Source organism: Pseudoalteromonas rubra, from assembly GCF_005887115.1.
In the GTDB taxonomy this organism is placed as follows: domain Bacteria; phylum Pseudomonadota; class Gammaproteobacteria; order Enterobacterales; family Alteromonadaceae; genus Pseudoalteromonas; species Pseudoalteromonas rubra_F.
Genome location: NZ_PNCJ01000012.1, coordinates 115344 through 173014 on the forward strand (window position 1 = coordinate 115344; position 57671 = coordinate 173014).

Annotated in this window: 51 protein-coding genes (2 of these 51 cut by a window edge); 23 read left to right on the top strand and 28 right to left on the bottom strand. The window is 47.5% G+C overall.

What is annotated here, in order from left to right; all coding sequences use genetic code 11:
- The 4 genes in view from CWB98_RS08280 to CWB98_RS08295 are tightly spaced (each overlapping or abutting the next) and all read left to right on the top strand, a layout consistent with a single transcriptional unit that may run on beyond the window.
- Positions 1-37, top strand: partial view of a heme/hemin ABC transporter substrate-binding protein gene (locus tag CWB98_RS08280; RefSeq protein WP_138544438.1) — the 3' portion only. The gene continues 782 nt to the left of window position 1, outside the view; the window shows 37 of its 819 coding nt (coding positions 783-819); the start codon falls outside the window, past its left edge; the stop codon is at positions 35-37.
- Positions 34-1080, top strand: a complete 1047-nt coding sequence (locus CWB98_RS08285; protein WP_138544439.1) for a FecCD family ABC transporter permease — start codon at positions 34-36, stop codon at positions 1078-1080. The genes CWB98_RS08280 and CWB98_RS08285 overlap by 4 nt, the downstream gene beginning before the upstream one ends.
- Positions 1073-1870: a heme ABC transporter ATP-binding protein gene (locus CWB98_RS08290; protein WP_138544440.1), complete on the top strand. Its 798-nt coding sequence runs from the start codon at positions 1073-1075 to the stop codon at positions 1868-1870. The genes CWB98_RS08285 and CWB98_RS08290 overlap by 8 nt, the downstream gene beginning before the upstream one ends.
- Positions 1863-2603: a HugZ family protein gene (locus CWB98_RS08295; protein ID WP_138544441.1), complete on the top strand. Its 741-nt coding sequence runs from the start codon at positions 1863-1865 to the stop codon at positions 2601-2603. Before CWB98_RS08290 ends, CWB98_RS08295 begins: the two co-directional genes overlap by 8 nt.
- Before the next feature lie 224 nt (positions 2604-2827).
- On the opposite strand, the gene ffh is transcribed toward CWB98_RS08295, so the two are convergent.
- The gene (ffh, locus tag CWB98_RS08300) at positions 2828-4207 is read right to left on the bottom strand and encodes a signal recognition particle protein (protein ID WP_046006663.1); all 1380 of its coding nucleotides are present in this window, start codon (positions 4205-4207) and stop codon (positions 2828-2830) included.
- Positions 4208-4369: 162 nt separating this feature from the next.
- Between ffh and CWB98_RS08305 the strand changes: the two genes are divergently transcribed.
- The 4 genes from CWB98_RS08305 (at position 4370) to CWB98_RS08320 (ending at position 7226) form a co-directional block, all read left to right on the top strand.
- The gene (locus CWB98_RS08305) at positions 4370-5176 is read left to right on the top strand and encodes a cytochrome C assembly family protein (RefSeq protein WP_054014099.1); all 807 of its coding nucleotides are present in this window, start codon (positions 4370-4372) and stop codon (positions 5174-5176) included.
- A gap of 93 nt (positions 5177-5269) precedes the next feature.
- Positions 5270-6553, top strand: coding sequence for an HlyC/CorC family transporter (locus CWB98_RS08310; protein WP_138544442.1), 1284 nt, complete (start codon positions 5270-5272; stop codon positions 6551-6553).
- A gap of 156 nt (positions 6554-6709) precedes the next feature.
- On the top strand, positions 6710-6958 hold the full coding sequence (locus CWB98_RS08315; protein WP_138544443.1) for a hypothetical protein: 249 nt from the start codon (positions 6710-6712) through the stop codon (positions 6956-6958).
- Positions 6959-6977: 19 nt separating this feature from the next.
- Entirely contained in the window at positions 6978-7226 is a 249-nt protein-coding gene (locus CWB98_RS08320) for a hypothetical protein (protein ID WP_138544444.1), read from the top strand.
- 173 nt (positions 7227-7399) lie between these two features.
- Here the strand turns inward: CWB98_RS08320 and CWB98_RS08325 are convergent, their stop codons facing one another.
- From CWB98_RS08325 to rluD, 6 genes are all read right to left on the bottom strand, one after another.
- Positions 7400-8008 carry a hypothetical protein gene (locus tag CWB98_RS08325; RefSeq protein ID WP_138544538.1) on the bottom strand — a complete coding sequence of 203 codons (609 nt, stop codon included), beginning with the start codon at positions 8006-8008 and terminating at the stop codon, positions 7400-7402.
- Between the two features lie 116 nt (positions 8009-8124).
- On the bottom strand, positions 8125-9702 hold the full coding sequence (gshA, locus tag CWB98_RS08330) for a glutamate--cysteine ligase (protein WP_138544445.1): 1578 nt from the start codon (positions 9700-9702) through the stop codon (positions 8125-8127).
- Between the two features lie 71 nt (positions 9703-9773).
- Positions 9774-10709: an NADP-dependent oxidoreductase gene (locus CWB98_RS08335; protein ID WP_138544446.1), complete on the bottom strand. Its 936-nt coding sequence runs from the start codon at positions 10707-10709 to the stop codon at positions 9774-9776.
- 118 nt (positions 10710-10827) lie between these two features.
- Positions 10828-13401 (bottom strand): ATP-dependent chaperone ClpB, encoded by a 2574-nt coding sequence (clpB, locus tag CWB98_RS08340; RefSeq protein ID WP_138544447.1) that lies wholly within the window; start codon positions 13399-13401, stop codon positions 10828-10830.
- A gap of 90 nt (positions 13402-13491) precedes the next feature.
- Positions 13492-14217 carry a peptidoglycan editing factor PgeF gene (pgeF, locus tag CWB98_RS08345; protein ID WP_138544448.1) on the bottom strand — a complete coding sequence of 242 codons (726 nt, stop codon included), beginning with the start codon at positions 14215-14217 and terminating at the stop codon, positions 13492-13494.
- Between the two features lies 1 nt (position 14218).
- Positions 14219-15196: a 23S rRNA pseudouridine(1911/1915/1917) synthase RluD gene (gene rluD / locus CWB98_RS08350; protein ID WP_138544449.1), complete on the bottom strand. Its 978-nt coding sequence runs from the start codon at positions 15194-15196 to the stop codon at positions 14219-14221.
- Between the two features lie 121 nt (positions 15197-15317).
- Here rluD and CWB98_RS08355 point away from each other — a divergent pair, with 121 nt between their 5' ends.
- Complete coding sequence (locus CWB98_RS08355; protein WP_138544450.1) at positions 15318-16085, top strand: outer membrane protein assembly factor BamD; 768 nt, start codon at positions 15318-15320, stop codon at positions 16083-16085.
- Positions 16086-16203: 118 nt separating this feature from the next.
- On the opposite strand, the gene glnB is transcribed toward CWB98_RS08355, so the two are convergent.
- Positions 16204-16542 carry a nitrogen regulatory protein P-II gene (glnB, locus tag CWB98_RS08360; RefSeq protein WP_010382451.1) on the bottom strand — a complete coding sequence of 113 codons (339 nt, stop codon included), beginning with the start codon at positions 16540-16542 and terminating at the stop codon, positions 16204-16206.
- A gap of 135 nt (positions 16543-16677) precedes the next feature.
- Between glnB and CWB98_RS08365 the strand changes: the two genes are divergently transcribed.
- Both CWB98_RS08365 and CWB98_RS08370 read left to right on the top strand, forming a co-directional pair.
- Positions 16678-17217 (top strand): GspH/FimT family pseudopilin, encoded by a 540-nt coding sequence (locus CWB98_RS08365; RefSeq protein WP_138544451.1) that lies wholly within the window; start codon positions 16678-16680, stop codon positions 17215-17217.
- 175 nt (positions 17218-17392) lie between these two features.
- Positions 17393-17908, top strand: coding sequence for a GspH/FimT family pseudopilin (locus CWB98_RS08370; protein ID WP_138544539.1), 516 nt, complete (start codon positions 17393-17395; stop codon positions 17906-17908).
- A gap of 380 nt (positions 17909-18288) precedes the next feature.
- On the opposite strand, the gene CWB98_RS08375 is transcribed toward CWB98_RS08370, so the two are convergent.
- From CWB98_RS08375 to murJ, 13 genes are all read right to left on the bottom strand, one after another.
- Positions 18289-18711: a type IV pilin protein gene (locus CWB98_RS08375; protein ID WP_138544540.1), complete on the bottom strand. Its 423-nt coding sequence runs from the start codon at positions 18709-18711 to the stop codon at positions 18289-18291.
- The gene (locus tag CWB98_RS08380; protein ID WP_138544452.1) at positions 18698-21817 is read right to left on the bottom strand and encodes a pilus assembly protein; all 3120 of its coding nucleotides are present in this window, start codon (positions 21815-21817) and stop codon (positions 18698-18700) included. The genes CWB98_RS08375 and CWB98_RS08380 overlap by 14 nt, the downstream gene beginning before the upstream one ends.
- Positions 21817-22311: a pilus assembly protein PilX gene (locus CWB98_RS08385; protein WP_138544453.1), complete on the bottom strand. Its 495-nt coding sequence runs from the start codon at positions 22309-22311 to the stop codon at positions 21817-21819. Before CWB98_RS08385 ends, CWB98_RS08380 begins: the two co-directional genes overlap by 1 nt.
- Positions 22305-23282, bottom strand: coding sequence for a PilW family protein (locus CWB98_RS08390; RefSeq protein WP_138544454.1), 978 nt, complete (start codon positions 23280-23282; stop codon positions 22305-22307). The genes CWB98_RS08385 and CWB98_RS08390 overlap by 7 nt, the downstream gene beginning before the upstream one ends.
- Position 23283: 1 nt before the next feature.
- Positions 23284-23850, bottom strand: a complete 567-nt coding sequence (gene pilV, locus CWB98_RS08395; protein ID WP_138544455.1) for a type IV pilus modification protein PilV — start codon at positions 23848-23850, stop codon at positions 23284-23286.
- Positions 23851-23945: 95 nt separating this feature from the next.
- A complete protein-coding gene (locus CWB98_RS08400; protein WP_138544456.1) occupies positions 23946-24620 on the bottom strand; it encodes a LytR/AlgR family response regulator transcription factor in 675 nt (224 codons plus the stop codon).
- Positions 24598-25641 carry a sensor histidine kinase gene (locus tag CWB98_RS08405; protein WP_138544457.1) on the bottom strand — a complete coding sequence of 348 codons (1044 nt, stop codon included), beginning with the start codon at positions 25639-25641 and terminating at the stop codon, positions 24598-24600. Before CWB98_RS08405 ends, CWB98_RS08400 begins: the two co-directional genes overlap by 23 nt.
- 12 nt (positions 25642-25653) lie before the next feature.
- Positions 25654-26583 carry a 4-hydroxy-3-methylbut-2-enyl diphosphate reductase gene (ispH, locus tag CWB98_RS08410; protein ID WP_138544458.1) on the bottom strand — a complete coding sequence of 310 codons (930 nt, stop codon included), beginning with the start codon at positions 26581-26583 and terminating at the stop codon, positions 25654-25656.
- On the bottom strand, positions 26583-27023 hold the full coding sequence (gene fkpB, locus CWB98_RS08415) for an FKBP-type peptidyl-prolyl cis-trans isomerase (protein ID WP_138544459.1): 441 nt from the start codon (positions 27021-27023) through the stop codon (positions 26583-26585). Before fkpB ends, ispH begins: the two co-directional genes overlap by 1 nt.
- A complete protein-coding gene (gene lspA, locus CWB98_RS08420; RefSeq protein ID WP_138544460.1) occupies positions 27020-27526 on the bottom strand; it encodes a signal peptidase II in 507 nt (168 codons plus the stop codon). Before lspA ends, fkpB begins: the two co-directional genes overlap by 4 nt.
- Before the next feature lie 13 nt (positions 27527-27539).
- Positions 27540-30368: an isoleucine--tRNA ligase gene (ileS, locus tag CWB98_RS08425; protein ID WP_138544461.1), complete on the bottom strand. Its 2829-nt coding sequence runs from the start codon at positions 30366-30368 to the stop codon at positions 27540-27542.
- A 31-nt stretch (positions 30369-30399) separates the two neighbouring features.
- On the bottom strand, positions 30400-31320 hold the full coding sequence (ribF, locus tag CWB98_RS08430; RefSeq protein WP_138544462.1) for a bifunctional riboflavin kinase/FAD synthetase: 921 nt from the start codon (positions 31318-31320) through the stop codon (positions 30400-30402).
- Between the two features lie 76 nt (positions 31321-31396).
- Positions 31397-32983 (bottom strand): murein biosynthesis integral membrane protein MurJ, encoded by a 1587-nt coding sequence (gene murJ / locus CWB98_RS08435; protein WP_283241200.1) that lies wholly within the window; start codon positions 32981-32983, stop codon positions 31397-31399.
- A 454-nt stretch (positions 32984-33437) separates the two neighbouring features.
- Between murJ and rpsT the strand changes: the two genes are divergently transcribed.
- The gene (gene rpsT, locus CWB98_RS08440) at positions 33438-33698 is read left to right on the top strand and encodes a 30S ribosomal protein S20 (RefSeq protein ID WP_054014123.1); all 261 of its coding nucleotides are present in this window, start codon (positions 33438-33440) and stop codon (positions 33696-33698) included.
- A 150-nt stretch (positions 33699-33848) separates the two neighbouring features.
- Here rpsT and CWB98_RS08445 read toward each other — a convergent pair whose 3' ends face one another.
- Entirely contained in the window at positions 33849-34232 is a 384-nt protein-coding gene (locus tag CWB98_RS08445; RefSeq protein ID WP_138544463.1) for a response regulator, read from the bottom strand.
- Positions 34233-34321: 89 nt separating this feature from the next.
- Between CWB98_RS08445 and CWB98_RS08450 the strand changes: the two genes are divergently transcribed.
- From CWB98_RS08450 to smrA, 3 genes are all read left to right on the top strand, one after another.
- Entirely contained in the window at positions 34322-34789 is a 468-nt protein-coding gene (locus CWB98_RS08450) for a hypothetical protein (RefSeq protein ID WP_138544464.1), read from the top strand.
- Positions 34790-34891: 102 nt separating this feature from the next.
- Positions 34892-35131, top strand: a complete 240-nt coding sequence (locus CWB98_RS08455; RefSeq protein WP_010382493.1) for a hypothetical protein — start codon at positions 34892-34894, stop codon at positions 35129-35131.
- A 157-nt stretch (positions 35132-35288) separates the two neighbouring features.
- The gene (gene smrA / locus CWB98_RS08460; protein ID WP_138544465.1) at positions 35289-35870 is read left to right on the top strand and encodes a DNA endonuclease SmrA; all 582 of its coding nucleotides are present in this window, start codon (positions 35289-35291) and stop codon (positions 35868-35870) included.
- A gap of 23 nt (positions 35871-35893) precedes the next feature.
- On the opposite strand, the gene CWB98_RS23920 is transcribed toward smrA, so the two are convergent.
- Positions 35894-36052: a hypothetical protein gene (locus tag CWB98_RS23920; protein WP_171045611.1), complete on the bottom strand. Its 159-nt coding sequence runs from the start codon at positions 36050-36052 to the stop codon at positions 35894-35896.
- 216 nt (positions 36053-36268) lie between these two features.
- Positions 36269-37189 carry a 2-hydroxyacid dehydrogenase gene (locus CWB98_RS08465; RefSeq protein ID WP_138544466.1) on the bottom strand — a complete coding sequence of 307 codons (921 nt, stop codon included), beginning with the start codon at positions 37187-37189 and terminating at the stop codon, positions 36269-36271.
- Positions 37190-37351: 162 nt separating this feature from the next.
- Here CWB98_RS08465 and CWB98_RS08470 point away from each other — a divergent pair, with 162 nt between their 5' ends.
- The 6 genes from CWB98_RS08470 to CWB98_RS08495 all read left to right on the top strand — a co-directional run bounded on the left by CWB98_RS08470 (position 37352) and on the right by CWB98_RS08495 (position 44626).
- Positions 37352-39073, top strand: a complete 1722-nt coding sequence (locus CWB98_RS08470) for a GNAT family N-acyltransferase (protein ID WP_138544467.1) — start codon at positions 37352-37354, stop codon at positions 39071-39073.
- A gap of 62 nt (positions 39074-39135) precedes the next feature.
- Entirely contained in the window at positions 39136-39621 is a 486-nt protein-coding gene (locus tag CWB98_RS08475) for a TlpA family protein disulfide reductase (protein WP_138544468.1), read from the top strand.
- 135 nt (positions 39622-39756) lie between these two features.
- Entirely contained in the window at positions 39757-41826 is a 2070-nt protein-coding gene (locus CWB98_RS08480) for a TonB-dependent receptor plug domain-containing protein (protein WP_138544469.1), read from the top strand.
- Positions 41827-41924: 98 nt separating this feature from the next.
- The gene (locus CWB98_RS08485) at positions 41925-42203 is read left to right on the top strand and encodes a peptidylprolyl isomerase (protein ID WP_010382504.1); all 279 of its coding nucleotides are present in this window, start codon (positions 41925-41927) and stop codon (positions 42201-42203) included.
- 102 nt (positions 42204-42305) lie between these two features.
- Positions 42306-42569: a GrxA family glutaredoxin gene (locus CWB98_RS08490; protein ID WP_138544470.1), complete on the top strand. Its 264-nt coding sequence runs from the start codon at positions 42306-42308 to the stop codon at positions 42567-42569.
- A 224-nt stretch (positions 42570-42793) separates the two neighbouring features.
- Positions 42794-44626, top strand: coding sequence for a DEAD/DEAH box helicase (locus tag CWB98_RS08495; protein WP_138544471.1), 1833 nt, complete (start codon positions 42794-42796; stop codon positions 44624-44626).
- Positions 44627-44745: 119 nt separating this feature from the next.
- On the opposite strand, the gene CWB98_RS08500 is transcribed toward CWB98_RS08495, so the two are convergent.
- Positions 44746-45573: a M90 family metallopeptidase gene (locus CWB98_RS08500; protein ID WP_138544472.1), complete on the bottom strand. Its 828-nt coding sequence runs from the start codon at positions 45571-45573 to the stop codon at positions 44746-44748.
- A 114-nt stretch (positions 45574-45687) separates the two neighbouring features.
- Between CWB98_RS08500 and CWB98_RS08505 the strand changes: the two genes are divergently transcribed.
- Positions 45688-48018 carry a helicase-related protein gene (locus tag CWB98_RS08505; RefSeq protein ID WP_138544473.1) on the top strand — a complete coding sequence of 777 codons (2331 nt, stop codon included), beginning with the start codon at positions 45688-45690 and terminating at the stop codon, positions 48016-48018.
- Between the two features lie 157 nt (positions 48019-48175).
- On the opposite strand, the gene CWB98_RS08510 is transcribed toward CWB98_RS08505, so the two are convergent.
- The 3 genes from CWB98_RS08510 to CWB98_RS08520 form a co-directional block, all read right to left on the bottom strand.
- Positions 48176-50821, bottom strand: a complete 2646-nt coding sequence (locus CWB98_RS08510) for a TonB-dependent receptor (RefSeq protein WP_171045612.1) — start codon at positions 50819-50821, stop codon at positions 48176-48178.
- Positions 50822-51873: 1052 nt separating this feature from the next.
- Positions 51874-54513 carry a TonB-dependent receptor plug domain-containing protein gene (locus CWB98_RS08515; protein WP_138544475.1) on the bottom strand — a complete coding sequence of 880 codons (2640 nt, stop codon included), beginning with the start codon at positions 54511-54513 and terminating at the stop codon, positions 51874-51876.
- Between the two features lie 517 nt (positions 54514-55030).
- Positions 55031-57373, bottom strand: coding sequence for a DNA polymerase II (locus CWB98_RS08520; RefSeq protein ID WP_138544476.1), 2343 nt, complete (start codon positions 57371-57373; stop codon positions 55031-55033).
- A gap of 67 nt (positions 57374-57440) precedes the next feature.
- On the opposite strand from CWB98_RS08520, the gene dinG reads away from it, so the two are divergent.
- Positions 57441-57671, top strand: partial view of an ATP-dependent DNA helicase DinG gene (gene dinG, locus CWB98_RS08525; protein ID WP_138544477.1) — the 5' end (the start) only. The gene runs 1839 nt beyond the window's last position; 231 of the gene's 2070 nt are visible here — the first part of the coding sequence; the start codon lies at positions 57441-57443; its stop codon lies beyond the right edge, outside the window.

The following is a 57671-nucleotide window of genomic DNA, read 5'->3' on the forward strand; positions in this document are numbered from 1 at the left end:
TCAACTTGCCGCATATCGGGAACAATCCACGTTATGACTCCGGCGCTCTCGATTTTAACGTCACGTCATCACACGGCCTGGGTATGGTTAAGCAGTACTGTACTGCTTGCGCTGGCCTGGCTGTCTCTAAGTAGCGGCCCGGTAGGCTGGGACTGGCGTATGCCTTTGATAGCCCTGTTACCTGATCAGCTTACACAAGATATTACTGAGCTGCACATAACCGTAGTCACTCAGATCCGCCTGCCAAGACTATTACTGGCCTTGTTGGTTGGGTGTGTGCTTGCCTGCAGTGGCGCTGCCAGTCAGGCATTGTGTCGCAACCCATTGGCCGACCCCAGCCTGATGGGGGTCACAGGTGGTGCGGCCGTTGCAGCCATCGCGGTGATTGCGCTTTCACCGAAAGTTGCCTTTATTAACGAAGCCATGGTCGCACCGGCAGCTTTTTTAGGCGCGCTGGCCATTACTTCCCTGCTGTATCGTATTGCCAGCCACAACGGCCAGGTCCAGATCACTATACTGCTGCTTGCCGGGGTGGCGATCAATGCCGTTGCCATGGCGCTGATCGGACTGTTTAGCTTTTTTGCCGACGATACTTCGCTGCGCCTGATGACTTACTGGCAAATGGGCGCTCTGGCCGGTGCGAGCTGGCCTGCGATGCAATATGGTGCGCCGCTGATCCTCATCTGTATCGCCATGCTGTTTATTCGTCGTAAACAGATCAACGCTTTGATGCTCGGAGAGCGCGATGCCAGACATTTGGGCGTTAACGTCAGGCGATTGAAAAATGAAGTGATTTTTTTGATTGCGCTGGGCGTTGGTGGCGCCGTTGCCATGTCGGGCATGATCGGCTTTGTCGGCCTGCTGGTCCCGCATCTGGCACGCCTGCTGGTCGGCCCAGATCTGCGCCGTATGCTGCCTTTGAGTATGTTACTTGGCTGTGTAGTACTGCTCACGGCCGACTGGCTGGCACGCCTCGTTGTTGCCCCTTCAGAGCTACCCATCGGTGTGATCACCGCCCTGTTCGGCAGTCCGTTTTTTGTCTATTTGCTGATCCAACAAAAGCGAGGTGCACATGCTTGAATGTCGTCACCTGACAGTGACCCGTGGCGCCAAGCCGGTACTGACTGAAGTGTCATTGACGCTAAAAGCCGGTCAGTTTATTGTCTTGCTGGGCGAGAATGGCGCTGGCAAGTCAACCCTGCTGAGCGCGATTTGCGATGATATTCCTTATCATGGCGAGATCTTATGGCGCGGCACACAGCTCAACACGTTGGACCCGCTGACGCTGGCGACACAGCGAGCCGTGCTGTTGCAGCATAACCGGGTTAACTTTGCCTTTAATACCACCGAGCTTATTGCCATGGGGCGCTACCCTTATCAGGAAAGCACCAGGGAACAAGCTGCCGTGGTAGACCAACTCATCACCCAGCTGGCTCTTGAACAACTCGCCGGACGTGAGGTTACGCAACTGTCTGGCGGCGAATTTCAGCGCGCTCAGTTTGCCCGCTGCCTGGCACAGCTAAATGCACATGACCCGGGCACCCGAAACAAACTGATGTTGCTGGATGAGCCGACATCGGCACTGGATCTGCACCACCAGCATCGGGTTCTCAGTGCCGCGCAACGCTTTGCCCATCAGGGCAATACCGTTATTGCCGTGTTACATGATTTAAATCTCGCGTCGCTTTATGCCGACCGGATCCTCTTGCTGGCTCAGGGTCAGATCCGCAGCGATGGTCCGCCGCAGGATGTCCTCAGGCGCGATGTATTGCAACCCATTTACCAAACAGGCATGCAGATTAACCTGCATCCCGGATATAATATACCTATGATATTCTCAGAACCGCTAACAGGAGCTCCCAATGCGTGAACAAGCCGTTTTTGAAGCGCGCCAGCTGCTCAGACATTCGACTGTCTGTGTGATGTCCACACTCTCTAAAAATCTGGCGGGCTACCCGTTTGGCTCAGTCACGCCGTTTATGAGTGACGATCAGGGTCGGTTGATTTTTTACATTGCTGGCATTGCGCAACATTCGCGCAATCTGACAGCCGACAGCAGAGTGTGCGCAACAATTTTTGATGCGGCGCAAAGCGGAGACCAGAACGAACATGCCCGCGTCACCATAGTCGGCGACGCTGCGCCAGTTCAAGATGAGGAAGCAGCCGACTTACTGCTTCGTTACGAGCGTCACTTTCCAGAAGCCATCAGCTATCGTCAGGCCCATGATTTTAAGCTCTGGCGCATGGAAATAAAGCGCGTGCGTTATATCGCCGGCTTTGGGCAGATATTCTGGCTGGAGGCGGACGAATGGGCACAGCCTGCTGCAAATTGGGACCTGGCCGACGAAGTGCATATGGTGGAACATATGAATGACGATCACCAGGATGCCAATCAGCTGATCCTCAAGCTGGTGCATAATGTTGATGCCGCAGAGGTGACGATGACGACGCTCCTCTCCGAAGGCTGCTATTTAAGAGCCAATGACAAGTCTTATTACGTACCCTTCGACGCGCGCTGTGAAGACGCGACAGCAGTGCGTAAAGCGCTGGTGCGCCTAACCAAAGCGGCCCGCGCACAATTCGGTGAAGCCGTAGAAAGCTAATACCAATTTGCTTAATTAAGTGGTCTATTTTGAGGCGAGAAAATAGGGTCGATAACAAGGCAAAAATTTTGCTATTTAGTTGTTCTAAATGAAAAATTTTTAACGCTGTTAGCGTCCTATTTGCTTCTTCAAATAGACCAAGTATTAAGTGAAATTAGTATAAGCATTAAAAAAGGACAGAGTGATCTGAATCAGTCTGTCCTTTTCTCGATTTTGAGTCTGAATTAGAACTTCGGACCGCCACCACCGAACATGCCCGGCGGCATCATGCCTTTCATATTCTTCATCATTTTCATCATGCCGCCCTTACCCTTCATCTTTTTCATCATTTTTTGCATCTGGGTAAACTGCTTGAGCAGCTTATTGATATCCTGAACCTGAGTACCTGAACCGGCCGCAATCCGCTTCTTGCGTGAGCCTTTGATCACTTCCGGACGCGCGCGCTCATGTGGTGTCATGGAGTTGATGATGGCTTCCATCTGATTAAAGGTCTTGTCATTCACCTGGCCTTTCACGGCATCCGGTAAGTTAGACATACCAGGCAATTTATCCAGCATGGACATCATGCCGCCCATGTTTTTCATCTGGCGTAGTTGTTCAGCAAAGTCTTCCAGCGTGAAGCCATCACCTTTAAAGACTTTCTCGGCCACTTTAGCCGCTTTGTCTTTATCAACTTTAGACTCGACCTCTTCGATCAATGACAGCACGTCACCCATACCAAGAATACGTGACGCCACACGGTCCGGGTGGAATGGCTCTAGTGCATCAGTGCGCTCGCCCACACCAATGAACTTAATGGGTTTACCAGTGATATGGCGGATAGACAAGGCCGCACCACCTCGGGCATCACCGTCTGTTTTGGTCAGGATCACACCGGTCAGCGGCAGCGCTTCGTCGAAAGCCTTCGCGGTATTCGCAGCATCCTGACCAGTCATGGAGTCGACCACAAACAGGGTTTCAATCGGTGAAATGGCCGCATGGAGATCTTTGATCTCGCCCATCATCTCGTTATCGACGTGCAAACGACCCGCGGTATCCACCAGCACTACATCGATGAACTTTTTCTTCGCGTGTGAGATGGCATTGGTAGCAATATCCACCGGCTTTTGCGAAATATCACTGGGGAAGAACTCAACGTCTACTTCTGTGGCCAAGGTTTCCAGCTGCTTGATAGCCGCCGGACGGTAGACGTCGGCACTGACCACTAACACAGATTTTTTCTTACGCTCTTTTAAGAACTTAGCAAGTTTGCCCACACTGGTGGTTTTACCCGCACCCTGCAGACCTGCCATCATGACAACCGCTGGCGGTTGCGCTGCCAGGTTGAGCTCCTCGTTGGCCTCACCCATGGCTTTTTCGAGTTCTTCACGCACGATCTTGATGAAAACCTGGCCTGGGCTCAGGCTCTTAGTCACTTCAACACCAACCGCACGCTCTTTAACCTGCTTCACAAAGTCTCTGACGACAGGCAAAGCAACATCCGCTTCAAGCAGCGCCATGCGCACTTCACGGAGTGTTTCCTTAATATTGTCTTCGGTTAGTCGGCCGCGGCCGCTGATGTTTTTAAGCGTTTTTCCTAAGCGTTCTTGGAGGTTCTCAAACATTTATCGCTTCCAGTATGTCGTAATTGCCCAGCATTATACTGATATGCGCGTCACTAATACAGTATTCAAGTCAGTTAAGAAACTTTTTCCCTGCCTCTATGCAAGAACCCGAGCTTAAAATACAATAGCCTACAAAAGGAGCATGTAAGTAGAAAGCCATTCATGTTGATCATCAGTTTATCTTTGTTTGCCAGTCTGTTTTATGTACTTGCCACCGGGCATGTACTGTCGCGCCTATTCCATAAGGAAGGCCCTAGTCAAAAGCTGACCATTATTTTCAGCACAGTGGCGATACTTAGCCATATGCTGGTACTGGTAAACTCCGTGTTTACGCAGGATGGGCAAGATCTCAGCACCATTAATGTTGCGCTGCTTACCTGCTGGGTCATTGTGGTGTCAGTAACAACGGTTTCTTTAAAGTTTCCGGCGACATTGTTATTACCTGTTGTCTATGGCTTCGCCTCGATACTCCTGATAGCCAGTCTATTTGTCCCGCATCACATTGTAATGAAATCGCTGGACGTGGATATTGGTCTGGTAGTGCATATTTCGCTCTCGCTGCTGGCATATTGTGTCTTAATTATCGCCACACTTTATGCGGTACAGTTTTACTTCATTGATCGCAGACTGAAAGAAAAAGACCTGGCCATCATGCACAGCCACCTTCCACCGTTAATGCAGGTTGAATCTCAGCTCTATCAGCTACTGACGGTTGGCACGGGCTTATTAACCCTGGCGCTGCTCTCTGGTTTTGTGTTCCTCGAAGGTATGTTCGCCAAAGAGTTTTTACACAAAACCGTATTGTCACTGGTTGCCTGGTGTATGTTCAGTGCTGTTACCATTGGCCACCACCAGTTTGGCTGGCGGGGCAAGTCTGTGGTATTTGCAGTGTTAGGTGCGTCAGGTATCGTTACCTTGGCCTATTTCGGCAGTCGCTTTGTTCAAGAAGTGATCTTAGGTAAGTTTTAATCTAAGTTTTAGCTTAAGTTCACGGTTTTTGACTTGACTCTGAAATCTGGCTAACGCTTAATACTCCTTCGTAAGCAAAAAAGGGATCCTCTGTTGGACGACATATCAACCAGCGCCTTGTTTATTATTCTTGGCGTGCTTGTTCTGCTCTCGGGTTATTTTTCCAGTTCGGAAACCGGGATCATGTCTATCAATCGCTACCGATTGCGTCACTTGGTCAAAGAAAAACACAAGTCGGCACAGCGCGTAGACGAACTTTTAAAACGCCCGGACCGTTTAATTGGTCTGATCCTAATCGGCAATAACCTGGTTAATATCGCAGCCTCTGCGGTTGCTACCGTGTTGGGTATGCGCTTGCTGGGTGATGCAGGTATTGTGGTTGCCACCTTTGCTCTGACCTTGGTCATTTTGATCTTTGCGGAAGTAACACCTAAAACACTGGCAGCACTGTACCCCGAAAAAATTGCGTTTCCCAGCTCTGTGATTCTTAAGCTGTTGTTAAAAATACTCTTCCCTGTAGTTGTGACCGTGAATTGGATCACCAACGGTATGCTGAAGCTAATTGGCGTATCACCGGAGCAGATAGAAGAACACAGCCTGAGTAAAGAAGAACTTAAAACGGTTCTCAATGAATCTGGCGCTATGTTGCCAACCAACCATCAGGATATGATGACTTCCATCTTGGATTTAGATCATGTGACGGTTGAAGACATTATGATCCCACGTAGTGAGATCAATGCGATAGATATCAATGACGACTGGAAAGTGATCTCTAAACAGCTCACTAATGCTCAGCACACAAGAGTACTCCTATATCGTGATCAGATAGATGACGCCGTGGGCTTTATCCACTCTCGCGATGCCTTGCGTCTGCTGACCAAAGAGCAGTTTGACAAGCCATCACTGCTACGAGCGGTACGAGAAATTTACTATATTCCGGAAAGCACCTCACTAAACACGCAACTTTTGAAGTTCCAGCAAAACAAAGAGCGTATCGGTTTGGTGGTAGACGAATATGGGGATATTCAGGGTCTGGTGACACTGGAAGACATCCTTGAAGAGGTAGTCGGTGACTTTACCACAACCAAGACGCCAGCCCCGAGCGACGAGGTAGACGTTCAAAATGATGGCTCAGTTATGGTTGATGGTGGCGCGAACGTACGCGACCTGAACAAGGAAATGCGTTGGCACCTGCCAACTGAAGGCCCAAAAACCCTTAGCGGACTGATTGTTGAATATCTTGAAGATATTCCGCAGACACAGTTGGGCCTGAAAATAGCGGGCTATCCCATGGAAGTAGTCGAAATCAAGGAAAACATGATCAAGGTGGTCAAAGTTTACCCCAATAAAAAGAAAAAGCCTGCCAAATCACACTAATGAAAAAGCCGCGTAACGCGGCTTTTTCATTTTTAGTTACAAAAAACTCACCAATATACCCTTAAAAACTTGCCTACATTCTGTACAAATTAATTTCATTATTGTTAACTAATTCAGCCCAACTTATGGGCATATTCGAATGAACAAGGAAATACTATGAAGTTAAAATTGAACAAGAAAAACGTGAAAGCCTTGTCTTCTGACAGCGCAGTGCTGCCAGGGAAAATGACACGCAAGGTTGCCGGTGGCTTAGTGACACTCGAATGTCCAAGTGACTGGGATCGCTGGACCAGCGGTGGTTGTGTATCAACTCAGTGCGAAACTTACACCTGCCCACCACCGCACACTATTGTCGGTGATTGTCCTATGTCGTGGGACTGTCGTTTCTCCAAAACCGGATGCTAATCACAATAAAGGAAATAATATGAAACTTAAGCTAAACAAAAAAAAAGTAAAAACACTCTCAGCCGACAACTCAGTGTTACCTGTAAAAATGACCGGAAAAGTCGCGGGAGGCGTGCCACCTACTTCAAATTGTCCAAGTGATTGGGATACACGTACCAGCTATACCTGTACAACGCTGAACTGTGCCGAAACCTACAACTGCCTGCCCTCTATCCATAATGAGTGTGACACCTGGGATTGTCGATTTTCACGCAATACTACTTGTTGATTCAATAGGGAAATAACAAGCAATTGTCATTCCGCTCAATGCTCTAATTAAACATTGAGATTGGTGCAGCAGCGCACTTATCTGCTGCACATTTTTAAAGGAAGGAGTCATACCAATTTCACTTAATACCTGTTCAATTTGAAGGAGCAAATTGGTATTAAATGACAGTAACATTAGGAGAATAAACGTTCAAACCAGCTCTTATCGAGATCGGCCTCACATCGTTTGAGCTGAGCGCCATAACGCGAAGCACGATGCTTCACTTTATTGGCCACTTTCATCAGCCATTGCTTCTTCTTATAAGTACCCCGTCGGTAGCCACCCCAACCTTCATGATAGTTGAGGTATTGTGCATAGGCATCCCACTTGGAAACGCCGTTGATTTTATGAGTTTTATAGACAAACCACCCCATAAAATCTATGGCATCTTCAAAATCATCTCTGTCTGCGCCCGAATTCCCTGTTTCACGAATGTAGTCGCTCCATGTCGGTGTTTTTGCCTGTGAATAGCCATAAGCACTGCTGGCACGGCCAATAGGGATGACCCATAAAAAGTACTCCATAGGAGGCGCGGCGTCATGCCTGAACGAGCTTTCCTGATACATCATGCTCATTAATACGTGTTTAGGTGACCCCCACTTTTCTTGGGCATCTTTTGCATCAAAATACCAATCGTCTTTTTCTTCAAAAATTTTACAAATATCATTCGGTTGCTTCGGAGGTGCTGTCGCACAGCCAGCCAATGCAGCCAACAAAGGAAATAAAAGTATTTTTTTTCTCATTTTTTTATGAACTCGTTGAACTTTTATAAATTGTGCCGGTCTTACTCTTTGAATGCAGCAGTTTAGCATTGTTTCATCCCTGATATTTATTTGCGCAGCCTACTGGCTGCGCTTTTTTATGCCCGAGAAAAGTAGTCCCGCAAAAATTCGTTAAACGTAGCATTGTCTTTTGCAACAACGTCTTGCTCATCCGCAAATGATCGCTCGCTCATGGTATCCAGAGCTGCTTGCTGAAATACATGATAGTCGTCTGACACATGGTATTGTTTGTACCGCTGCGCCAGTGACAAAGCCAGTTTACCGCTGTCCTGGGCTTGACTGGTTAGTTGGTCAACAATACGTCCAGAAATGGTTAGCTCAGGACGATTAACCCACTCACTAAGCTTGGCTATCACTGGTGCGTAGCGCTCAGCACCATGCGCTTCATCCAGCACAGCTGCAACACGGTGCAATTGTTCAAAAATATCCTGACCCCACTGTTTTAAAGAGCCTGTTTCTGTTCCTCTGTGGAGGACCACATCAGGATTACGACCCTCATTGATGACTTGCTGTAAATTTAGGTCACAGATTTTTTGCTCTTCCCAGCTTAGCGCAGGAGACTCTTTCAACAAGCAGTATGTGAGGAATACATCCAAAAACAGGATTTGTTCAAGGTCAATCCCGGTCTCACTGAATGGATTGACATCCAGCGCTCGGATCTCAACATATTCAATGCCCCCCCGGCTAAGTGCCTGAGTTGGGGTTTCTCCTGAGCGACCATTTCGTTTGGGTCGGATAGGCGAATAGAATTCGTTTTCTATCTGTAGGATATTTTTATTGAGTTGTTTCGGTGCTTCGTGCTGATAATCCGGAATATGCTGGTACAGATCTGATTGACTACGAATGGCCTTTTGCAACCCCGCAACATAGTCATCCAGGCTGTTGTATGTAACTCGCAATGATGACTGCGCACTATTGGTGTAACCCAGGTCCCCCAGTCGCAGTGCTGTGCCATATTCAAGATATAGTGTTCCCTGTCCCAGCTTTTTGAACGGCAATTCGCTGCTTTTGCCTTGCAAAAAAGAATGACACAAAGCTGGCGAAGCACCAAACAGATAACTGATAAGCCACAGTTCACGTTTAAAGTTTCGAATAAGACCCAGGTACTGATCCGAAATAAATGCCTGTGGAGGTTGAGTATCCTCCGTCAGTGTTTGAAGGCTTTGCCACAAAGAATCGGGAAACGAAATATTAAAATGCACCCCAGCGATGGCCTGCATCATACTACCATAGCGGTTTTTCAGGCCTTCCCGATACAAAGTTTTCATTTGGCCAATATTTGACTGGCCAAATTGCGCCAGGGTAATGTCGTCTTCATGTTGGATAAAGCACGGCATACTCATTGGCCACAAGAGTTCATCACCCATATGGCTCAGGGTATACTTTTGCAAGTCTCTCAGCTGAGAGAGTGTTTCCTCGGGTGATTCGCTGACAGGCGTAATAAACTCCAGGAGAGATTCGGAAAAATCAGTTGTGATCGCACCATGTGTCAACGCATGGCCAGCTCCACGAGGATGCGGGGTTTTGGCAATCTCTCCGGATGACTTAATTCTCAGCGCTTCTCGTTCAATCCCACGTTTTATGCCACGCAAGGCGCTACGATGTGCCGATGTCGCAAGCGCTTCTAACTTGCCTTGTAAATTTAACTGTTTCAAAAACTAATACCTCGAGGCCCGGTGCTCAGTAATACACAATGCTACTGTCAATTGGGGCAAATTACGAATACTCAAGCGGTAATGATCACTTTGCCAAAATGCGCACCTTGTTCAACAAACTCGTGCGCCTGCTGAATGTCGCTTAATTTAAATTGCTGATCAACCAATACCTGCAACTGGCCTGCACATACGGCTTCATATAAACATGCCAAATGTACCTGGTTTGCTTCAACCAATAGTCCACGTCCCGTCACCCCTTGTTGGTGAGCAACAGCTAACACCTGATCTTTTGTTACTGTAGGAACAGTGACTAATTCAGAGCCCGCAAGTAGGTTTTGCGTCATACTCTGTCCCAGCTCAGCCCCAACTAAATCAATCAAGAGACCCTTACGAGGCTGTGACAAATACGCGTCCAGCGTAATGGCCTGAAAGCCCAAGATACTGAAAACCTGATGCTCAGTGCGACGACTGACAGGGATCACATCAAAACCGCGTAATCTGGCGATTTGCAGTAACAGATGACCAACTCCTCCGGTCGCTGCATTGACATATACAGGCATTTTCTCAGGGTCAAAATCGACCAGCGCCTGCCATGCAGTCAACCCCGCAAGACACAGACCGGCCAAACTGGCTTCTGCATTCTGTTCAACTTTAATTAATTCACAGGCGTTGCAATAAACATGGCTGGCATAACTTCCAGGATGACTGGCAAAGCCAACCATACCTATCACCCTATCCCCCGGCTCAAACCCGATTACAGTATCACCGGTTTGCACTACTTCGCCCAATACATCATAGCCCAGAGGCAAGAACGCATCGGTCACTTTACCTTGCGCGACATACCCAAGGCCGTTACGTGTTTTGATATCAATGGGGTTAACAGACGTTGAGATAACTTTGACCAGCACCTGTTGATCGCAGGGTGATGTCAGTGGCAAGTCCTGAACACATAATTCAGTGCTGCCACCAAATTGAAAAATGCCATACTGGCGAAAGAGCTTTTCCATGGAAGATGCGTATTTATGTGGCGATAAGGAACTCTAACATATCACAGTAAAACCCCCAACCTCAGTACGTTGAATTTAAATAGATACGGACGGCATATTGCCGCCCGCTATGGAGGAGTTAACGCGTGAAAACGATGTCGTCTTCATCAACATCTACCTTTATCACGTCCCCGACATCAAAATCCCCTTGCAGCAGCTGCTGTGCAAGCGGGTTTTCGATATAGTGCTGGACCGCACGCTTGAGTGGTCGTGCACCGTATACCGGGTCAAAACCACTGGCCGCAATCTTATCCAGCGCACCGTCTGTAAGTTCAAAACCAAACCCTTTATCGTGCAAACGCTGGCGCAACTTTGACAGCTGAATGTCCGCAATTTGCTTTATGTGCTCGTTGATCAGTGGGTGGAAGACGACCGTTTCGTCGATGCGGTTAATAAACTCAGGTCTGAATTGCGTCACCAGTACATCCATAACGCGTTGCTTAAGTACGGCATAATCATTGCTCCCCGCCTGCTCCTGAATAACGTCGGAACCCAGGTTAGAGGTCATAATGATCACCGCATTTTTAAAGTCTACAGTGCGTCCCTGACCATCGGTTAAGCGACCATCATCAAGTACCTGAAGCAAAATATTGAACACATCCGGGTGTGCTTTTTCCACTTCGTCGAGCAAAATCACGGAATAAGGACGACGACGAACGGCTTCTGTCAGGTAGCCACCCTCTTCATATCCCACATAACCCGGAGGAGCCCCTACTAAACGTGCCACCGAGTGCTTTTCCATAAACTCCGACATATCAATGCGCACCATGGCATCTTCCGTGTCAAACATAAAGCCAGCCAGCGCTTTGGTCAGCTCTGTTTTACCAACCCCTGTCGGACCTAAAAACAAGAATGAGCCAATCGGCCGGTTAGGATCGGCCAGACCCGCGCGCGAACGGCGAATGGCATTGGCCACCGCACTGACGGCCTCATCCTGACCTATGACCTTTCTATGCAACTCATCTTCCATCTGCAGCAGTTTGTCGCGCTCTCCCTGCAGCATTTTTGCCACCGGGATCCCTGTCCAGCGTGACAAAATCTCCGCGATTTCATCTTCACCAACCTGGTTCTTCAGCAAACTCATTTCCTGCATCTCAGCCTGAGAGGCTAAATCCAGCTTGCGCTCCAACTCCGGGATGCGACCATATTGCAACTCTGACATACGTTGCAAATCGCTTGCCCGGCGCGCCACATCCAGATCAAGACGTGCCTGCTCCAGCTCAGCTTTGATGACCTGTGTTCCCTGCAATGAAGCCTTCTCAGCATTCCACACCTCATCAAGCTCGCGATACTCTGTTTCCAACTGCTGGATCAGAGTCTGCATTTCACTGCGACGCTTCTGACTGGCTTCATCTTTTTCTTTCGCCAGTGCATTGTCTTCCAATTTTAATTGGATAATGCGACGTTCCAGCTTATCCAGCTGTTCCGGTTTAGAGTCTATCTGTAAGCGAATGGACGAACCGGCTTCATCAATAAGGTCAATGGCCTTGTCCGGTAATTGCCTGTCGCTGATATAGCGATGTGATAACTGTGCCGCAGCGACAATGGCTGGATCGGTAATATCAACGGAGTGATGCAATTCATAACGCTCTTTTAAACCTCGCAGAATCGCAATGGTGTCTTCGACACTGGGCTCTGCAACAAAGACTTTCTGAAAGCGTCGCTCCAGCGCGGCGTCTTTTTCAATATACTGGCGATACTCGTCCAGTGTTGTTGCTCCCACACAATGTAATTCGCCGCGTGCAAGCGCTGGCTTGAGCATATTGCCCGCATCCATGGCGCCATCGGTCTTGCCAGCACCCACCATGGTATGGATTTCATCAATAAAGAGGATCACCCTGCCCTCTTCTTTAGCCAGCTCATTCAGCACTGATTTGAGGCGCTCCTCGAATTCTCCGCGATATTTTGCACCGGCTACCAGCGCGCCAAGATCAAGCGATAACACACGTTTGTCTTTAAGGCCCTCGGGGACTTCACCGTTGATGATACGCTGTGCCAGACCCTCTACAATAGCCGTTTTACCAACGCCAGGCTCACCAATCAGCACCGGGTTATTCTTGGTACGACGCTGCAAAACCTGAACGGTTCGGCGAATTTCATCGTCACGACCTATCACCGGATCCAGCTTGCCCTGCTCAGCACGCTCAGTCAGATCTATCGTATACTTCTCCAATGCCTGACGCGTATCTTCGGCATTCGGGTCATCCACTTTCTGACCACCTCGAATAGCTTTGATGGCTTTTTCAATTTTGTCCTGGGAGATATTCAGGGAGCGGAAAATATCACCCAGCGGGCCTTTATCTTCACACGCCGCAAACACAAACAGCTCACTGGAAATATATTTGTCTTTGCGTTTCTGTGCATACTTGTCACATAAATTGATTAATGAAATAAGGTTATTTGATAACTGCACATCACCGCCGACTCCTTCAACCTTAAACAGCTTTTCTATAGCCTGAGAAAGTTTTGTGTTCAGCTCATCGGCACTGACCCCTGCCTGAGCGAACAAAGCACGAACGCTGGAGCCGCTTTGCTGCAGCAAAGAGTACATTAAATGTACAGGCTCAATAAACTGATGATCCCGCCCTAATGCGAGCGATTGTGCATCGGACAGCGCAGCTTGAAATTTACTGGTAAACCTATCTATTCGCATACCCTAAATAACCTTATAAATAACTTAGTTACCTATAAAATGGGTATCACAGAGAGTTTGATCAAGGTGTGTAAAGCAAAAGAACGAGATTTATTTGCGCCAAATCAAACTGGCCATTCGGCCACAGCGGCGGTCCCTGCGATAAGAAAAATAATATTGGGGATGAGTGACCGTACAGTGTGCCTGTGCAAATACAGAGGTAACGCCCAGCTCACTCAACCGCTGTCTGGCAAGAAGATGAATATCGGCAAGATAGTGGCCGTTTTCCTGACGTATAAAGGCGTGGCTATGTATCTGACTGAGAGCGACAAACTGCTCAAAGACCTCTTCGCCAACTTCAAAAGCTTGAGGGCCAATAGCCGGGCCTAACCAGACATGCAGTTGACTTACGGGCGTTTGAAAATACGAAAGGGTTTTGGCAAGAATATCGGCCGCCAATGGCCGCCAGCCACAGTGAACAGCCGCTATTTCCTGACCATTTTCACTGGCAATCAGCACCGGTAAGCAATCTGCGGTCATGATTGCCAAAGCGAATTGGGCTGAGCGGGTAAAAATGGCATCGGCCTGAGGGAGTGAAGCAATATCATAGTCGTCATCAACGTGGATAACAGTGTTACCATGTACTTGCTCCAGCCAGACGATTGGCAACGACACCTCAGCCTGTAACTGTGCCCTGTTCTGTGCGACAGCCTGCGGGGTGTCGCCGACATGATAGGCCAGATTGAAACCATCAAAAGGGGCCGCAGATACGCCTCCCTGTCTTGTCGTAGACAGGGCACCAACGACCCCCTGTAGCGGCCAATCCGGATAGATCATATTAGTAATCTATCTGGGGGTTCTGTTTGCTGTCTTCACGCAGTGCCGCGGTGAGCTGCTGCATATCTTCCGGGATCGGCGCTTCCCAGGTCATTACCTCACCACTGACAGGATGTGCAATACGCAATTTTACCGCATGTAGTGCCTGACGTTTAAAGCCCCGGAGCGTATCAAGAAACTCTGACGATGCATTGCGTGGCGGGCAGGGGCGACCACCATAAAGCTGATCACCCACCAAGGGGTGCTTAAGATAAGCCATATGCACACGGATCTGGTGGGTACGACCGGTCTCGAGACGTAAACGCAGACGCGTGTGTGCCCGAAACTTTTCGGCAACCCGATAATGCGTGATCGCAGGCTTACCCATTTCGTGGATCGCCATATGCGTGCGTTTAGTCGCATGACGACCAATAGGCTTTTCTATCATGCCACCGGCTGTCATGGTGCCATTACATATCGCTTCATACTCACGGGTAAAGTTTTCACGTGCTTGCAGGTTTTTCACCAGATGTGTTTGCGCAACTATGGTCTTGGCCACCACCATCAATCCCGTGGTATCTTTATCAAGACGGTGCACTATGCCCGCACGCGGGACATTGATGATCTCGGGGTGGTGGTGTAACAATGCATTGAGCACGGTACCATTGGGGTTGCCAGCGCCCGGGTGAACAACCAGACCCATTGGCTTGTTGATCACTAGGATGTCATCATCCTCATAAACGATATCTAACGCGATGTCCTGCGCTTCGTACTCCCGCTCAGCCTCAATTTGCGTTTCCACCGCAACCACTTCACCACCCAGCAACTTCTCCTTGGGGATAGCAAGTACATCACCGTTGACGGTGACTTTTTCGTCAAGGATCCAAGTTTTTATTCTGGAACGTGAAAAATCAGGGAACAATTGCGCCAAAATCTGGTCTAGACGTTTACCGCCCAGTTCCACTGGCACATCGGCTTGTAGAGAAATTTGCTCAGACATGTGTAACTTTACCTAAAATACCAGTGCAAGCCATGCTCGACTGGGTTAGAATCGCATAAATGCATAGTTTACTCGGTTTTGCCGACTTGGCCTAGCCTGATAACGAAGGTAGTAAAATAAAATGATAAAGACGTTGGGAAAACGCGCTTTCGCAATCGTATTGAGCGCATCTGTATTGGGATTAGCAGCCTGCTCATCCGCCCCAGAACAAGAAGAAATAGAACGCGTACCAAATAAATCTGTGCAGGCATTGTACGAAGACGCCAAACAAACACTCGACTCTGGCCTATATGCCCGCGCAATTGAGCTGTTGAGTGCCATCAACTCACGCTATCCATTTGGCCCTTATTCTCATCAGGTGCAAATGGACTTGGTCTATGCCTTTTATCAAACAGGGAATACGGAACAGGCTTTGGCGACGGTAGATCGTTTTTTACGTCTTAACCCCAATCATAAGAACCTCGACTATATGTACTATATGCGAGCCCTGATCAACATTAAGGCTGATGAGAACGGCTTCCAGGAGTACTTTGGCATCGACCGCGCAGACCGCGATCCAAGTCGGACACGTGTTGCGTTTCAAGACTTGTCGACTCTGGTAAAGAATTATCCTGACAGCGCCTATGTGCCGGAAGCCAAGAAGCGCCTTGCCTGGCTGCTAAACAAAATGGCACGTTATGAGCTAAAGGTTGCCAACTACTATTTTGAGCGTGAAGCCTATCTTGCCGCCGCTAATCGGGGTAAATATGTTGTTGAGCACTTCTCACAAAGCAGCTATCTTGTACCAGCGCTTGAGATGATGGAGAAGAGCTATGCGATGCTTGGTCTTGAGGAGCTTAGCGACAACGCTCGTAAAGCCAAAGAGCAAAACCAGCAACGTCAGCAATAAACGTATTCACAGAACAATTGAAAACGCCGGGACTGCTTACAGTGCCCGGCGTTTTTATGTCTTTTCCCGATAAGTCAATGATCTGCTGCATCAATTCCTTAATTAAGTAAAATTGATATTAGATCGCTTCTTCATCCTCTTCACCGGTACGGATCCTTACAACGCGCTCCACTTCAGTGACAAAGATTTTACCATCGCCAATCTTGCCGGTTTGTGCTGTTTTCAAAATAACATCGATGGCCCGGTCTACATCTTCTTCGGCCAGAACGATATCTAGCTTCACCTTTGGCAGAAAGTCGACCATATATTCTGCACCACGATACAACTCAGTGTGGCCTTTTTGCCGGCCAAAGCCTTTAACTTCACACACAGTCATACCAGTGATACCGATGTCAGACAAGGCTTCACGCACGTCATCTAGCTTAAATGGTTTAATGATGGCTTCTATCTTTTTCATGATTGATTTTTATCCCTTTGGTAATGCGTCGATTTTAGACAATCCAACAAAACAAGGCAAACAAAGCGATTGAATTAATACACGAAAAGACGCACTATAATAGACAGTAGTTATTCCTATTTTTGGTTGTGCACGATGAAAAAACACACAGGCTTCACACTTATTGAACTCATTGTCACGATTGCTATTTTGGGATTGCTATCAGCCATTGCTTTGTCATTTGGGGCAAATATATCTAGCTCCACCCGTTCTGAAACTTACCTGCAGGAACTCAAACGTACTGTCACATTTGCCAGAGCACATGCAACTGCAACAGATGAAATCATTGTCATTTGCCCGGCAAACCAAGCGCTGGTTGAAACCAACAGCGACTTTAACTGCCTGACCGACTGGCAAAATAACCGCATCACAGTGTTTTTAGACCGGAATAACAACGGCTCCTATAACGCTGATGCCGATGACCTGTTGCGTGTCATGGAGCGCGTGCCTGAAAATGACGCACTGTCATTCCCAAGTGCCAGTCTGCGCTTTGATTCAAGTGGGCGTACAGCAATGCTGCAAGCCAGCAGCTTTGTCTATTGCCCTTCAGCAACTAACTTTGCCAATCAACAACTAGAGATCAGTGTTGTCGGGTCCGCGCTCTATCGCGGCGATACCCAGCTCACCTGCAATTAATCGCCTCACTCCGGCTTCTATATGAGTACACATGAGCTGAGCACATCCGCAATCGTGAAATCAAGTTGATAGGCCGCCACCCACCAACTCTTGCCGTGATAATTATTCATATTCCTTGTGATATAGCACGCCCCATCTAAGCTAGAAAAATGACTCATGCACGGAACGCATACTCATGGCTGAAAGGAACAGCTTAGGATTTACCTTATTTGAATTGATCATTTGCATGGCACTGTTTGGTGTTATGGTGCTACTCTCAGCACCTGCCATACATACGCTGACCGAACTCGACAGGCCCAAAACAGCGCTACTGAATATCGACCGGCATCTGACCTTATCAAGGTTACTGGCAATCACACACAATGCACCTGTCACTATTTGCCCATTAGTCAACGGTCAGTGCACCACTCTGTGGCACAAAGAGCTCACTGTGTTCACCGATTATCAGGATAGAGCTCAGTTCGATAACGGAGATATCAAGCTGCTGGTACTGGCGGGGATCACGGCCAGCGACACATTAGACTATCCCAGAAAAGCAATTACGTTTAAACACACAGGTACTTTGAGAGGGTTTGGTAATGGTACCTTTGTGTACTGTGCCAGACGCCTTCGCGGAGATCCTATCGGACTCGCTTTGTCAGTCAGTGTGGTTGGTCGAAGCAGACTTAGAGAAACGACAAAATGCCATTAGCAATGAAAATCAATTCTTCAGCTGCGATGTGCTGGATTTATACCAGGTGCTTAATTAAGTACTTTATTTTGAGGCGAGGAAATTGGGTCGACAACACCGCTCACGCGTCCTGCTATCGCTGAGGCACTTTCGTCCTAATAGAGAAGAGGCTAAAATGTACAAACTCATACTTTGGGTAAAAACTCTGCCTGAGAATCTTTTAACACCGTCAGTGTCATATTGGCGCCTTCAGTTGAGCTAGCCTATTAGCCAGCTCTTTCCAATCACTCATATCGGATGCGCCTTGCACAAAGTGGCCTTCCTGGCACACGCGCTGAATTAACCTGAGTCACCATGGGTGATGAAAACAGGGCCTGCCCGTACCTCCATCGTACCTGTATTCATCGTCCCCAGCATTGATCAGCGGTGAAGTTACCTGTACTACCCCGAATATTTAAGTTATTGATGGTCAAGGTTGTACAATCAGGGTCGTCCTCAAGCGGGCCCCCCGATGCCGTGGCCGTAATGGTAAAGGTATTCAGGTTCGCACCCAGTGCTATGGTCAGGGTAAAATAATCGTTCTCCGTTGTGGTTTGCAGTCCCAGATCAGCCAATGTGCTGGCGTATTGCCGGTTGTCCACAAAATACTGTTCCTGTTTGTTCGCAGCATCAAGTAAAGTGGACGCCGCTTCAGCCCTGGCTGCACGCTTCACATACTGTGAATAACTGGGGTAGGCAATGCTGGCTAAAATGCCCAGGATTGCGATGGTGATCATCAGCTCAATCAGGGTGAACCCCAATACTGTACGATTAGTTCTTTTCATCATGCTCTTCTTTTTTGTATATGTACAATAACCGAGTTTGCATTTCGATTTGTACGTCATTTTCACCCGTTACACCACCGACACCGCCGTCTGACTTTCGAAATGGCTCGGCAGCGTCGGGTTCCACCAGCCGGATCTTGCCATCTACAACATCGTCACTGTTCTCAGTCACAATAGGACTTATCAGCTGCGCTTTTATGGTGGTACTGCCATCTTCATTGGTATGTTCGCTATAGTGTACTCTGGGTGTGTCCGGCACTTCTGCGGTAGTCTGAAAACTTCTCAGATCCAACATCTGCATACCATAGTTCAGGTGCAACGCATATAACCTTCCCCTGCCCGCAGTGATAGAACACTCGTTTATCTCGACACTGGCAGGCGTAAAGGTTGTGTAGTAGGCAACACCCGCGACGATGGTTGCTGCCGCCATCGCTTTTTCGCCATCAGCAAGTTCCAGCTTCCAGCCACTTGCCAAACCCAGTTCAACTTCTTTTTCTACAAACTGATCAAAATCATCTAACCGAGAGTAAAAGGGGTCGCTAGTAACATCCAGTAGGTTTGCAGATGTGATAGTCGCCGGTATATTACCCCCTCTGAATGATTGTGTTTTGGTGTTCTCATCCCGAACCATATAGAGAAAGTCCTGCACAGCAGTAGACGTTGGCTTGGCTCGGTTACCACTGCCAATGAGGAGCCCTTCATAAGGGATATCCCGGCGGATCGTGATCGTCTTGCCATTTACCGTTTCCGTTGATACTTTAGAAAAGTAGGTGCGCGCTACAACCGGGCGGTAGAAAAGTCGCCGCTTGTGGTTGTCCGTGTCTCCGCTAAGATCTGCCAGTTTAAAGTGTGTCCAGGGCGTTTCACGGTCGGTTGGATTGGTCCCGGGCATGTCAAAGCGCCAAACTCCTCCGCCAGTATCCGAGGCATAGATACGATCAATATAGCCATCATAATCAGAGTCAACGGTGCTAAGATCTGCCGCAATACTATGCTTACCAATAAAGCCATTGGCTGCAGTCAGACTCCAAAACGGCTTGCCCGTTTCTATATCAACAATATAAATGCCTCTGCCAATGTTATCGTCAGAAAAGAGCGCATTGTCTTTATTGGTATCATACCCGGCACCAAAAATAACAACTGGCGTATCCGGTTTAGATTTAATAAAGGTCACCAAAGGTTTAGACCAGGTTTGAGCCAGTTGCTCATAAGGTGCGGACCCGCCTTTGATAGGTCCTCCCCACAATAACTTAGGATTATCAGGGGACGTAATATCGAACCCGTAATACTCGTTACCACCACGTCGCATGCCAGCAATGAGCCAAACGCGCTCTCCGCTGCCGACCTTACCATCATCATTCTTATCCCAGAAGTAAACCGTTATCGGGCCATCCATACCGTAAAGCTTAGTATCATCCTGACGCACCATTTGAGGCCTGAGTATGTCTAGTAAGGACCCGGGAACAAATGCCCAGCTCTCTGTTACTGTGTCGCCGTTGTCCTTAAACATGTGGAGGAACCCGGCATTGGTACCCACAATCACTCGCAAGTCGCCATTGCCATAATCCAGCGTCACGGGTCTGGAGTGCAAGGGGTCGCCAAAAATGGTGTCGCGTCGGTCAGTGGTCGAGCCGTTGTTGTTTTCATCATTAACGTCAATCCCTCTGGACCAGTTAATCACATCGGGTAACAGACCAGCATTATCCACCGAAAACATGGTGCTCAATTTTGACAAGTCACCACCTGCAGCTATCAATGCGGTGGCGTAGTCGAAAGACATTAAGGTGCCTTTACCATAGTCTGAATAAAGCTTGCGCGTTGTTTGCCGTGATAACTGATAGTTAACACCACCTACACCCACTTTTGAGCCATCTTTAGAGCCAGGTTGAGACCAATAGGTGGTCACATTATCCGCGATAACGCCCTCTTCATTAATGGCATGGTTACTAGTTCCCATACCATGTATCACAGATCCTTTCACCTTGAGCTTTTTCAGGTTGCCCCGCCACCGAGTGTGGGTTTCAGGATAAAACATAGTGTAGTAGATTGAGTCTCCACTGCGACTCAAGTCTGAACTACTGGTTGATACCGAAGGCGATGAAAAGCTGTCACTCTTTTCTCGAATGTTCGTGATTGTGGCCTTCAATGCCTCAGAAAGCTCAGAGGCTGTATTCGCATGCTTGTATTCACCACCACCATCAAGAGCGGTTTGCTCAAGCAAAGTTTTGCCCGCATTGGACATCCCCGTACCAAAACCTATGGTATAGGTGCGGGCAAAGTCCAACTCTTCCGGCGTACTGGGGTAAAGATCGACCTGAGTTTCGGGTGTTCCTCTCATCACTTTGGCGAGTGAGTTAAGGTAGTTATTGGATACTCGGCTGGGCGCAGAGCCAAATGTCGACACATATTTATTATAGATATCCGTATTGCGCGCTGAGTCACTGGTCGGATCGCCATCTGTCATCAGAATGATATTGGTGGACGTGTCGCAACGTTTCGGCGCTAGGGGATCTGGCTTAAAAGGGGAGATATAATAGCCATTACTTTCAACACTGCGATCGCGGTCGCTTTTATTCTGCCCGTACAGCACCCGCTTACCTGTTAAATAAAGATAAGCCTCCCATAGAGTTTCCGACAAAGGTGTGCTGCCACTGGCTGGCAAGTTAGCAATTTTACTTTTTAGCGTTGTTGTATCGGCACCCAGGCCATTAAGCACATACCCACCCGAACTGGAATAGAGTCGCATTAAGCCGATATCGAAATCTGGGTTGTCATCTACCAGTGTCGTAATCGCATCCTGCGCAACCTTTAAGCGACTGTCACCACAGTTTGATTGTTGGTACCAGCCATTTCGTACCTTGTAACATCGTTTGCTGGTCTGCGAAGAATCAAAGCAATCAATGCTACGAAACCGCCCGCTACGATACTCGTAGCAACGCTGACCATCCTTCACATCCCAAGCCATACTTCCTGAAGTATCAAAAACAACCAGCACTCGTGACTTTTCTGAGTTAGAGATGTCGTGTTTAACAAATAACTCGATATCTTCGGCCTGGATGCTGAACATACAAATTCCACTCAGCAAGCCTAATAGTCTGTACCACATTATTGATTCCCCAGGTTGCTAAGCGCTTCCTGCGCAACGCCAATCACAACAGTTACCTGATGTTGAGCTTGGTCACCATATTGCACTGTGCTTTCCACCTCCGTGATGACACAGCTTAATCCAGCAGTGAAGTTAAAAACACGCGGACATTCCAGTAACAACTGGCCACTATTGAGATTGGCTTGCAGGCTTTTCAGCTCTATTTCTTCATCATTGCGGATCACCCGGTCAACCATCTCTCCGGCGCCATTTTCAAACTGCCCGTTACGGGCATGAAATACACTTTCGTTAAACAGTACTTTCTCTTGCGAAATAATACGCTGTACTTCTCCCATTAACAGCGCCTCGGCAGCTTCGCGCTCTTGCGCGGCATTGGTCACCTTAATATCTATCGTGCTGCTGCTCATCAGGGTCACAGCGACACTCATTACCGCCACAATAAGGACCATAGAAACAATCAGCACCATACCCTGCTGTTTATGCGCCATTACCATGTTGAAATTCCCATGTTATAGAGTTGGATTGTGGTCGAGAACACCGTCCGACGATAATTGTCATTAAAGGTCAGAGTTCGTCTGTCTGGGTCATTGCCCAGAGTATAAGTCTGGCTTTTCAGTTCCAGATCTGCATCAGCCTCAAGTACCCTGACTAGTGCGATGATCTGCACGGTCAGAATTCCCCCTGAGCGCTCCCAGTCACCAGCGGTCATATCTTGTGTACTACGATAGGTATCTACGCGGCTGTCACCATTGGTGTCTAGTCCAAACAGATAGCGAATGTCTTCGACTCCTTCAATCACGGCTTCTTTGGTCATGCCACCACTCACGGTCAGCCTTCTGCGCATCAGGATTGGAGTGGTGATGGTTTTACTATTGATTTGAATTTGCTGCTCTTCGATGTAGTAAACATGATGACTGTAGGGCCACAACGTAGAGTTGTTAGTCGGCATGCCAGCAAAACTATCCCCAGCGACAAAGGTGCCCTGCTCTTGCTGCGCAATAAAGTAGTAGCGATTTTCTTCAACATCATTGACATTTGTGATTTGTCTTCCTTCGAGAAACTTAAGTTGCAACACCTCTGTATTATTCCGGGCCCCTGAGATGCAATCTAACGCCGCACCGCTTGTTTGTTCCGCGTAGATAGAGCGGAAGTTAGTCTGTACCGCATTAGGAAAACTACCGTTATTGAGTCCGCCAAAACAATCGTTAGTCGGATTCGCTGGACTGGTTGCATTAATCGTGGTCAAACCTTTGTCATAAAAAGTCCCCCAAAAACCAACCTGTTCGAGGTCACGACGCAACAAGGTCAGTGTCAGCCTGCCAACCTCCTGAAGCTCGCCAATCGCCATTGTATCTCGTGTCGTCACTTTCATACTGACATAAGCTGTGACTACGCCACCCAATAACAAAGCGCCAATAAACATGGAGATCAGTAACTCTACCAGTGTAAACCCTGAGCGTCCCATTTCAGTCCCTCACCAGTAAATAACTGTTGATGCTCACTACTCGTCGATAGTCATTGTTTTGCCCACAGTTAATCGCCTGATTGGCCGCATTCATGACAAATGCCTGACGACCTGCCCAGGCAACACTGACCGTCACATTGAAGCCTCGCCCCTGTGTATTAGCTACCGGCGTTGTACTAATACATACCGTAGTATCGTCAAGCGAACCGGTGTTCTCTTTGGCTTGTATGGCCATAACCCATTGCTCCAAATCCATTGCAGCAATTTCAGCATTAGTACAAGTGTTACTGAAGCAGCCATTATTGCCATTTATAGTCGCCGTGCTGCTGAATACTTGCTGATATTGTGTATCTAGATTGAGGGTGTCGTTACTGCGGATCCGCTGCATAATATCACCAGCCAGGGCCACAGCCGCTGCGCGTTGCATAGAGTCAAAACTGGCTTGCTTTGCCTTCGCTTGCAGGGCTACAGCACCGAGCAGACCAAAGCTCAACACCATAAAAGCGATAAGCGTTTCTAAGAGGGTAAATCCGCGATTTGCGTTACTACACACAGTTTTTGCCATCATTATTCAAAGTCAGTTTGCTCCACTACATAATATAATGAATCACTTCGTCATGAACCTGATCGTGGGCTCAACGGTCAATCAGTCGGGTTTAATGGTCAGAATAGCGACTTAAAATTAGCCGCTGCCCGACGACTCACCGTAATGAGCTCAGCAAAGCCATCTAGCCGGACTCTGTGATTTCCTTCCACGGACTCCAGACTCAACACAGCCTGCTTTTTCACCAGTGTATTTCTGTGTACCTGCACAAAGTGTCGTGGATAGGTTGCCAGGAGCTTCTTTAGGGGAATATCTACCAATGCTTCACCACCGGTAAAATAAATATGGGTATAGCGCTCATCACTTCTGGCCACCAGAATATCAGATACCGCGACCCAGCGCGTATCATGGCCCACCTGATACTGCAGACGTTGCATTTTCTCGCCATAGATGTGCTCAAGTAGGGCAACCAGGCGGTCCTTATCTATGGGTTTAACCAAATACCCTTCTGCCAGCAGGTCGAATGCGCGCAGAGCATGTTCAGCAAATGCTGTCACAAAAACAATTTTGCATTCCGGCATTTTTTGCCTGAGCAACCCCGCAACTTCAAGCCCATCAATGCCTGGCATAGCAATATCGAGAAACACCAGCTCGGGTAAGGTATCCTCACATAATTGCAGCGCCTGCTCACCGTCTGCCGCTTCTGCCACACAAGTGAAATGTTCAAACTCCGACATCAAGCGCCGTAACCGCCGTCTGGCGATAGGTTCATCATCCAAAATCAGATAATTCATAAGCTCCAGTGTCAGGTAAAGTAATGGTAGCTAAGAATTTATCATTATCTCGCTCGATCCTCAAACTTGCCCGGCGCTGGTAATAGAGTGACAGCCGTTTATCGATGTTTTTTGTCGCTATCCCGTTGCCACTGGAGTGATATGTTGCATGTGGCAAAGGGTTAGTCACACTCAGTGTGATTGTATTGCCACGTTTTTCGATGTGAATGGTGATGGTGCCGCCCTGAACACGCTTTTCTATACCGTGTAATACAGCATTCTCGACCAGAGGTTGCAACGTCAGTGTCGGGATGGGTACACTCAACAAGGCATCATCGATTAACCACTGAACCTGCAGCCTTTGCTCGAAACGAAAACGTTCCAGACAAAGGTAGTCCTTCGTTAGCGCCACTTCATCTGCAATGGTGTGCCATTTTTTTTCCGCAAAAGACACCCGCATCAAGCGAGCAAGCAATAAGGCTGCTTGTTCCGCATCAGCTGCATTTTCATGCGTTAATTCGGCCAGCGTGTTTAACGTATTATGCAAAAAGTGCGGCCGTATTCTTGCCTGCAAGGCATCAATTTCCGCTCGGGCAGCCAGCTCAAGTGCATTAACATTGTCAATATAGATCGACATAAAATACAGCAGGATCACTACAACAAAACAACATATGGCGCTATTGCTAAATACCGGACCCCAATCAATCGGCACGTGGGAAGACAAAGGCGAAAATTGTATCCCGATACTCAAACCAATACACACACTAATAAACACAATAAAGACGATGCTCAGTTCCAGAACACCATTTTGAGCCGGTTTGAACACTTTAAAGGCACTGATAAGAGCAATAACACCTAAAGACAATAAAGCGTTACCATGAGTGAATAGGCTCACCAGCCCCAAAGTCAGCCAGAAGTCGTCATAGTCAGCGAGGGTATAAATAAAGGAAAGAGATTGCGAGGCGATCAGCATAGCCAGTACGCCCCGCTCAGATACCATGGCTTTTAGCAGTCCCAGGCCTATCGCCTCTGACTTATCCATGGTCTGTCGCACCTACCGAAGTTCGACAGGCACTGCGAAAACCACATTTTCTTCCTGACCCGGGTTTTCTACAACGGTTTGTCCACCAAGCGCTTTGAGTCGGGCAATAACCTGCTGCACCAACACCTCTGGTGCTGAAGCACCTGCTGTTACACCCACTTTGTTTACGCCCTCAAACCAGCTCGCATTCAGGCACTGATCATCATCAATTAGAAATGCACGAGTGCCCATTTTATCTGCAAGCTCACGCAGGCGATTTGAATTAGAACTATTCTTCGCGCCAACGACTAACAGTAAGTCTACCTTGTTAGCCAGGTCTCTAACCGCGTCCTGACGATTTTGCGTCGCGTAACAGATATCATCCTTACGTGGACCATGGATCTGTGGAAACTTTTCCCGCAGCGCCTCAATCACATCCGAAGTATCATCTACCGACAAAGTCGTCTGGCTGCAATAGAAAAGGTTACTTGGATCTTTTACTTCCAGCGTACTAACATCCTCAGGTGTTTCAACCAGATAAATACCACCCGCTGGATTATTGTATTGGCCCATAGTCCCTTCTACTTCGGGGTGTCCATGGTGCCCAATAAGAATACACTCCGTGCCTTTTCGGCTGGCACGTGTGACTTCCATATGCACTTTGGTGACCAGCGGGCAAGTCGCATCAAAGACTTTCAATTCGCGACGTTTTGCTTCCTGGCGCACCTGCTGAGATACGCCATGCGCACTGAATATAACAATGCTATCGTCTGGTACTTGGTCCAGCTCTTCAACAAACACCGCGCCACGGGCACGCAGGCCGTCTACCACATATTTGTTGTGTACCACTTCGTGGCGCACGTAAATAGGTTTTTCAAAAATATCAAGAGCGCGTTCTACGATACTGATTGCTCGGTCTACCCCGGCACAAAAACCACGTGGATTTGCAAGCAAGATTTCCATTAGTTTTTTACCTCTAAAATATCGACTTCAAAGGTTACCTTTTGCCCAGCCAGAGGGTGATTAAAGTCTACGGTAACAGAATCTCCAGCAACTTCGCGGATCAGGCCTGGCAACTCAGTTCCATCAGGCTGAGTAAAGGCAATAATGCTGCCGACTTCAGCGGGTGTCTCAGTTCCGAATTTGCTGCGGTCAACATAATAAATGTTGTCCGGATTCGGCATACCAAAGGCATCCTGAGGCTCAAGTTCAAACGATTTACTGTCACCAGATCTCAGTCCAAGCAGACATTTTTCAAAATTTTCTGTCAGACTACCGTCACCCATAAAGAGCTTTGCCGGTTTATCATGTACTTTCGTTGAGTCCGCTGCAGAACCGTCAGACAGTTTTATCGAAAAGTGAAATAAAACTTCAGATTGTGGGCCGATTATCTGCTCACTCATGCCTTATTCTCCTGCGTATCCGTGTTATCGCCAAAAATGGCGTCAAATAACAATAAGCCTGCGCCACCAACGATAGCCATATCCGCGACGTTAAATGCCGGGTAATGCCAGTCTTGGTAATAAAAATGCAAAAAGTCCACGACATAGCCTAAGGTAACCCGATCATACAAATTACCTAGTGCGCCTGACAACACCAAAGCATAAGCACTGCACAATAACCAGTTTTTGGCAGGTAACTTTTTTAGCCAATAAATCAGTAAGGCACTGATAGCGACAGCTATGCCACTAAGGAACCAGCGCTGCCAGCCTCCGGCTTCACTAAGAAAGCTAAACGCTGCGCCATAGTTATGCATATAAGTAAAATTAAAAAAGGGTAGCAACTCAATCGACTCATACAGTCGCATATTTTCTACCACCAGTGCTTTCGTGCCGAAGTCTACTGCAAACAGCAGTAGACTCAGCCACAACCACACCAGACCACTACGTTCGGTCGATTTGGTCATGTAATACTCCTAATTAAGCGAACTGACGCTGTTCACCAGCACCATCGACATTCGTCACACAGCGGCCACATAACTCAGGGTGCTCCGCGTGCTGACCAACATCTTCGCTGTGGTGCCAGCAACGATCACATTTCGGTGCTTGCGTGGCTTTAACGGCAATAAATAGCCCGTCAATTTCTGTCGCGACGGCGGCTTCTGGCTTCGTATTTACAACTTCTACTTGCGCTTTAGACGTCAATAACACAAATCGTAGCTCGTCTTTTAATGTCATCAGCTTGTGTGCCAAATCACCGCCTGTGTACAACGTAACTTCGGCCTGCAAAGTAGCACCGATAATCTCTTCTTTACGTGCACTTTCCAGTACTTTATTAACTTCATCACGCACTGACAGCAATTCCTGCCAGAAGTCATTGCTCAGCTGCCCTTCGCTCACTTGGGTCAGACCATCGTACCAAACATCAGTAAATACAAATTCACCACGCTCGCCAGGTAACACTTCCCAGATTTCCTGGGCTGTAAAGCTCATGATAGGCGCCATCCAGCGCGTCATCGCTTCTGCAATATGGTAAAGCGCACTCTGACATGAGCGACGGGCATGGCTGTCGCTTTTCGCGGTATACTGACGGTCTTTAATCACATCAAGATAGAAAGAACCCAGCTCACCGGTACAGAAGTTCATCAGCTTTTGTGTCACTACCAGCATCTGGTAATTATCATACGCTTCGACAATTTCCTGCTGTAGCTGAGCAGCTCGGCTAACAATCCAGCGGTCCAGCTCAATCATATCTTCTACAGCAACCAGATCTGTTGCTGGATTGAACCCACTCAGGTTTGACAGCAAATAACGGCTGGTATTACGGATCCGGCGGTAACGGTCTGCCGCGCGCTTAAAAATCTGATCCGACACGGTCATTTCAGCAGTGTAGTCTGTTGAAGCTACCCACAAGCGTAAAATATCCGCGCCCAGCTTATTCATAATATCCTGAGGCGAAATAACATTGCCCAGAGACTTGGACATCTTGTGGCCTTTTTCGTCCACAGTGAAGCCATGAGTCAGAACCTGACGATAAGGAGCATGACCATTGATTGCCACAGACGTCATCATGGAAGACATGAACCAGCCACGGTGTTGATCCGATCCTTCCAGATACAGATCCGCAGGACCTGTCAGCTCTTCACGCGCATCCACCACACATGCGTGGGTTACACCTGAATCGAACCAAACATCCAGCGTATCTTGCACTTTCACGTACTGCTGTGCATCAGCTTCATTTAGCAGGCTGGCAGGTTCTAAGTCATACCATGCCTGAATACCTTTTTGTTCGACCAGCTTAGCAACGTCTTCAATTAACGTCTCTGTCTGTGGATGCAGTGCTCCCGTGTCTTTATCAACGAACAGTGCAATAGGAACACCCCAGGTGCGCTGACGAGAAATACACCAGTCCGGGCGGCCTTCAACCATGTTCGCAATGCGATTTTCACCCCACTCGGGGATCCACTGGGTTTTACCAATCTCCGCCATTGAATCTTGACGCAGGTTGGCCTGATCCATGCTCACGAACCACTGCGGTGTAGCACGGAAGATAATAGGCGTCTTGTGTCGCCAACAGTGTGGATAACTGTGAGTCATGGCATGGTGATGTACCAGTGCGCCATTTTCTTTTAGCTTCTCAATGATGGCTTCATTGGCTTTAAATACATGCTGGCCAGCAAAAATTGGGGTATCTGGTAAAAAGACACCATTTGCACCAACTGGGTTTGCCACTTCCAGACCATATGCCTGTCCAGCTGCGAAATCCTCTGGACCGTGACCAGGGGCAGTATGAACAATACCTGTACCTGAATCCGTTGTTACGTGGTCGCCCAGGATAACCGGCACATCGTAGTCATAGATAGGGTGCGCGACACGCAGATTTTCCAGTGCAGCACCTTTGCTGTAACCCAGAACGTGGTAACGATGGAAACCAAATCGATCCATTGCATCTTTAACAAGCTCAGAACCCAGCACCATGCGCTGCTCTTTGCCTTCATCTTCAACCTGCACCAGAGCGTATTCAAGAGCACCATGCACTGCCACAGCGCGGTTAGCAGGCATAGTCCATGGAGTGGTTGTCCAGATCACGGTGCTTGCCGGGCCTGTACCTTGATGTCCCTCTGTCAGCTCAAAGGCATCAAGCAGTGCCTGCTCATCGACAAAATCAAATTTGACATCAATCGCTGGCGACTGCTTATCCTGATACTCAACTTCTGCTTCTGCTAACGCTGAGCCACAGTCTGTACACCAGTGAACAGGCTTAGCACCTTTATGCAGGTGACCATTTTTAATAATGCGGCCCAATACACGCAACGCATTGGCTTCAAAGTCGAAATTCATTGTCAGGTATGGACGATCCCAATCGCCTAACACACCCAAACGTTTAAAATCAGTTTTTTGGCCTTCAACTTGCTTACGAGCGTACTCTCGACATTTCTCACGGAATTCTGCCACTGATACTTTCTTGCCGGGTTTACCAACTTTCTTCTCAACCTGCAGTTCAATTGGCAGACCATGACAATCCCAGCCCGGCACATAAGGTGCGTCAAAGTCGGAAAGTGTCTTTGATTTAATAATAATATCTTTGAGGATCTTATTAACTGAGTGACCTAAGTGAATGTTGCCATTGGCATAAGGAGGACCATCGTGCAAAATGAACGGCTTTTTACCTTTTTTGGCATTACGGATCTGACCATACAGATCCTGCTCGTACCATGTTTTAAGCATTTTGGGCTCGCGTTGTGCCAAATTGCCACGCATTGGAAACTCGGTTTCCGGTAGATTTAACGTATGCTTGTAGTCGCTCATTTACTTTACTTTCCGTATCGGCTACTTAAAATTATTGAAAAAAGTGTTTTGCAGCAGTGACATCCTGAGCAATCTGCTCAGTTAGGTGCTGCAATGACTCAAATTTTTGTTCATCACGGAGCTTATGAAGAAGCTCCACCTTTATAAACTGACCATATATTTCCTGGTCAAATTCAAATATATGTACCTCGAGCAAAGCTCGCTTGCCATTTAAGGTTGGCTTGGTGCCCACATTGGCAACACCTTTGTACATTGTATTACCTACATTCACGCGTACAGCAAATACCCCTTGTACAGGGCTAACCTGACGCTTAAGCGCAACATTGGCGGTCTTAAAACCTAGCTCACGCCCTTTTTTCCAGCCATGAATAACGCGGCCTGAAATCGCATAGGTGTGGCCCAGCATCGCGTGCGCGCGCGCGACATCCCCCTCGGACAGTGCCGCACGGATCAACGTACTGCTGACCCGGCTATTTTGCTGCCTAAAACTCTGTGTATCTTTAACGTCCATACCCAGCTCGGGGCCAAGTTGCTGTAACATTGCGAAATCACCGACACGCCCTTTACCAAAGCGAAAATCATCACCTACGGTTAAAGCTCGGACACCAAGCTTGGTGCACAGCACGTCACGCACAAAGTCTTCTGCCTGGAAATTAGCAAATCGCGCGTTAAAACTCACACAAATAACACGTTCAATGCCAATATCTGCCAGCAACGCCAGTTTGTCTCTCAGTCGGGTCAATCTGGCTGGAGCCTGTTGCCTGGCAAAAAACTCCTGCGGCTGCGGCTCAAATAGCATGACAGTGCTTGGCAATTTGTGTGCGTGTGCATCTGCAACTAACCCTTTCAGTACCTCAGTGTGCCCCAAGTGTACGCCATCAAAGTTTCCTATCGTCAACACGCAGCCATAGTGGTGGGGTCGAATATTGTGGATCCCTCGGATCAATTGCATACAACTAACACCTGTGATTACTAAAGCAGTATAAAAGCCCGATTATACCCAAGTTGCCAGCAAATGCGAATAAAGCCTACGCAGTCTTTACAGGCGCTGCTGAACTGTCTTTAAGTGTACTCAAGCGAACCCCCATCAGGTACATCATACTAAAATAAACCAGTATTGCAGCCACCAGCTGAAGGCCCAGTAAACCGATTTGTGTTATCAGGTCACTACCCTGCCAAGACAACTGGCGGTTGAGCCAAATTAATACGCCGGACATCACAAGACTGGACAAGATACACTTAGCGGTGAATGCTAGGGTAAATTTGGATACACGGTAGACACCTTGTTGATTGAGTTGCCTGTACAATAAGGCTGCGTTGCAGGTAGCAGATAGCGCAGTTGCCAGTGCAAGTCCCAGATAACCAATAAATGGGGCAAGCATCAGGTTAAACAACATATTCAGAGACATGGCAATAATACCAATTTTAACAGGTGTCTTTGTGTCTTGCCGGGCAAAAAAGCCAGGGGCCAGCACTTTAATCAGCATAAAGCTCACCAAACCAACCGAGTACGCTGTAACAGCACCACTTACGGCAGCAACGTTGTCATGCTCCCCCTGGTTAAACTCTCCATGGCCAAACAAAACAGAGATAATTAATGGGCTAATCAGCATCAACCCGGCCATCGCAGGTATTCCCAAAAATATGACAAACCGCACCCCCCAGTCGAGCGTTTGCTGGAACTCCTGAATACTGTCCTTGGCGTGCAATTTAGACAATGCAGGTAAAATCACTGTCGCAATCCCTATGCCAAACAAGCCTAATGGAAATTCAATCAACCGGTCAGCATAGTACAACCAGGCAATAGAGCTGGTTGCCAATGCAGCTGCAATAATGGTATCAAGTAGCAGGTTGATCTGGCTCACAGATACACCAAACATGGCGGGCAACATCAGCTTACGCACCTTTACCACTTCAGGTGAGCGCCAGGCAAATTTTGGTCGTGACAGCATGCCCAGGCGGGCCAAAAATGGTAACTGGAACAGACACTGAGTCAGACCACCCAGAAATACGCCAATCGCCAATGCATAAGCGCCCTGCTCAAATTGGTCATGTAATAACAGCGCGCAGCTGATGATACTGATATTTAGTAATACGGGTGTAAACGCCGCAACAGAGAAGCGATTGTACACATTAAGCACCGCTCCACTGAGCGCCACCAAAGAGATAAAGAAAAGATAAGGAAAAGTGAACTTAAGTAATGCACTCGCCAGCACAAACTTCTCAGCATTTTCACCTCCCTGCCACCAGTCGATGAACCAGCTGGTGCCAAATAAACCGGCAATCACTGGCGAGCCCACGACGCCAACTATGGTGACAAACATTAGGATTGTACCTAAGGTACCTGCTGCCTGAGCAACAAAGATCCTGACTTTGTCATCTCCGTGTTGCTCTTTGATCTCAGCCAGAACAGGAACAAACGCCTGAGCAAACGCACCTTCAGCGAAAAGGCGACGCATAAAATTCGGAATACGGTTTGCAAACAGGAAAACATCCGCGGCGAGTCCTGCTCCCAGCAAATTTGCCACCACAGCGTCTCTGACTAATCCTAATACTCTGGATATCATCGTCATGGCACTCACAATCATGCCTGATTTAAACAGCCCCTTCGCCACTGCATTTCCTCAGATAAATTTTTGCGCGGAATTATGCCACAACCAGATAAAGATAAATACTCGCGAAAATGAGGGTTTTTGCGATACTTAGCCTGATAAATCGGGTTCAATCAAAGCTCGATAGTCACGCATATTTACGCTCGTTTCTGTGGATCATCATAAACACTCTAGTAGAGCGATTATGGATTTGTTACAATGTGCCCAGACTGCCAAGCCGTGTGCCGCTCAAGGTGCTGACTTGGTATACGATCTGAGAGTTTGATTGCACCCAATCGTTTCAGACAAGCTATCGTGCAACCCAACTAGCCGCTTATGGCTGCGAGGGGCTAGGGACAAGCACGATACGCAAACAAATTGACCAGCCGAGGGGAATTTTTATTGACTTTAAAGAATAAAAAGGGCATATTCCTCGGCCTTTAAACTAAGCTTATTTTAAGATTGTTAGGAGCATACCTTGGCTAACATCAAGTCTGCAAAAAAACGCGCTATCACTAGCGAAAAACGCCGTCAGCACAACGCAAGCCGTCGTTCAATGATGCGTACTTACTTCAAAAAAGTAGTAGCTGCTATTGAAGCTGGTGACAAAGAAGCTGCACAGCAAGCTTTCGCTGTTGCTACACCTATCCTGGACCGTTACGCAACTAAAGGTCTTATCCACAAAAACAAAGCTGCTCGTCATAAGAGCCGCCTAGCCGCTAAGATCAAAGCGCTATAATTGTGGTTTTGGATATGAAAAAGCCGACGTAAGTCGGTTTTTTTATGCCTGAAAAACAACCTCTACGCTGCTTACTCAGGCAGCAGACACAAATCCTTTGGACGGAAGTGTGCCAAAACTCATTGTCCAAGCTAAATATGACGAGCCAGCTTAAGCTAACTCTAGCTTTGGATAAAACTTCTTTAGCATCGCCGCAATTTTCTTTGGCGAAAAAGGCTTAACAACAAACCCTTTTGCCCCCCGTTCAATTGCATCTTTCACGTTATCAACTGTTGAGTGTGCTGACACCATCACAACATTGATATCCGGGTTAATCTCGGCAAGCTCCGCAATTAGCTCCTTTCCATCCCCGTCAGGTAGTTCGATATCTAAAAAAACGATATCAAAATGACGTTCCTCACAGGCGGTAAGACATTGTTTCGCTGTCGATGCTTCTTTAACATTATCGATCCCCAGATGCATCAGGGTTTGATGCAAGAAACTGCGAACAGTGCCTACGTCATCAACAATTAGTATAGAGATTTGTTGTTCCATATCCTTTCCCGTGGGCTAGTCAATTGAAATGCGCTATTATTAGCATAGAACTATTATAGAGTCCTGCAAACAAAAGGCTATAGCAAAGCATGGCACAAAAACCAAAAAAACAGGCATTACTCGGTCAGGTCGATGCCAGGTCAAAGAAAAAACAACCCAGACAAAAAAAACGTTTATCACCCCAGCAACAAAAGGCACTACAACAACAGCAACTCCAACAACAAGCACAGCTGGCAGCCGCACAACAAGCACAAGCTAAGTCTGGTAAAACTCGCTGGATTATAGCTGCAGTCATTTTGCTCCTTGTTATCCTGTTTCCCAAACCTAAGCTCATTACCTATGAAAAGATAGGCCTGGTTGCACAAAGTGTATACTGGCCTGGTTTACCCGGTGTAGACCCCGTTTTATTTGATTCAAACCTGCATATTCGTCCAGCTTTAGAGCGAAATACGCTATATCTTTGCCAGGATGAGCGCGACCCAGACTCCTGCCAGAAGTATCAAATCATCAAACAACAAGGCTTTATCTCTGCGTTGATGGCACTGATTTTGAATTAAAAAAACTAATCTGAAAAACACAAAAATACTCGTTTGAAGTGACCGGGGTTGGGGCGCATAATGGCGCCCCTTTATTGAACAACCTGGAGTACTTTGACGATCATGCCGAACGAATTTGACTGGCTACTTAATTTATTACTGCTAGTGCTAGGATTTGGTGCCTTTTTTATTAACCATAAAACCTTGCTGCGTGGCGCGGCATTGGCGACCTGCAGCATCCTGTTTATTTTGTTCAGCCTCGATCTGATGAACACCTCAGTGATCTCAAACCTGGGTTTGATTCTGATTAATTCATTTTATCTGTTCAAGCTCTTTACTCACGAACAGTATAATACGCCTTAGGTACACCTTAGGTACGCCTTAGGTATAGCTAAAGCACGCCTGCCAATGCTTTTGCACCGGCAGGCAGTAAAAAGCAAACTGCCAGGCTTAAAGATATTTTCTAATTTCTGAGCCTGCGCTACAATCTGGCCACACCCATTGGTTTTGGAGACGTAGTATGGCCATGACAGATGAAGAACTTTTTCTCGCCTCAATGGGGGACGTTGTTCCCTTAGCACAAGACAAAAAAGCAGAGCTCAGACGTCAACAAAACGAACCTACCCTGGCGCAACTTGCACGCAGAGAAGCGGCAGAGCAGGAGCAGGACTTCGATCCTAATTTTCTCTCCACTGAATATGTTGACCTGCTCGATCCACACGATTTGCTTAGCTACAAAAAAGATGGTGTTCAGCAAGGGGTATTTAAGAATCTCAGGCTGGGCAAGTATCAGATTGACGCCACGCTGGATTTGCACGGCAAGCCTTTTCGTGAAGCCAGAAAGTCACTGTTTGACTTCATCACCGACTGCCATCAACGCAGTATCCGGGTACTTCTGATCCGTCATGGCATTGGCTTAAAAAGCAAACCCTTTCCAGCTATTCTGAAAAGCTACTGCAACAAATGGTTACAGGAGATGCCACAAATACTGGCATTTCACACGGCATTAAGCTGCCATGGCGGTAACGGCGCAACATACGTGCTGTTAAAGAAAAGCGAAGAGAAGAAAGTGGAAAATCGCGAGCGGCATGCCAAACGGTGATAGCAGCGCTTGCTGCTATCTTTTTAACTCTGTGATGAGGACGTTACGACAACTTCCTCGTCCGCTTCTTGTATCGAATGGTGAGATTCAGCATTAGCCTGATTGAACCACGCCATTACCCCCAACACAATAACGCTAAAAAGCACAACGGAGAGCTTAACGCCACCTTGGTTACTATTCATAAAAAGCGACTCTTTATTATTATTTTCTCATAACTTACTGAATGTAATTAGATGTCACAAGATGTTTTTTTATACAGTATTTTGTACCATAAAAAATCGTCGTCTAATACTGCCGGCCAAAGTACCCAACCACTTACCACCGGCAGAGATTTCAAGACACCTGTAGAGCCTGAAACCGCATGCTCAGTCTTGTGTAACAGACTGAGCAATGCGCTATTAGTAACCCACCTGCAAATCCACGCAATGTGACAGAGGCTGTCCCTTTTGCATTGCCTGCCTATTTGCAACAATTTGTGCAATCGCTGTTTTCAGGCTCGTCAGCGCCGCAACATGGGGAGTCATAGTGATTTTTGGGTGATCCCAGAATGCATGATCTGCCGCAAGAGGCTCTGCTGCGAATACATCCAGCGTGGCTGCTGCAATTTGTTGATTATCGAGTGCATCAAGTAAGTCAGCTTCATTAAGATGTGCGCCACGAGCAACATTGATCAGTACCCCGTGCGAAGGCATCGCCTCAAACAGCGCTTTATTCAAAATGCCGTGCGTCTGGGCCGTCAGAGGTAACAGACAGACGATATAATCACACTGTGATGCAAATTCACTTAACTGTGCCTGTCCCCAGAATTGCCTAATGCCCTCTAGCACTTTTTCGCTTCTTGACCAGCCCAATACCTCAAAACCATTACGTTGCAGCTTAGTAGCGGCCACCTGCCCCAGCTGACCAAGCCCGAGTATCCCCACCCGGTTGCCACTACTTGCCCGTTTAGGACGCCACAGCTGCTGTTGCTGTTGTTGATAATATTGCGGTAAACGTAACTTATGCGCCAGCACATGTCCCAGTACATATTCAGCCATGTCGTCGGCCAGCGCGGGATCAACAATGCGACACACCTGAACATCAGCCCGTAAAGCAGATAACGCGATGCCATCGACCCCGGCACCAAACGACTGGACGACTTTGAGATTTGGTAATTGTTGCCACAACGACTCAGGCGCATTCCAGGCCAATACAAACTCAATCTCGGCCAGATCACCGGCATCGGGCCACTCTCTTACGTCCACATCCGGCAGGCTCGCGCGTAACTCTGCCATCAGTTTGCTGTTGTCTCTGCCCGTTACACAGACTAAAAATGCCATCCTCTTTCCTTTGTTCTTTTTCAATCGTCACTACTGTATCAAAAATCCAACCTTAAATTGTACTTACACGATGGCCATCAAACTGACATACAGCTGCAACTTGTTTGTCATGGAGAGTTTTTAATCTTGACGAAAAGCGGTTATAGAACGTGAGAATTAAATATGATCAGTGTAGATAAGGTCATTGAAGCAAACCTGCCTCAATTGGAAAATTCACCTAAAGTAAAAGGGTTAGTAAAGAAGGGCCTGGGCTACTTACTTCATGAACAAGAGTTTGTCGCCTTTGCAGATACCTACCCACACTTGCAGGGGCTTGAATTCGTAGAACAAGTCTTGGAAGAACTGGACTTTGATGCACGCTTTAAACCCAAACAAATCGAGCATATTCCCAGTGAAGGCAGTGTCGTGATAGTCGCCAATCATCCGATTGGCTCATTAGACGCACTGGCACTGATCAAAGTGTTGGCTCAGGTGCGCCCCGATTTGAAAGTCGTGGCCAATAGAATGCTCATGTCCATCACTCCTATGCACTCGCTGTTGTTACCGGTGGACAATCTATCCGGTGCAAGCCGTAAGCAGGAGTTGGCCAATATTCAGCACCATCTTAAGCAAGACGGTGCGTTACTTATTTTTCCAGCTGGAGAAGTGTCTCGTCTCGGGCCAACAGGGATTAAAGATTGCAAGTGGAACTCCGGTTTTTTGCGTATGGCTAAAAAAGCCAACTGTCCTATTTTGCCCATCTATATCAAAGCCAAAAATAGCCCTTTATTTTACGGCACTTCAATGATTTACAAACCTTTAGCCAGCTTGCTTCTGGTCAAGGAAATGTTTAAACAGCGCCAAAAGTCTCTTGAATTCGAGATTGGCGCCAGTATTCCACCCGCCTCGTATCTGCTGGAAAACCTTAAAGACAAAGAAGTTGTCGCCCTGATCCGCAAGCAGCTTTACCGACTAACCTCCAAAAAGTCTTTGCCTCTTAAGACCCAGTCTCCAATCGCGGTTCCGGAGTGTAAAAAGGAGCTCAAACAGGCAATTGAAACTTGTGAACGTTTGGGAGAAACCCAGGATGGTATGCAGATATATCTGTATCAGTATCAAGGTAGTTCGCCGATTTTCCGTGAGCTGGGTCGGTTAAGAGAAATTGCCTTTCGCGCGGTCGGAGAAGGCAGCGGCAAACGCCGTGATATCGACAAATACGACATGTATTATCAGCACCTGGTATTGTGGGATGCTAAACAATTGGAGCTGGTTGGCGCGTATCGGCTGGCCAGCGCGCAAACCGTCATCAATGAACAGGGTACGGAAGGTCTGTACACGACCAGCTTGTTTAATTACTCTGAGCATATGCAACCCTATTTTGAGCATGGCCTGGAATTAGGCAGAAGCTTTGTACAGCCAAAATATTGGGGACGCAAAAGCCTGGACTACCTCTGGTATGGCATAGGGGCCTTTGTCAAACGTTATCCGCACCATCGTTATCTGTTTGGTGCAGTCAGTTTATCCAACGCACTGCCAGATAAAGCCAAAGCCATGCTGATATACCACTACCAGCATTATTTCTCAAATTTGGTCTCCCTCGCGACCCCGAAAAACGAGTTTAAATTTACGCCTTCCCAGCAGCAGGCCTTTGCTCAGTTATTCTGTGGTGATGATATTAAAGAGGACTTTGCTGAACTCAAACACATCATGGCGAATATGGGCGCACAGGTCCCGACCCTGTTTAAGCAATATACCGAATTATGTGAACCCGATGGTGTGAATTTCCTGAGTTTCAGCATAGACCCAGATTTTAATAACTGTATCGACGGTTTAGTTTTGGTTGATCTGACACGGATAAAATCCCAAAAAGCTAAGCGATATCTGGGAGAAAATATTTACGACTGATTTGTGTTGTTGCAGTTTTTTTATTTATACTCGCGCTCGGAAGACCTTATTTGCGAGCGCGAATGTTAAAAACAGTTTTACAACTCATTATTTTTGCCATTGTTTTTCTGGCTGTGACTGCCTATCAGGAACTTGGGATGCTGGCAGACGATGGCCAAGCCTCTGCCCCCTATTTTTCTCTGCCGGTACTCGAGCAACCCACACAAAGAGTGTCCATAAAGTCTCTGCAGGGGCAACAATCTGTGGTTTACTTCTTCGCTCCCTGGTGCAGTATTTGCCGATACAGCATGCCAAACCTTAACAAGCTGCATGAGGCGGGCAAAGTGAATGCCGTTGCCATTGCGCTGGACTTTGAAAATAAAGACGCTGTCAGCGCCTTTGTAGACGATTTATCACTGAGCATGCCTGTATTACTCGGCAATCGCAGTACCGCATCAGATTATAAGGTCAAGGCATACCCCACTTATTATGTACTATCAGATGACCTGAAAGTGGTCGAGCGTTCTGTTGGCTACTCCAGCGAGCTGGGAATACGCGCCAGGCTCTGACTTACCAAAGAAGCTAAGTGTAAGAAAGTGTTCGAGTAATCGACAATTTCTTACCCTAACGTAAAACAAAGGTACGATTAATTCCCATACACTAGTCCCCACTTTTATTCAGCTTAGATTCAACAAGGGACTACCATGACACTCTGCTCGCTCAACAAACCATTTGCTCTATCGCCCATTATGTTATGTATGGCGCTACAGGCTCAGGCAAATACCAGCGCAGATATAGAACACATCGAAGTGCATTATAAGCGCAGTTCAATTACTTCGGAAATCACTGAAGATACAGAAAAATTGATAGAAATGCCCGGCGCTATGGGCGATCCACTACGCGCTGTCTACGCACTCCCTGGTGTGGTCGCGGCAGGTGGTTCAATGAGTGCTCCGGCGGTGCGGGGGTCTTCTCCCAGTGACAATATGTTTGAAGTCGATTTTATGCCCGCGGGCTATATTTTCCATGACTTCGGAAGCTCGATATTTAATCGTTATATCATCCAAGACTTTCAGCTCTACTCCGCAGGTTATGGCACAAGTTACAGCAATGCCACCGGTGCAGTCTTTGACGTAACACTGCGCAATCCCAAATATCAGCCAGTCACCACCACGCTGGACCTGACCATGTTCAACGCCGGCGTATTTGTTGAAGGACAACTGAGCGACAGCACGGCTTTCTATGTCTCGGGCCGTAAAAGCACCTTGCCACTGTTTTTCGAAGAAGGCGAGGAACTCGAAGATGACGATGGCGAACCAACCGGCGTGATTATCAATGATGCGCCGGATGACCATGATTATCAGGGCAAGTTTTTATGGGACATCAATGCCAACAATACTTTGACCTTCAATTTTACTGGTGCGGAAGACTCAGCAGCAGCCGGCTTTAATGAGCGCTCTGAACTGGCACAGAAAACACCTGAGTTTCAGGGTGATGCGCGTTTTATCAGAGAATTCAACAGTCAAAATATATTGTGGGACCACTACAATGACAAAATGCACCTACGCGTAGGCATTGGTGCGCTGGACCATTCAGGCCGACTGGAATATGGCCGCCGCGCTACGGTTTCAGCCGGTTATTTTGAAGAAGAATCGGAAAAACAATATACCTACAAGGCACGCCTGAACTACCGTATCAACCCGGCTCATCAGCTTGTTGTAGATGCAGCTTACTTTGATAAAGAAACAGAATATAGCTACGACACTTTCCAGTACCTATGTACAGAACTGGATCCCGACTGCGACCTGAAAAAAGGTGAGCGGATCAACGGCAAGCGCAGCATCGACATCGACAGTGGCTTTGTTGGCCTAGCGCATATCTGGCAACTGGGCGACGACTGGCAGAGCGAGCTTGGAGTGCAGAGTCAGCATAACAGATACACCGATGAAACCTTTACCTCTCCTCGCCTCGCAATCAGTTACTATGTGACGGAAAACAGCACTATCAGCGCCAAAGCAGGTCGCTATAATCGCATGCAAAATGTGGAGTACATTTTGCCAGAAATTGGTAACCCCAAGCTAAAATCTCAGGTGTCGGATCACTATACGCTGGGCTTCAGCCAGCAGCTGGAGAATGAGTGGAGCTGGTCACTAGAGGGGTATTATAAGACTATGGATGACCTGCCGCTTGCCATTGACGACGGCCCGAATGCTGCCGACCTGTATAGCAACGACGTTGAAGGACGCGCCTATGGTGTCGACCTGCTGATCAACAAAAACAAGACCGATAACTGGTATGGCTGGGTCGCATTGAGTTACTCAAAAAGTGAGCGTACCGACCTGAGCCGCAATATAACCCGCGACTATTACGCCGATACGCCACTGGTATTTAACGCGGTATTTCATTATGAGATCAATGAGCGCTGGCAAGGCGGTTTCAATTTTACCGCACGCAGCGGTCAGGCTTATACCCCCATTGTCGGTGTGAGAGAAAACCCCGATCATGATGACCGCTTCTTACCTGTTTATGGCGACCCCTTTTCAGAGCGGTTCAAAGTGTATCACCGCCTGGATATTCGCTTTGAGCGCAAAACAGAGATATTCGGCAATGATGGCAAGCTGATCTTTGAACTCATGAATGCCTATGGTCAGGAAAACATTGCCTATATTGACCTGGACTACGACAGAGTTAAGTCCGTTAACGACCTGTATATAGAAGAAGAGGAAGATGATTTCTCTATCCGCCCGTCGATTGGGTTTAGCGTGACCTTCTAATACTTCCCTTGAAAAGGCCGGACGCAGACAATTGAAGCTTGCGTTTTAGGCCTTCTCCTTGCATGATCGGCGCCTTTGATAGTCCGGAGACCTGAATCATGCCAAAAGCCTGTGCTTACCACATTTTAGTTAAAACCGAAAAAGAGTGCCTTGCCATTAAAGCCAAGCTTGCGAAAGGCGGCGACTTCAACAAACTGGCCAAACAGCATTCTCTGTGTCCGTCGAAAAAGCGAGGCGGCGATCTCGGCGAGTTTAATAAAGGTGATATGGTCAAAGCATTCGATGATGTGGTGTTCAAAAAGCCACTTTATGAAGTCCACGGTCCGGTCAAAACCAAGTTTGGCTACCACCTTATCAAAACCGTATATCGCTCCTGAGGCATCATCGGTTTTCTCAATCATGGCCATCGGTTTTTGACGGTTTCAATTTGCCTGCAGGCCGATATACTGATTACCAAGCTCAATGATTTGGAGAACCCTATGTTTACTGTGATTTTTGGCCGAGAAGGCTGCCCTTACTGTGTCCGTGCAAAAGACTTAGCTGAGCGTTTGACCAACGAACGAGACGATTTTAAGTTTCGCTACATTGATATCAACAAAGAAGGTGTCAGCAAGGCCGATTTGGAAAAATCCGCCGGTAAGCCTTGTCCAACTGTGCCGCAAATTTTCGTCGACCAGGCCCACATTGGCGGCTTTACAGAGTTTGAAGCCTATGCCAAAGAGAATTTGGGCCTGTATCAGTAACACAGCCCTGAATCCCCCTTGCCTGAGTCGCCATAAACCCGCAATTCAGGCATGATTTTCCCTTTAAAATAGTCACTTATCTGTCAAGCTAACAATCAAGAAAAATAAATAAGTTTATTTTTTGACCAATATCAAATACCTACAAAATTAGTGCCAATTTATGCAAGCAATTGTTTTTTCTTTGCTGTACAATGCCGCCTCTTTTAACTTGTTGAGGCGCATTAATGTCAGAACCAGTCACGTTTGAATCTTTAGATCTTTCTCCTGCAATTTTAAAGGCAGTCGAAGAGCTGGGATATCAATCACCTTCTGAGATCCAGGCTCAATGTATACCGTTATTGCTAGAAAGAAAGGACGTGCTGGGACTAGCGCAGACGGGTACGGGCAAAACGGCGGCGTTCGCGTTGCCGCTATTAAACAATGTTGACGCATCCGTTAAGCAACCACAGATATTAGTATTGACTCCAACACGCGAACTGGCTTTACAGGTCGCGGAAGCCTTCAACCAATACGCTAAATACACCAAAGGTGTTGAAGTATTGGCTCTGTACGGCGGACAAAGCTATGGCGTGCAGCTGAGTGCACTACGCCGTGGCGCACAGATCATTGTGGCAACACCGGGTCGTTTGATTGACCATATTAACCGTAAGACCATTGATTTGTCGGATCTGAAAGCCTTAGTGCTGGACGAGGCCGATGAGATGCTACGCATGGGCTTTATCGATGATGTTGAAAACATCATGGAAAAAACACCGGTAGAGAAGCAAACCTGTTTGTTCTCTGCAACCATGCCGAAGCAGATCCAATCTATTTGTTCTAAGTATTTAGATAACGCAGAGCAAGTAAAAATCACGCCACGTAACTCAACTGTTGACACAATTGAGCAAGTATACTGGCGTGCAACTACGCATAAAAACAAAGCCATCGTACGCTTCTTAGAAGCGGAAGATTACGATGCATCTATCGTGTTTGTGCGTACACGTAACGATACTGTTCAGCTGGCTGAGCTACTTGAGCGTGAAGGCTTCTCTGCGGCACCACTAAATGGTGACATGAACCAGCAAGCCCGTGAACGTACGGTAGAGCGTTTGAAGAGCGGTCTGTTAGACATCGTTATCGCAACTGACGTTGCGGCGCGTGGTCTGGACGTAGATCGTCTGAGCCTGGTTATCAACTATGATATCCCGCAAGACAGCGAAGCTTATGTACACCGTATCGGCCGTACGGGTCGTGCTGGTCGTAAAGGTAAAGCTATCCTGTTCGTGAAAGGTAATGAACGTTACCTGCTACGTAACATCATGCGTCATACCCGCTCTGACATCGAGCAGGTTGAGCTGCCTAACGCGAAAGTCGTTGAGCAAAAGCGTATTGAAGCACTACAAAGCAAGCTAAGCCTGGCGCTGGATCACAAAGACATCGAGTTCTTCAGTGAAGTAGCACAGGGCATGGCTGAAAAACTGGAACTGAGCCAAACTGAGCTGTCCGCTGCACTTCTGTGCCTGGCACAGCAGCAGTCACCGTTGAAAGTTCAGGAAATTCAGGTGCAACGTGAACGTCGCGAACGCGATGGTAACCGCGAGCGTCGTGGTGAACGTGGCGAGCGTGGTGAACGCAAAGGCAATGCACGTCGCAACACGGGCCCAATGGATACCTATCGTATCGAAGTAGGTCGTGAGCACGGCGTACAGGTCAAGAACATTGTTGGTGCAATTGCAAACGAAGCTGATATTTCAAGCAAGTTTATCGGTGAAATCCGTTTGTTTGATGAGCACAGTACAGTTCAGCTGCCTCAGGATATGCCAGCAGATACGCTGTCACACTTCCAGAGCGTTTACATTTGTCAGCGCCCAATGAAGATGACTAAGAGCACGCACCCTGCCGATCAAGGCAATGGTGGCGAGCGTCGCGGTGGTGAACGTCGTTCAGGCGGTCGTGATGAGCGTCGCTTTGAAGGTCGTGGCGAAGGCCGTGGTGACCGCAAGCGCAGCTTCAAAGATCCACGTGGTGACAAGCGTGACAATAAGCGCAAAGAGCGCGGCGAAATCAGCTTTTCATAAGCTGATTTAGACGAAAAAACCGCTTCAATTGAAGCGGTTTTTTTATGCCTGCGATTTATAAGTTGACGAAATCCGGCAAGAACGGTTCTGAATGGAACGCCAGGCACCCAGCGCATTAGCTACTTGATCCAGTCGCGCGGATCGAATCGATAGTATTCACTCAACAGATTAAATAATTCGGGGTTCTCCTGTTTCAGTTGCAGTGGCTTTTCAATAAAGGTTTCGGTGATCACCGCAAAAAACTCCGCTTCATTGGTCGCGCCATATTCATGTACCACGTGCGGCATATGATACGCCAGTTGCGTTTTAAGCTGCTGATAAGCGCGTGATAACACCTCTCCCCACTTTTTGTAGCTCATGCCCTTTGGCAATTGTGGAGTGCCATTTGTCTGCCCAGTCTGTTGATCTAACTGGTGTGCAAATTCGTGAAACACCAGGTTGTGACCATCTTCGGGCAGGCGGTTGCCTTCCAGCACATCATGCCAGCTCAATACCAGAGTCCCCCCTGGCCATGACTCGCCCTGACGTACCACGGTATGAAAGCTCACTAGCCCTGCACTATCACGACTATTCTGCCCGGCATAGTAGCTGCTGGGGTACAGTAAGATCTCTTTAACATTGGGATACAGCGGCCACTGTTGATTGAGTACCAGCAGGCAGGCATCTGCCGCAATAATCAGTGCCATTGCCCGATTGGTTTTCAGGCCGTCACGGCCGAGTAACCGCTTCTCACCCAAAAACCACAGGATATGGCGCTCAAGGCGCGCTCTGTCTGCATCCGTCATATTACGGTAAATGGGCATATAGCGTAGCAGAACCTGCCTATCTAACTCACTGAGTGACTGCGTTTTATATTTATGTTGCCAGTATGCGCGCTTGATATCATCGAGCCGCCAGTAGATGGCACAGAACACCACCAGGGCAAGGAGTAAACTGATTTCTGTCATTGGTTTTTACGCGTTGATATTTTACTTTGAGATGCGCCTTGCAGGCAGCCTTTTCAAGCAGGATTTGTTAAAATCCTCAACACTTAAAAAAATATCTAACAGTATCAAGTCCGTATGTCTCTGCCCATCGAACAGATCAAATCCGATTTTTGTCACCTGCTATCCTCTGGTAACGTCATTGTGGCCGCCACCACCGGCTCAGGAAAATCCACACAACTGCCTGTCTGGGCAGCCCAACAAGGTCGGGTATTAGTGATCCAGCCTCGACGGATCGCCTGTACCTCATTGGCTGAGTATGTTGCCGAGCAACAAGACAGTCCGCTTGGTGAGCAGATAGGCTATGCTATTCGCTTCGAAGGCCAGTTTAGCCCAAACACCCAGGTCGTCTTTGTAACGCCGGGTGTGGCACTGCGCTGGTACTTTGAAAACCGCCTGAGTGATTTTGCCATCGTTATGTTGGATGAGTTCCATGAGCGACGCTGGGATATGGACTTGCTACTGGCAATGTTAAAGCAACAGGGAGCACATCGCCTGATCGTAACGTCTGCCACCTTATCAGCACAGCGGCTGGTCAGTTACCTCGATGCGCCGCTGCTGACGTCCAAAGGCAAGATGTTCGATGTAGAAGAGCAATTTCTTGCCAAAGATATGCGGACTATGCCAAGTCGCGACAATCTCAGTGACAGAGTCAAAGCGGCCTGCGAGTATGCCCTGCAAAATACCCGCGGCGATATGCTGGTTTTCCTTCCAGGCAAAGGCGAAATCGTGCAATGTGCCGCTCAGCTCAAAACACTCGATGCTTTGGTAGTCCCCCTGTTCAGTGGCTGTGCACCACATGATCAACGGCTTGCCCTGCATCAGCAGCCCAGACAAAGGATCATTTTGGCAACCAATGTGGCAGAGACCTCACTGACCATTCCCAACATTACCTGTGTTATCGACTCAGGCCTGGAGCGACGCACACACCTGAGAAATGGCAAAACGGTACTGGGTCTGGATGCCATCGGCAGAGACTCGGCAAAACAACGCTTGGGCCGCGCGGGACGAACTCAGAAAGGGCTCTGTCTGCGCCTTTACGGACAATATGCGCCATTGCTGGAGAGAACTCCACCGGAAGTACAAAGAGAAGCCCTTACTGAGCTGGTACTGGCTGCCGGCTGTGCCACTGAGGGTATCGACTCGTTGAGCTTCATCGACCCGTTGCCTGCCAGTTCAGGACAAAAAGCACTGGACCTGCTCAGAAAAATCGGTGCCCTTGACGCACAAAGCCGCGCTACTGAGCTGGGCAAGCAGTTATATCCATTACCTGTCGATGTCGAACTGGGTCACCTGATAACCAAAATGCCAGACAACCGTCTGCGTCAGGCAATGATCGATGCCGTAGCTGTGATGTCGGTGCCGGCACGGGTTTACCAACTACCAAGCTCTGCTGAACAATTCGAAACCCTCAATAAGGCACTGCCCCACAGTTGCGATCTGGAGCTGGTGATCGCCCTGATACGAGGCAAAGCCCCTGGCATACGAGCGGAGGAGGACGCCCTGCGCGAAGCGAGACAATTCAGCTCGCAACTGAGAGAGGCCTTTTCCCTGCCATCACTCGACAAAGCCGCCAGCTATGACCGCGATGCGCTGCTTAGCGCAATTGCCTCGGTGCGCCCAGATTGGTTGTATATCAAAAAGGACAACCGTCGCGGTGGTTTTAGCAATGGTCATAGCGAGGTGGTGCCAGCAAAAGAATCTCGGGTGCCAGACACATGTGACGCAATCCTGGTCATAGATACCTACGCACTGGCCGGTAAAGGCGTTAAACAGGCCACCACCTTGGCTACGCTGTCCGCCCCAGTCACACGCTCGTTGCTGATACAGCATGCGCAAACAGGCACTACGCTGGAGCGGGCCTATCTGGAAGAAGGCACCATCTGGGTTGAGTTTGTCCGCCACTATGCTGGCGTCGCTTTGGAACGACAAAGTCACATCGCAACAGGCTCTCAACTGATCCCCGCCTGCGTTAAGCTAATTGAACAAAACCTGCTGTTTAGCGGGGTCTGGCAGCAAGTCAATGCGATGCTGGATTATCAATACCTTTATCACCAGTATGAACAAAGCGACATACCAGCCGTGCCGAGCACAACTCAGTGGTTGACACAAACACTCGGGGACTTGGGTATTGAGACACAGGAAGATCTGACGCTAATTGAGGCACAGGACCTATTCTATCTACCTATTGATAGCTGGGTAATTGAGCCCTTTATGGAGAAGTTTCCCCTTGAAGTGGTCTTGCCAGAATTGACGATGACTGTAACCTACAGTTTTACCGCGAAACGCATTATTCTCGAATATTTACACGGCAACCGCAAAGATGCCCCCAAACGCTGGGAATTACCTGCCTGGTCTGGGTTTAAAATACGCTACAAAAAGGCCAGTAAAGTCGTAGATGTGAAATAAGTTTATCGGAGGTGGATGACAAGCTGGGTTGCAAAGGGTTAACTTTTGAACTTTGATTGTCAGCCACGGAAGGCCAAGAAAGATAACCAAAATACAAAGAGATGAAATTAAAAAAGCCCGGTAAACCGGGCTTTTTTGCTATTAACCTAAGTTACAATTAGAACTTGTGGCTAACAGAGAAGTACAGGTAACGACCCATGTTGTCGTATAGTGCCTGGTCGTACCAAGGCCAGCGGTTAGCTGCCTGCTCTGAGTACGGAGGCTCTTCATCGAACAGGTTACGCATACCAACAGTCAGCTTAGTACCTGTTTCAAGGTAGTAGAAGCCCTGTAGGTCAACTTGCGTGTAAGAGTCAACTTCTAGGATGTCATCTGGGCGTGCCCATTCACAAGTACCAGACTTACGGCTACCTGGGTGGTCAGCTGTTTCGCCAACATAACGGATTGCAACACTTGCACCGTAATCCGCTGTTTCCCACGAAGTACGCAGGTTGTGGCGCCACTCTGGCTCACTCGTTGTACCAGCATCATCACACAGAGGCTGAACCGCTGATGTCTGACGTTCCATTGACATCAGGTAAGATGATTTAAGGCCTACGGTCATTTTACCGCCAAACGCGTCGAAGGTGTTTGTCAGGTTAATGTCCATACCGTCACCGCTTTGCTCGTTCAGGTTCTGGAAGTTAGAACGAACTTCTGCGTCAGGGTGAGATACAGAGCCACCAACACGCTTAACTAGGTCTGGGTACTGAGCTTCGTTGTTCAGGATTTCCTGTGTATCAAGCGTACCGATCATGCCTTCAACTTCGATATTCCAGTAATCAACAGTCGCGTTGAAGCCATCCATGATTTCCCATGAAATACCTAGGTTGTATGACGTTGATTCTTCAGGTGCAAGATTCGGGTTACCACCTGTTGCTGAGCGGATTTCGCGCTCTTCACACTGAGTACCACCTTCTGCCGCACAACGTGTAGTATCGATTGCTGACGCTACACCGAAGCTCTTACCTAAGTACAATTCATTCAGGATTGGAGCTTTAAAGCCAGTTGCTGTTGAAGCACGTAGCAATAAGCTATCAGTTGGACGATAAGACAATGCTACTTTATAAGTAGTTTTGCTACCCAAATCTGAAATATCAGTTTCGATGCTATCGTGACGTAATGCAAGAGACACTTCTAAAGGCTCAAGAGGCATAACACTTAATTCAGAGTAAACTGACTGGAACTCACGACCACCCTGACCGAATGACGCAGCACCACCAGCTACATCGTCATCAATCTGAGCGATGTCTGTGAAGTCGAAGTATCTTTCCTGACGGCTTTCTGCACCAAGAACCCAGCCAAAACCTTCTAGGATGTCGTAGGTACCTGAAATGCTGATGTTAGCCACTTCTTCACGCAATTCACCTTGACGGTGAGTTGGGATTGCTGTCCAGTAATCTTTACCGTCAGCCGCTGTGTGTGGCTTAACAGTGAATACATCAGCAATAAACTGACCATCTTTACGGTTATCGTTCACAAGGCTGATTAGGCCAGCTTCAACCGCTTTACTGAAACGATCTTCAGAGATGTTACCAGAGATACCCATCTGGTTATTGTTTGCCCAAGACTTGTTGTAGTAAGCAGACAACGTGTGCTGGTCATCGATGTACCAGTCAAAACCTGTCGCTAGTGCAGTCAGAGTGTTAACACCGTCACGTGAACGAGGACCTGCATCAACTGTACGACGGATCATGAACATATCTTCGCCGAACGGGTTCTCTGCCGCGTCTGCTGGAATTGAGAAGAAACCAGGTGCCGCACCGTTACGAACTTCAGTTCTTGAACGTGAGTGTCTAGCTTCAACAAACACAGATACAGATTCGCCGAACTGGTGCTTGTGGTCAACAAAGATGTTGAAACGCTCTGAAAGAGGCGCTACTTGATACAATTGAGCAAAGTCGTACGCACACTCAGTACCGTTGTCAACTACAGTCGCTGCACGGATGCTTTCTTGTGGACAGCCTTCAACAGGGAAAGACTCTGAGAAATCACCAGTAACCCAAGTACCAGGCAGACCAGTTGGTGAACGGCCATCTGCACCAGTGATTGAGCTTGCAGAGTTTGCAAGTGGACGGTCTACTGCATCAACTGTACGCTGTTTGAAGTAGTCAAATGCAAATAGTGTGCTGTGGTTGTCGCCACTAGTACCACCAACGATCTCGAAAGATGTTCTTTGACCATCGTTGTGCTCAACGTTTGCACCATATTGTGCTTTAACGCTCAGACCTTCGAAGTCACGCTTAGTGATGATGTTGATAACACCTGAGATTGCATCAGCACCGTAGATTGCAGACGCGCCGTCTGCTAGGAATTCGATGCGCTCAACAGCTGCCATAGGAATAAGGTTAAGGTCAGCTGCAGCATCACCACCTGTAGGTGAACCTGGCAGACGACGACCATTTACCAAGAATACTGTGTAATCATCACCAAAACCACGAGCGTCGAAGTTTGCAGAACCGGCGCCTTGAGCCAGTGTTGCACTTTCTGAAGTCATACCCGGGCCAGCGAAGCTAGACTGGAAAAGGAAATCGGTAACAGTTTGTGAACCGGTTTGCTCTAGGTATTCTTTGTCGAACACCTGAACTGGAGAAGGACCTTCAAGGTCGGTTCTTTTAATACGAGAACCTGTTACTTCGATACGTTCAACTTTCTCTTCTTCGGCACCAGCTTCAGCTTGCACTTGCGTAGCAAAAGCAGCTGTAGAAGCAGAACCAAACACAAGTGCTAAGCGCACTGCTTTCGAGATCTTGCTATTTAACATTTGTTTTCTCCCTGGCTTTAAATATTTCTTTAAAGCTTTGTTTTTATGTATTTTCTTACTTTTATATGGGTAACAAGTGACAACACTTTTAGCCATATTGGTGAAACATACTAATCGCATGAAAAACAAAAGGTCAACAACCTTTTTCAAAATCGGAATAAAAACGCCACAAAAAAAACCTAAAAAACATTAAATATCAAATAGATAGACAACAAAAATTATCTTACACTTTATTTTACACAAAGACTGGTTGTTTTTTGAACCAAAAACGGCTTTTTACACGAGGATGAATGACGGTTTTTAGTCGTCTGTTGGTTTATTCAGGGTAAGGTTTTACGCTATTTGGCAAGTTAGTGCTCAGAAACCTTGCGTAAAGGACAATAGACCTTTCACTTGTCTCTCACTCAAAGTTAAATTATTGTTATAAACACAATTAAAAACTTGAGACAATCAGCATTTTTATCACTGCTAAAAATAAGAGTCGTTAATTGTCAGAATTGCCTGGTTACCCATCCTCAGCTTCAATATAAAAACCCCATTAAGGTACAAGCTAACTAAGCATGACTGTTGATGCTGTTACGGCGTGTTTAAAAACAAAATAGACGACTATTGCCAGCAACAAAGACTCTTGCATACAGACGAATGGTTGCAATTTCCTGCGCTTATTAATTTATGTTTGTTGCTCGCCTGTATCAGTCTCAGACAACATAACTTTGATAAGTGAGACGAATGAAGTGGATAGATATGTACTTGCGCTAAAAATAATTACTAATACCAATTTGCTTAATTAAGTGTTCTATTTAAAGGCGAGAAAAACTGTTCGATAACCAGCCAAAAATTTTGCTATTCACTTGTTCTAAAAGAGAAATTTTTAACACCGCTAGCGTCATATTTGTTCCGCCAAATTGAACAGACACTAAGTGAGATTGGTATAAATATTGATATGAATCATACTCTTGCATACACAAAAAATCCGACTTCACTTCTGAAGTCGGATTTTTACTTTTAAGCCACGCTATAGCGCGCTCGCTTGCAATTTGCTGAGCAGCAAATTAGAAGCTGATGTTGTAACCGGCGAAGATTTCGCGACCAATGTGGCCTGTGTTGTAGATTGAATAGTCAACGTATTTATCCTTACTATCATACACAACACCTTTATCAAACAGGTTACGTGCTCCCAGTGTAAACGTGCCATAACCATCGCTGTAGTACTTCATGTTCAGGTTATGAGTTACGTAGGTCGGCAGTGAACCGTCGTACACATTGTACGGTTCTTTACCATCTACTTTAACCACTGATTGCGACTCATAAGTATCTGCAATGATATCTGTAGTCCAGTTAACTGTATAGTTATCAACTGCGTAGTTGATCGTGAACTGAGAACGCCATTCAGGTGTTTCCGGCGCGCCCTTCTCATCTTCACGAGGACCGGTGAAGTAGACATCTTCGCCCACTTCTGTCAGCAAGGTGGTTACATTTCTGAACTTAAAGTCACCAAATGAAGTTTCTAGCTTGTAAGACAAGTCAATATCGAACCCTTTACGGGACATAGAAGCGCCATTGGCATACTGAGTATACGCTTTAGAGATAGATCCATTCGCGCCGCGCTCAATGTCTACATACGGGTATCTTGCCTGAACCTCTTCCAGTTTACCGGCATTTTCAATATGTACCAGGTCCTGAGCGGTGATGATTGAGATGACATTGTCGATTTCAAGTTCAAAGTAATCTACTTTGATTGAGACATCTTCAAAGCCAGAGTAAACCATACCCAGGTTCATGTAGGTTGATTCTTCCGGGCCTAGCTGGTCATTGCCTTTGCGCATTTCGCTTACCTGACCTGTAGAACAATCCACAGCCGCAATACCTTGCGCTGCGCAATTAACATAGTCGGTCACGCTCGGACTGCCTTTAGAGTCTTTTGCATTCAGCTCTTTCAGAGATGGTGCACGGAAACCCTCAGAGTAAGACGCACGAAGTAGCAGGTCATCAATCGGGCGGTAGTCCAGCTTCACACTTGGGTTACCTTCACCACCGAAGTCGCTGTAATCGTCGTAACGATATGCTGCACTCAAAGTCAGATTGTCTAGGATAGGGAATGCCACTTCATAGAATACTGCGGTTACATCACGCTCACCTGCGCCTGAGCCACCAGCATCACCACCAATCAGGCCTGCTTCGTTTTGTGCGTCGTAGCGTTGATCTAACGTCATATCGAAGTATTCAGCACCCACATAGTGTGCAATCGCACCGGCTTCTAGCTCACCCAGTTCAAAGCCCAACCCAGCAAACACGTGATCCAGTTCGCTCTGACTTTCTGTGTAAGTGGTGGCACGCATATTCGCTTTACCCTCTTCAGAGTCCAGTGAAATATTGTTCAAAATGTTGTGCGACAAACCCGCAACACTCAGGTAATAACGACCAGCTGTGCGATAATCTAGTTTAGCTTTATGGTAAGACACTTCCCATTCAGCGGTGTCACCAAACATGCCCTTCAGACCTAGAGTGTAATCCTGCTGGTAATCCGTCACTTCACCATCACGATTACCAGTCTGATGCCAGCGGAAGTAACCATTTGCAACTTCACCCGTTGGGTTTAATGGGTAGTCAGCCGCCATTTTTTCAAAGTAATCCGCCGGTGGCGCATAACGGCCAAATGAGTCGTTACGACTGAACATTGCACGTGCATACAGCTCTAACTCATCGGTGAGTTCATAGTTGACACTAGCCATCGCTGAATCGCGCTTTGTTGAGGCCATATTGGCTGAAACGTCAGCAAAAGCGAAACCACAAACTTGACCACCTCCGATACCACCTTTACCTGACCCCTGGTCTAGAACACCGACAAAGCCCGGTACAGTTTTTGTTAGTTCATCACATTTGGGCGAAGCAATATAACCACCACCTGAGGTTTTTCTATATGTTTCGCCATAATGGCTAATACCTACAGTTTCATCACCTAGGGAGATTAAACCATCGCCATTTTTATCTTCCATAGACGCCGCTGTGTAGCTACGGTCACGGTCAAAAATAGGGTTACGCTGCTGGTGATCGTATACAAACGTAATGTTACCTTTGTCAGAGCTCACACCAAATGCCATTGACATTTGCTTAGTGTCTGCGCCTTCTGCTTCAGGGCGACCAACCTGGATATCGAAAGATACCCCTTCGAAGTCTTTTTTCAGGATAACGTTAATAACACCAGCAATCGCATCCGAGCCATAGATTGCCGAAGCGCCATCTTTAAGAATTTCAATACGCTCTACCGCCGCCATTGGGATTGAGCTCAGGTTAGCACCACCACCATTCAGAGAGGGCGAGCTACCCATACGCTTACCATCGATCAGCACCAAAGTACGACCGGAGCCTGCACCCAGCAAGCTTACTGTTGACTGTGACTGACCGCTGTTACCAGAACTTGGGATAACAGAACCAAAGCTGTTAGAAGTCACGCTTTGCAGTGCTTCGGCAACAGAGACTCGGCCCTGACCTTCGAATTCAGCGGTAGAGATTACTTCAACCGGGCTTGCACCTTCCATGTCGACACGCTTGATACGCGAGCCTGTGATTTCAATGCGTTCTACTTTTTCGACACCGTCTTGTGCAGTGGCTGACTGTGCAATCACAGCCGTAGACGCAGCACCAAATGCCAGTGCTAAACGCACGGCCTTAGTTACTTTAGTGTTCAACATGTGTTTTCTCCCTGGGCTTACTCGTGGCGGTAAGCATGAGTATTGTTGGTATTTATAACGAGCCTGCAGAGTCTAATTTCAGCAGGCTCTGAATTTTCGCGACGGATACTAATCGCGACCTGTGTTAAGCGTCAAACCACCACGACTTAACAGACAAGCACACCAAAAACACAATCAAAACCCAAGGATTTAACAGCCCTTTAAAGTTAATTACCACTCACTTCAAAATAAATGCATTTATTAATTGAATTCACAAAGAACCTGTTCATTAAGAATGCAGAGACCAACATAAGCAAAGAAATGCAAGTCGCATTTTGGTTAAAAAAAATATTTTAAAATTCAGTTCGTTCGCTGGTTTTTTATTCAAAAAATACCGTTAAAACAAACCGTTTTCAAAAAGTTAGTATGTATTTACATTCAAATAAAGCTTTGTCTCAGGCGGGATTTCAATGATGAGTGGCAAATAGACTGAAAAAAAGATTTGCTTACAAGCAGCTAAAAAACCGCTTGCACGCAATTACAAATCAGAAGACAAATCCAGCGTACGCTGGCCATGTAGAGTGATAGCCTCCAGATCGATATCCGGTAGCATCTGATAAATTGGTAAGATCTGCTTTTCTATATAATGACTGTAGTCAGGGTTTACCAACGCTCCATCGACCAATTTGGGGCCCGTTCTACTAATATAGTAGGCAACCTGACTCCCTTTACCGAGTACTCTGTTGATACCCACGCTGTGCGCCTCTTTTGCAGCCCTTACATGTGGCGGAATATTCTTAACGTAGGCGTTAAGTGGCTTACCCAGGCGTTTCTTATAGATGAGCTTGCTATCTGCGTGCCCACTGTTGATTAAGGCAATATATTGCTCTGTTACAGATACCACATCCTGCCCATCAAACAGTGCCCTGATGACAGCTTGCTGATACTCCTTGGCAATTTCAGTCCAGTCGCTTCGCACTGTTTCCAGGCCTTTAAATACCAATTCAGTGCCCTGCTCCGTTTGTATTTGGCCAACATAGCGCTTTTTAGACCCCGTTTCCTGGCCTCGGATAGTCGGCATAAAGAAAGGGCTATAGTGTGTCTCAAACTCAATTTCCAGATAGTTTGGCAGATTGAAATGACTGTCTATGTGCTCACCCCAGCGCAAATTGATTTCCCTCATCAGGCTTTCACCAAGTTGCTGACATTGCGCCGCAGACAAAGACTCAGGCACGCATACAAAGGTCGAATCCGTATCACCATAAATGACCTCATATCCCATCTCTTCAATCCATCCCCGTGTAGTTTGCATAATCTCGTGCCCACGCAGGGTAATAGAGCTGGATAATCGAGGGTCGTAAAAACGGCACCCCCGCGACCCCAGAACACCATACAGGCTATTCATAATAATCTTGATGGCCTGCTGCAGCATTTTCTCCCCCCGATCCTTAGCCTCCTGACGTGCCTGTGCCAGCTGTGCGACTAATCTGGGCAGATGATGCTGAGTACGAGAAAAAGCCCCTTTATTAAAGCCGGGAATAGCATCCTGTGGTGATTTTAGCCCTTCTATCAAACCCATAGGATCGATATGAAAGGTGCGAATAATAGAGGGGTACAGACTTTTGAAATCGAGTACCAATACATTTTGATATAACCCGGGCCGTGAATCCATCACATAGCCACCAGGGCTGTCAAATGTCAGCCCATGCTCACCCAGGTTAGGCGCAATATAGCCACTACGGTGCAGCAAGGGCAGATATAGATTAGTAAATGCCGCCACGGATCCACCCATACGCTCCAACTCCAAACCAGTCAGTTGGGTTCGGGCGATAGCAAATTCCAGTAAAGACAGCTTAGTAAATATATCCCAGACCAGCACACAGTCCTGCAAGTTATATCTCGCCAGTGCGGGTTTATCCTGGTGGAACAGGCGTATGATCGCTTCAAGTCTGTCGTCCTGTTCGATTAATTTACTCGTCCCTAACACTTGTTGAGCGACATAAGCCAGCTTAAAGGTTTCAAAATGATAGGTGGCATTTTTCATAGTATCAATGCCATCCAATACGACTCGCCCAGCTATGAGTACCCGCGTAAAGTTTCCTTTCGATACTTGCATGGGGGAACCATCTCGCCCAAAGCTCAGCGAGACACCCAACGCTTCAGCTCTTTCATTCAGTACCGCACAGTCAAACTCAATCACATTCCAACCGATGATCACATCCGGGTCCATGCGGTTCACTTCCTCAACCAGAGCCTGCAATAATGACAACTCATCAGCAACCCAGCGCACATTTACTTCTGCGGCTTCTGGCTCGCCTATCATAATTACAAGTCGTTGTGACTCTGTGACCAGCCCAACGGAAAACAGCACGCCTTCCCCGCTACACTCGATATCCAGTGACAACATAGACAACTTAGGGACAAAATGCGGTGATGGCTTTAACCGCGTCTGTCGGATTTCTATGTATCCTGGTTTTTTCACAGCATGGCCAGATACCCAAGCTCCTCCGCGAATAAACCGCTCCATCAGGTACCTGTCGGCATGACGAATATCCGCCTCATACAAAGTAACATGGTCGGTCAAACTCTCTTTACACTGATAGAAATCACTTAAATTAGAGCAGTACAGGGCGGTAACCGGTGATTGGTCTAGGTGTTTGAGAGTAAGCGGCTTAAATTCAACACCTGAGATGAGCTCAGCTACACGGATTTGCGCGCTTTCAGCGTCCGCGCTGCGGATAAACAAGACCGCCTTCTGCGGCTCAGTGATCACTTTTAGCAACCCTTCAGCCGACTTTAACCAATAGCACAGGTGTAGCCTGTTATTTAAATGGATGTGCTGCCGTGAAAGGATAAAGCCCTGATATACCGCTTGTGCCAAAGGGGATCCCCGCCTAGAATAGAATACCTGTAATTATATCCATACTTTTTTGCTTAAGCGATCCTACATGCTGTCAGATTCTCTAAAAAAAACCATACGTCAGGCGCACACCAACATAGCTGAACAACTCGAAGGCTTCCGCCCTCGCGCCGGACAAAACTATCTGGTTGCAGAAATCGCCAAAACACTGGGTGGTGACTATCACAAATCTCAACGTATCTGTGTCATTGAAGCCGGAACCGGTACCGGTAAATCACTGGCTTATTGCCTGGGAGCCCTGCCCATGGCACTGGCAAAA

Excerpts from the sequence above, each read along its gene's own strand:
- CWB98_RS08305 (WP_054014099.1), top strand. The coding sequence starts at position 4,370 with ATGTTGATCATCAGTTTATCTTTGTTTGCCAGTCTGTTTTATGTACTT.
- clpB (WP_138544447.1), bottom strand. The coding sequence starts at position 13,401 with ATGCGAATAGATAGGTTTACCAGTAAATTTCAAGCTGCGCTGTCCGAT.
- CWB98_RS08510 (WP_171045612.1), bottom strand. The coding sequence starts at position 50,821 with ATGTTAAATAGCAAGATCTCGAAAGCAGTGCGCTTAGCACTTGTGTTT.
- CWB98_RS08400 (WP_138544456.1), bottom strand. The coding sequence starts at position 24,620 with ATGAATTATCTGATTTTGGATGATGAACCTATCGCCAGACGGCGGTTA.
- CWB98_RS08455 (WP_010382493.1), top strand. The coding sequence starts at position 34,892 with ATGCCGAACGAATTTGACTGGCTACTTAATTTATTACTGCTAGTGCTA.
- CWB98_RS08405 (WP_138544457.1), bottom strand. The coding sequence starts at position 25,641 with ATGGATAAGTCAGAGGCGATAGGCCTGGGACTGCTAAAAGCCATGGTA.
- glnB (WP_010382451.1), bottom strand. The coding sequence starts at position 16,542 with ATGAAAAAGATAGAAGCCATCATTAAACCATTTAAGCTAGATGACGTG.
- CWB98_RS08495 (WP_138544471.1), top strand. The coding sequence starts at position 42,794 with ATGTCAGAACCAGTCACGTTTGAATCTTTAGATCTTTCTCCTGCAATT.
- CWB98_RS08370 (WP_138544539.1), top strand. The coding sequence starts at position 17,393 with ATGGCTGAAAGGAACAGCTTAGGATTTACCTTATTTGAATTGATCATT.
- CWB98_RS08320 (WP_138544444.1), top strand. The coding sequence starts at position 6,978 with ATGAAACTTAAGCTAAACAAAAAAAAAGTAAAAACACTCTCAGCCGAC.
- fkpB (WP_138544459.1), bottom strand. The coding sequence starts at position 27,023 with ATGAGTGAGCAGATAATCGGCCCACAATCTGAAGTTTTATTTCACTTT.
- ileS (WP_138544461.1), bottom strand. The coding sequence starts at position 30,368 with ATGAGCGACTACAAGCATACGTTAAATCTACCGGAAACCGAGTTTCCA.
- CWB98_RS08480 (WP_138544469.1), top strand. The coding sequence starts at position 39,757 with ATGACACTCTGCTCGCTCAACAAACCATTTGCTCTATCGCCCATTATG.
- CWB98_RS08475 (WP_138544468.1), top strand. The coding sequence starts at position 39,136 with ATGTTAAAAACAGTTTTACAACTCATTATTTTTGCCATTGTTTTTCTG.
- CWB98_RS08450 (WP_138544464.1), top strand. The coding sequence starts at position 34,322 with ATGGCACAAAAACCAAAAAAACAGGCATTACTCGGTCAGGTCGATGCC.
- CWB98_RS08505 (WP_138544473.1), top strand. The coding sequence starts at position 45,688 with ATGTCTCTGCCCATCGAACAGATCAAATCCGATTTTTGTCACCTGCTA.
- CWB98_RS08385 (WP_138544453.1), bottom strand. The coding sequence starts at position 22,311 with ATGGTAATGGCGCATAAACAGCAGGGTATGGTGCTGATTGTTTCTATG.
- CWB98_RS08390 (WP_138544454.1), bottom strand. The coding sequence starts at position 23,282 with ATGGGACGCTCAGGGTTTACACTGGTAGAGTTACTGATCTCCATGTTT.
- CWB98_RS08490 (WP_138544470.1), top strand. The coding sequence starts at position 42,306 with ATGTTTACTGTGATTTTTGGCCGAGAAGGCTGCCCTTACTGTGTCCGT.
- CWB98_RS08380 (WP_138544452.1), bottom strand. The coding sequence starts at position 21,817 with ATGTGGTACAGACTATTAGGCTTGCTGAGTGGAATTTGTATGTTCAGC.
- CWB98_RS08515 (WP_138544475.1), bottom strand. The coding sequence starts at position 54,513 with ATGTTGAACACTAAAGTAACTAAGGCCGTGCGTTTAGCACTGGCATTT.
- CWB98_RS08470 (WP_138544467.1), top strand. The coding sequence starts at position 37,352 with ATGATCAGTGTAGATAAGGTCATTGAAGCAAACCTGCCTCAATTGGAA.
- smrA (WP_138544465.1), top strand. The coding sequence starts at position 35,289 with ATGGCCATGACAGATGAAGAACTTTTTCTCGCCTCAATGGGGGACGTT.
- ispH (WP_138544458.1), bottom strand. The coding sequence starts at position 26,583 with ATGGAAATCTTGCTTGCAAATCCACGTGGTTTTTGTGCCGGGGTAGAC.
- CWB98_RS08295 (WP_138544441.1), top strand. The coding sequence starts at position 1,863 with ATGCGTGAACAAGCCGTTTTTGAAGCGCGCCAGCTGCTCAGACATTCG.
- CWB98_RS08485 (WP_010382504.1), top strand. The coding sequence starts at position 41,925 with ATGCCAAAAGCCTGTGCTTACCACATTTTAGTTAAAACCGAAAAAGAG.
- CWB98_RS08355 (WP_138544450.1), top strand. The coding sequence starts at position 15,318 with ATGATAAAGACGTTGGGAAAACGCGCTTTCGCAATCGTATTGAGCGCA.
- lspA (WP_138544460.1), bottom strand. The coding sequence starts at position 27,526 with ATGACCAAATCGACCGAACGTAGTGGTCTGGTGTGGTTGTGGCTGAGT.
- pgeF (WP_138544448.1), bottom strand. The coding sequence starts at position 14,217 with ATGATCTATCCGGATTGGCCGCTACAGGGGGTCGTTGGTGCCCTGTCT.
- ffh (WP_046006663.1), bottom strand. The coding sequence starts at position 4,207 with ATGTTTGAGAACCTCCAAGAACGCTTAGGAAAAACGCTTAAAAACATC.
- CWB98_RS08315 (WP_138544443.1), top strand. The coding sequence starts at position 6,710 with ATGAAGTTAAAATTGAACAAGAAAAACGTGAAAGCCTTGTCTTCTGAC.
- CWB98_RS08325 (WP_138544538.1), bottom strand. The coding sequence starts at position 8,008 with ATGAGAAAAAAAATACTTTTATTTCCTTTGTTGGCTGCATTGGCTGGC.
- CWB98_RS08465 (WP_138544466.1), bottom strand. The coding sequence starts at position 37,189 with ATGGCATTTTTAGTCTGTGTAACGGGCAGAGACAACAGCAAACTGATG.
- ribF (WP_138544462.1), bottom strand. The coding sequence starts at position 31,320 with ATGCAATTGATCCGAGGGATCCACAATATTCGACCCCACCACTATGGC.
- CWB98_RS08335 (WP_138544446.1), bottom strand. The coding sequence starts at position 10,709 with ATGGAAAAGCTCTTTCGCCAGTATGGCATTTTTCAATTTGGTGGCAGC.
- CWB98_RS08375 (WP_138544540.1), bottom strand. The coding sequence starts at position 18,711 with ATGAAAAGAACTAATCGTACAGTATTGGGGTTCACCCTGATTGAGCTG.
- CWB98_RS08365 (WP_138544451.1), top strand. The coding sequence starts at position 16,678 with ATGAAAAAACACACAGGCTTCACACTTATTGAACTCATTGTCACGATT.
- CWB98_RS08285 (WP_138544439.1), top strand. The coding sequence starts at position 34 with ATGACTCCGGCGCTCTCGATTTTAACGTCACGTCATCACACGGCCTGG.
- pilV (WP_138544455.1), bottom strand. The coding sequence starts at position 23,850 with ATGATGGCAAAAACTGTGTGTAGTAACGCAAATCGCGGATTTACCCTC.
- CWB98_RS08500 (WP_138544472.1), bottom strand. The coding sequence starts at position 45,573 with ATGACAGAAATCAGTTTACTCCTTGCCCTGGTGGTGTTCTGTGCCATC.
- CWB98_RS08290 (WP_138544440.1), top strand. The coding sequence starts at position 1,073 with ATGCTTGAATGTCGTCACCTGACAGTGACCCGTGGCGCCAAGCCGGTA.
- rluD (WP_138544449.1), bottom strand. The coding sequence starts at position 15,196 with ATGTCTGAGCAAATTTCTCTACAAGCCGATGTGCCAGTGGAACTGGGC.
- CWB98_RS23920 (WP_171045611.1), bottom strand. The coding sequence starts at position 36,052 with ATGAATAGTAACCAAGGTGGCGTTAAGCTCTCCGTTGTGCTTTTTAGC.
- CWB98_RS08445 (WP_138544463.1), bottom strand. The coding sequence starts at position 34,232 with ATGGAACAACAAATCTCTATACTAATTGTTGATGACGTAGGCACTGTT.